The sequence below is a fragment of the Micromonospora sp. NPDC005305 genome, from assembly GCF_040607315.1.
Lineage (GTDB): Bacteria > Actinomycetota > Actinomycetes > Mycobacteriales > Micromonosporaceae > Micromonospora.
This window is the reverse complement of the sequence record NZ_JBEXGL010000009.1, coordinates 1-56988: the sequence shown is the minus strand read 5'-3', so window position 1 is coordinate 56988 and position 56988 is coordinate 1. Positions and strand designations below refer to the sequence as shown.

The following is a 56988-nucleotide window of genomic DNA, read 5'->3' as shown; positions in this document are numbered from 1 at the left end:
CGTGATCGTCGGGGCCGGGTGGATCGGCTTGGAGGTCGCCGCGGCCGCCCGGCAGCGCGGCGCCACCGTCGACGTCGTCGAAACCGCGGCGCTGCCGTTGCGCCGGGTGCTCGGCGACGAGATCGCCCGGGTGTTCGCCAACCTGCACCGGGACCACGGCGTCACCTTCCACTTCGACGCCGAGGTCCGCGAGATCCGCGGCACCGGTCGCGTCTCCTCGGTGCTGCTGGCCGACGGCACCGAACTGCCCGCCGACGCCGTGGTGGTCGCCGTGGGCGTGCGACCGAACACCGAGCTGGCGACCGCGGCCGGCCTCGCCGTCGAGAACGGCATCCACGTCGACGCGTCCCTGCGCACCGCCGACCCGGACGTCCACGCCGCCGGTGACGTCGCCAACGCCTACCACCCGGTGCTGCGCCGGCGCCTGCGCGTCGAGCACTGGGCCAACGCCCTGCACGGCGGCCCCGCGGCGGCGCGCGCCATGCTGGGACAGGCGGTCAGCTACGACGACCTGCCCTACTTCTACACCGACCAGTACGACCTGGGCATGGAGTACGCCGGGCACGCGCCGCCCGGGGCGTTCGACCGGGTCGTCGTCCGGGGCGACCTCGCCAAGCGCGAGTTCATCGCCTTCTGGACCGCCGGCGGGCGGGTGCTCGCCGGCATGAACGTCAACGTGTGGGACGTCGTCCCGTCGATCCGGCGGCTCGTCACGTCGGCCGACCCGGTCGACCTCGACCGGCTCGCCGACCCCGACGTGCCGCTCGACGACCTGTAGCCGGCAGCGGCCTGCGGCGTCCCCTCTCGCGGGGCTGGCCGGCACCACCGGTGCCGGCCAGCCCTCCGTGACCCCGTCGCCCCCCTCGGACAGCGCGAGGGTCAGTCGGCGCGGCCGGCGGTCCGCCCAGCCGTCAGTTGCCGCCCCGGTCGTGCGGGACCGTGACGGTGACGGTGCAGCCGACCGGCCGTCCGATCTCGTCGTGCCCGGCGTACGTGAGGTGGTACACCCGGTCGCCGCCGTTCCCGGCGCGTTCGGCCCGCAGCTTCCCGGTCGTGTCCGGCGTGCCGACGGCGAAGCCGATGACATCGGCGGCGTCACCCCCGGTGACGCCGGTCAGGGTGAACGCGTTCGGGCCGAGCACACCGTCGCGCAGGTCCACGCTCACGCCGACGTCGACCAGCTCGTGGTTCGGCGGCCACAGGACCGGCCGGTCCACGGCACAGTCGAGCGGCCGCACCGGCAGCGGGTTCGCCAGGGTGGCCGTGGCGTGCCCGATGGTCGCGGTAAGTCGGCCGCCGGCCTCGTAGTACATGTGCGCGGTCCGCCCGTCGAAATAGAACGTCGGCGCGGCCGAGCGGCCGAGGTCGGGCGCGGCGGTCATCGAGTCGTGCACGACGCCGAGGTGGACCTCCTGGTCGAAGTCCTGCCCGACGTCCACGGCGTGCATGTTGCCGTCGGCGGCGTGGTAGATCACCAGGTTGCGGTCGTTCCAGCGCAGGAAGAACGGTCCCGAGGCGTTCGGGCCCTCGTCGCCCTGCGGGGTCACGATCGGGTCGGGCTGCATGGTCCAGGTGCGCGCGTCGTCGGAGACGGCCCAGCGGATCCGCCGCGACACGGGCCCGGTCGGTCCGGGCAGCGCCGCGGTCGGGTTGTCCATGAACAGCATCAGGTACCGGGTGCCCAGGCGGGGCACGGCCTGCTCGAACACCCGGGCGTACGACGTCTCGCCGCCGGTCGTCTCGTTCCGGCTCACCGCGGTGCCGCCGTAGTCGAAGTGGATGCCGTCGTCGGAGGTCGCGTACCGGGTGATCGAGTTCTCGCCGTGGAAGTAGAGGAAGAGCTTGCGCTCCCCCTCGATCCACACGGCGTGCGGCGAGGAGATGTGGCTGACCGTGGCGTAGTGCGGCAGCCAGGTGTTGCTGATCAGCGGGTTGGCGGCGTACTCGGTCCACGGGCCGTCGATCGAGTCGGCGTACGCGAGGGCGATCCCGCCGGGACGCTCGTGCGGCGCGTAGTACAGGTAGTAGGCGCCGAGCGGGTTGGCGAAGTAGTCGGCGGCCCGGATGACGCTCGGGAAGATGAACTCGTTCGTCGGGTTGTAGGCGAGGGTGCTCTTGTCGAACGCGGTGCCCTGGTAGGTGAACTGCGGGAAGTCGAGGCCCGGATTCGCGGCGGCCGGTGCGGCGCCGGCCAGGGCGGCGACGAGCAGGCCGGCGCCGGCCGTGGCCAGGGCGGCGCGCCGGGAGGGCGGGACGAGTGGCTTCGTCATGCGGCTTCCTCTTCTGTCGGTGCGATCGGGTGACGGTTCGCGAGCAGCACGGATGACTCTCAGTGAGACCACAGGGGACATCGATCGGCGGACGCGCCCTGGCGTCGCCGTGCTAATACGTATTAGCGTCTATGTTTCTCGAATGTTGCTCGGTCCGCCGCGCTTCTGTCAAGAGGCCATCCGGCGCCGCGCCGATCCGTCCGGGTCACCCGGCACTCCGGCGGCGGCCCGACCGCTAATGCGCATTACTCCTGCGGTTTCATCGTGCCGAAATCTCGCGGCCACCTCTTGACACACGCCGGTCCACCGGCCAGGCTCCTTCCCAACGCCGAGCGCTAATACGCATTAGCCGCACCGGAAGGACCCGACGTGACGGCTCCCCTCAGACGTGTCACCCAGCGTGACATCGCGCGGTTGGCCGGTGTCAGTCAGGCGACCGTGTCGCTGGTGCTCAACAACCGCACGGACGCCGAGGTGCGCATCGCCCCGGAGACCCGGGACCGGGTGTTGCGGGTCATCGCCGAGACCGGCTACGCCGCCGACCCCGTGGCCCGCCGCCTCGCCTCGCGGTTCAACCGGATCATCGGCGTCTTCACGTACGAGCCCGCCTTCCCCAGCGGCAGCCGGGACTTCTTCCACCCGTTCCTGCTCGGCATCGAGGAGTACGCCGAGCGGGTCGGCTGCGACCTGCTGCTGTTCACCAGCGCTCCGGTCGTGGACGGGCGGCGGCGCATCTTCCACCAGGACAACCGGCTGCGGCTGGCCGACGGGTGCATCCTGCTCGGGCGCGAGATCGACGGCGCGGAGCTGCAGCGGCTCAACGGCGACGGATACCCGTACGTGGCCGTCGGGCGCCGCAACGACGCCGGTGGCCCGGTCCCCTACGTCGGCGCGGACTACGCCTCGGCGGTCGCCCGGCTCGTGGAGGCGGCGCTGCGGCACGGCCACCGCCGCCTCACGTACGTGGGCATGGGCATGACCGCCGAGTCCTCGCAGGACCGCCGCCAGGGTTTCGACGCCGCCGCGACCACCGCGGAGAGCGCCCGCCAGGTGTCGACGGCGCCCGGGGCGGCCGACGCGACCCTCGACGACCTGCTGGCCGACGGCAGCACGGCGGCCTTCGTGGAGGACTTCGCCACGGCGGTGGCCCTGGCGGCGGCCGCCCGGCGGCGCGGCCTGACCGTGCCCGGCGACCTGTCGATCGTGACCCTCGGCGACCCGACCGTGCCCGTCCCCACCGACATCGTGTTCACCGGGTTCCGCATCCCCCGCGAGGAGATGGGCCGGCAGTCGGTCGAGGTGCTGACCGGCGTCATCGACGGCAGCGCGGGCGGCCTCCAGCAGCGACTTCTCCCCTGCGAACTCGTCGAGGGCAGCACCCTCGGCACCCCTGATCCGGCGGTCGACCGGCGCTGACCGGTCGGCCGCGCAACTGGAAGGAAGCAAGTGGTACTCATGCGTGCGGACGTCCTCGTCGTCGGGGGCGGACTGGGCGGTGTCGCCGCGGCGCTCGCCGCGGCCCGGACCGGCCGGTCGGTCATCCTGACCGAGGAGTTCGACTGGCTCGGCGGGCAGCTCACCAGCCAGGCCGTCCCACCGGACGAACACTCCTGGATCGAGCAGTTCGGGGCCACCGCCAGCTACCGGGCGCTGCGCAACGGCATCCGCGACTTCTACCGTCGCCACTACCCGCTGACCGAACGGTCGCGGGCCTGGACCGACCTCAACCCCGGCGCGGGCTGGGTGAGCCGGCTCTGCCACGAGCCGCGGGTGGCCGTCGCCGTCATCGAGCAGATGCTCGCCCCGTACCGGGGTTCGGGCCGGCTGCGGGTGCTGCAGCCGTACCGGCCGGTCGCCGCGGAGACCGACGGTGACCGGGTGACCGGCGTGACGCTGGCGCACCGCGACCGGGACGAGCGGATCGACGTGGTCGCGCCGTACGTCCTGGACGCCACCGAGACCGGCGAGCTGCTGCCGCTGACCGGCACCGAGTACGTCACCGGGTTCGAGTCGCGGGCGGAGACCGGCGAGCCCAGCGCCCCGGCCGAGGCCCAGCCGATGAACATGCAGGCGGTGTCGGTCTGCTTCGCCATCGACCACGTCGACGGCGACCACACCATCGACCGGCCCGCGGGATACGACTTCTGGCGGGACTACAAGCCCGACTTCTGGGGTGACCGGCTGCTGTCCTGGAAGTCGCCGCACCCACGCACGCTGGAGATCGTCGAGCGCAGCTTCACCCCGAACCCGGACGACGACCCGCTGAGCGTCAACGCCGACCAGCGCGTCAACCCCGGTGACGGCAACCTGTGGACGTTCCGGCGGATCGCCGCCCGCCGCAACTTCGTCGACGGCACGTACGGCAGCGACATCACGCTGGTCAACTGGCCGATGATCGACTACTTCGAGGGCCCGGTCATCGACGTGCCGAACGCGTCGTGGCACCTGACCAAGGCCCGCGAGCTGTCGTACTCGGTGCTCTACTGGCTGCAGACCGAGGCGCCCCGGCCCGACGGCGGCACCGGCTTCCCCGGCCTGCGGCTGCGCGGCGACGTGACCGGCAGCGCCGACGGCCTGGCCCAGGCCCCGTACATCCGGGAGTCCCGCCGGATCCGGGCCGAGTACACCGTCGTCGAGCAGGACCTGTCCCTGGCGGTCCGGGGCGACCACGGCGCGGTCAGCTACCCCGACGCGGTGGGCGTCGGCATGTACCGGATCGACCTGCACCCGTCGACCGGCGGCGACAACTACATCGACGTCGGCTCCTGCCCGTTCGAGATCCCGCTCGGCGCGCTGATCCCGCGGCGGATGGAGAACCTGCTGCCGGCCGGCAAGAACATCGGCACCACCCACGTCACCAACGGCAGCTACCGGCTGCACCCGGTCGAGTGGAACATCGGCGAGGTCGCCGGCCTGCTCGCCGACTTCTGTCTGGCGCGGGGCGAGTCCCCGCGTGCGGTCCGCAACACCCCCCGTCTGCTGGCCGACTTCCAGGACCGCCTCACCGCGGCCGGCGTGGAACAGCGCTGGCCGCGGATCGCGGGCTACTGAACACACACCCCCGGTGAGGAGAAGATTGTGAGAGCAGGAAAGGCCCTGCGCGGCGTCGCCGTGGCGCTGGCCGGTGCGCTCGCCCTGACCGCCTGCGGCGGCGGTGGCGAGTCCGCCGACAGCGGCCCGGCGAAGCTGCGGATGACCGTCTGGTCGGCCAACGAGGCGCACCTGAAGCTGTTCAACGAGATCGCCGACGAGTACCGCAAGAGCCACCCGGACGTCGCGGAGATCAAGTTCGACCCGCTGCCGTTCGACAACTACACCACCACCCTGACCACCCAGATCGCCGGCGGCAACGCGCCGGATCTCGCGTGGGTGTTCGAGAACTCCGCCCCGGACTTCGTCGCCTCGGGCGCGCTGGCGCCGCTGGACGACACGCTCAAGAAGGCCGAGGGCTACCAGTACGAGGACCTCTCCCCCGCCACGCTCAAGCTCTGGCAGAACGACGGGAAGCTCTACGCGTACCCCTTCTCGACCTCGCCGTTCGGTGTCTTCGTCAACACTGACATGGTCAAGAAGGCCGGGCAGAAGACCCCGGCCGAGCTGATCGCGGCCGGGCAGTGGACCTGGGACAACGCCCTGGCCACCGCCGCGGCGGCGGGGGCGAAGTCCGGCAAGGCCGGCCTGGTCATCCGGGACTTCGACTACAAGGGATGGGACAACCTGTCCACCTTCTGGACCGGGTGGGGCGCACAGGCGTGGAGCGAGGACGGGAAGACCTGCGGCTTCAACAGCCCGGAGATGGTCGACGCCATGACCACGCTGCACAAGGCCACCTTCACCCAGAAGGCGCTGCCCGGCCCGGGCACGACGGCCGACTTCTTCGCCGGTGACTCGGCCATGACGATCACCCAGATCTCCCGCGCCTCGCTGCTGAAGGACGGTGGCTTCGGGTGGGACCTGGTGCCGCTGCCGGCCGGGCCGAAGGGGAACTACGCGGTGGTCGGCCAGGCCGGCCTCGGGGTGATGAAGAAGAGCCCGCACGCGAAGCAGGCGGCCGACTTCCTGGCCTTCTTCACCAACCCCACGAACTCGGCCAAGCTCGCCCAGTTCTTCCCGCCGCCCCGGCAGTCCCAGCTGACCGCCGAGACGCTCGCCAAGACGAACCCGAAGCTCAAGCCGGAGCAGCTGCAGAAGGTCGTCATCGACGGCATCACCAACGGCGTGGTCAAGCCCAGCCACGCGGGCCAGGCCGAGCTGAGCCAGCAGGTCCGCGCCGGGCTGGACCCGCTGTGGCAGCCGAACGCGGACGCCAAGGCCGTGCTCGACGGCGTCTGCGCCAAGATCCAGCCGCTGCTGGCGAAGTAGAGGTCAACGATCATGACCCAGACGGACACCAGGGTGGGCCCGGCGACCGCCGGGCCCGCCCCGGGCCCGGCCCGGCCGTTCTGGACCACCCGCCGCCGGGACCAACTTGCCGGTTACCTGTTCATCACCCCGCAGCTGCTCGGCAGCGCCGTCTTCGTGATCCTGCCGCTGATCCTCGTGGTCTGGTACAGCCTGCACGAGTGGAACGTGCTCGCCGGGACGTTCGACTTCGTGGGCACCGACAACTACCAGGCGCTCGCCGACGACCCGAACCTCGGCGCAGTGCTGCGCGCCACCGGGCTGTTCTCGGTCGGCCTCGTGGTGTTCAACCTCGGCCTGGCGTTGCTGCTGGCCGTCCTGCTCAACCAGAGGCTGCGCGGCACCATCCTGTTCCGCACGCTGTTCTTCTCCCCCGTCGTGGTCTCGCTGGTGGCCTGGACCATCGTGTGGGGCTTCCTGCTGCAGGACAACGGCGGGTTGAACAGCCTGCTCGACACCGTCGGGATCGACGGGCCGAACTGGCTGCGCGGCGAGGGCACCGCGATGCTGTCGGTCATCGTCGTGCAGGTGTTCAAGAACGTCGGCCTGAACATGGTGCTGTTCCTGGCCGCCCTGCAGGGCGTGCCCGCGGACCTGTACGAGGCCGCCGAGGTGGACGGGGCCAGCCGGCTGCGCCAGTTCTGGCGGATCACCGTGCCGCTCATCAGCCCGACGATCCTGCTCACCTCGATCATCACGGTGGTCGGGTCGTTGCAGGTCTTCGCGCAGATCGCGGTGCTCACCCAGGGCGGGCCGGGCACGTCGACGACGGTGCTCGTCTACTACCTGTACCAGCAGGCCTTCCAGTTCCATCACTTCGGCTACGGCGCCACGCTGTCGATCGTGCTGTTCGCCATCGTGCTCGCGCTCACCGTGCTGCAGTGGCAGATGCGCAAGAGGTGGGTCTTCCATGAGTCGTGACCTGTCGCGGCGGACCAAGCTGGTGCTCTACGGGGTGCTGCTGGTCCTGGCGATCCCGTTCGTCTTCCCGACCTGGTGGATGGTCACCTCGTCGCTGAAGCCGGTGGCGGACATCTTCGCCTTCCCGCCGGACCTGCTGCCGACCAACCCGCGGCTCGACGCGTACCGGCGGGTGTTCGAGTTGCAGCCGTTCGGGCAGCAGTACCTGAACAGCCTCTACATCGCGCTGCTCGTCACGGTCGGCACGCTGGCCGTGTCGGCGCTGGCCGGGTACGCCTTCGCGCGCATCCGGTTCCGCGGCCAGAACGTGCTGTTCCTGGTCGTCCTCGCGGGCCTGCTCATCCCCAGCGAGGTGACGATCGTTCCGCTGTTCCAGATGTTCTTCAAGCTCGGCCTGGTCAACACCCACTGGCCGCTGATCCTCGTGCCGATCTTCGGCGCGCCCAGCGTGCTGGCGACGTTCATCATGCGGCAGTTCTTCATCAGCCTCCCCGGTGAGCTGGAGGAGGCGGCCCGCGTCGACGGGCTGGGCCGGTTCGCGACGTTCTGGCGGATCGCCCTGCCGCTGTCGCGGCCCGCGCTGGGCGCGGTGGCCATCTTCACCTTCCTGCACAGCTGGAACCTCTACCTGGAACCGATCGTGTTCCTCTCCTCCCCGGAGAAGTTCACCCTGCCCCAGGCGCTCACCCAGTTCGTCGACGCCTACGGCGGCCCCATGTGGGACGTGCAGTTGGCGGCGGCGTCGATGACCGCGCTGCCCGTCCTGGTGGTCTTCGTCATCGCGCAGAAGCAGTTCGTCGAGGGGCTCGCGCACACCGGTCTCAAGGGATGACGACACCGGTCGTCGGCATCGACATCGGCGGCACGAAGACGGCGGCCGCGCTGGTCGACCCGGGCGGGCAGGTGCGGGAGCGCCGCGAGGTGCCCACCCCCGCCCGGTCCGGGCCCCAGGCCGTGCTGGACGCCGCCGCCCGGCTGGCCGCCGACCTGCTCGGCGCGACCACCGGTCCGGTGGGGGTGGGCACGGCCGGCACGGTCGATCCCACGACGGGCGGCATCCGGTACGCCACCGACAGCCTGCCCGGCTGGACCGGCACCCCGGTCGCCGACGCGCTGGCCGCCCGGCTGGGCCGACCCGTGCGGGTCACCAACGACGTGAACGCCGCGGCACTCGGCGAATGCTGGGCCGGCGCCGCACGCGACCACGCGCATGTGCTGCTGGTGGCCGTCGGCACCGGGCTGGGCGGGGCGGTGGTCCGGCACGGCCGCGTCGAGACCGGCGCCCGCGGCGCCGCCGGCGAGGTCGGGCACCTGCCGGCCCCCGGCGCCGAACGGCTGCGGTGCGGGTGCGGCCGGCACGGGCACCTGGAGGCGATCGCCTCGGGCAGCGGGCTGGCCGCCGCGTACGCCATCGAGACCGGCACCCGCGTCACCGGACGGACCGTGGCGGAGCGCGCGGCGGCCGGCGACGGGGTCGCCCGGCGGGTCGTCGACCGGGCCGGCGCCGCCCTCGGCGCGGCCCTGGCGGGACTGGTGGCCCTGCTCGACCCGGACGCCGTCCTCGTGGCGGGCGGAGCGGGCGCCGCCCTGCTGCCCGCCGCGTCGGCCGCCTACGCGGCCGAGGTGCCCGCGGGCTGGGCCGGCGTCCCGCTGCGGCCCGCCACGCTGGGCGCCGACGCCGTCGTGGTCGGGGCGGCCCGACTGGCCCTGGACAGCAACGACTCGGAAAGGACCCACGGGTGAACGTGCTCGACGACCTGGCCGGCGGGCTGGTGGTGTCCTGCCAGCCGCTGCCCGACGACCCCGGCGACCCCATGCGGGACCCGTACGTGCAGGCCCGGGTGGCCGCCGCGGTGGTGCGCGGCGGCGCGGTGGCGGTCCGGGTCAACGGACCCGACGACGTCGCCGCGGTACGCCCCGTCGTCGACGTGCCGGTGATCGGGCTCTACAAGCACGGCACCGAGGGCGTCTTCATCACCCCGACCGCGGCCCACGCCCTCGACGTGGCGCTGGCCGGCGCGGACATCATCGCGATCGACGCCACCGACCGCCCCCGACCCGACGGACGCACCTTCGCCGACACGGTCCGCCTGATCCGCGAACGGACCGACGCGCTGATCCTGGCCGACGTCTCCACCGCGACGGAAGGCGTCGCCGCCGTCGAGGCCGGCGCCGACGCGGTCGCCACCACGCTGTCCGGCCACACCCCGGCCAGCCCACCGACTGACGGGCCCGACCTCGGGCTCGTGGCGCGACTCGTCGCACAGCTGTCCGTGCCGGTGATCGCCGAAGGGCGGTACCGCACCACGGAACAGATCGGCCGGGCCTTCGAGGCGGGTGCGCACGCGGTGGTGATGGGCAACGCCGTCACCTCACCGCTGTGGATCACCCGCCGGCTCGTGCCGGCCACCCCCCGCGCGGCGAGCGCGCCCAGATAACAGGGAGTGCAGATGAGAAGACGGACCCTCCTGGCCACCGGCGTGGCCGGGCTGACCACCGTGGCCATCGGCCGGCCCGCTCTCGCCGGGCCCGCCAGGCGGCAGCTGACCGTGGCACTCGTGCCGTTGGACGACCGGCCGGTCAACACGTACGCCCCGCAGATGACCGCGGCGAGCGCCGGCGCGCAGGTGCGGCTGCCGCCGCGGGAGCTGCTGGGCCGCTTCTTCACCCCCGGCGACGGGGCCGCCATCGCCCGCTGGCTGGGCACCACCGGCGACGCCGACGGATACGTGATCTCGGTGAGCATGCTCGCCTACGGCGGCCTGATCGCCTCCCGCACCGCCGCACCGACCCTGGCCGCCGCCCTGGACAACCTGGCCGCCATCCGGAACCTGCGCGCGACCCGGCCGGACGCGGTGATCGAGGTGCACGACACCATCCAGCGCCTCGCCGTCACGAGCACCGGCACCGAGCTGGACAGGTACCGCGACGCGCTGGTCAGCTGGGCGAAGCTCTACGACCAGGTGGTCAACCTCGGGCAGGAGGAGCTGCGGGCCCAGCTCGACGCCGTCCGGGCGCAGATCCCCGACCAGGTCGTCGAGGACTACCTCGCCGCGCGGGCCCGCAACCACCAGGTCAACCGGCTCATGGTCGAGTGGGTCGCCGACGGCACGATCAGCCACCTCGTGCTCTCCGAGGACGACACCGCGCCGGTCGGCCTGGCCCGGGCCGAGCGGGTGGAACTGGAGGCGCTCGTCGCCCGCCTCGGCGTCGGCGACCGGGTGGAGATCTTCCCCGGCGCCGACGAGGTCGACGCGCTGCTGGTCGCCCGTGTGATCGCGGCCGGCACGACCCCCACCTACCGGGTGGAGTACGCCGGGGTCTCCGGCGAGAACTGGACCGCCCAACTGGAGGGCATCCCGTTCGCGGAGAACATCCGCCGGCACGTGGCCGCCGTGGGCGGCCGCGTCGTCAGCGGCGACGCGGACATCGTGCTCGCCGTGAACACCCCCTCGGCGGCGCCCGACCAGCGGGCCGCCGACCTGGACGCCTTCGTCGGGCGGATCGGTGAGCTGCTGGCCGCCGGCACCCCGGTCATCGTGGTGGACCCGCTCATCGTCAACAAGGCCGACCACGACCTGGTGGCGCGGATGGAGAGCCACCTCGACCTCGCGGCGCTGCTGTCCTACTCGGGGTGGAACACCGGCGGCAACGCGCTCGGCCTGGCGCTCGCGCACGGCACCGCCCGGTGGGCGTACCTGCGCTCCTCCGGCAGCGGGTTCGGCGTGCCCGAGCTGCGCGGGCCCGGCCAGGCACACGCCGAATACCTGCTCTACCGGTTCGTCAAGGACGACCCGTGGAAGAACATCGTGCAGGTCGAGGCGTACGCGCACGCCCGGGCGCAGGGCTGGGACCCGCTCGCGCTCACGCCCGAGCAGAAGAGCTACTTCGACGGCTGGGTGCGTGAGCGGCTCGTGCCGCTGACCGAGCGGTACTTCGCCGACCACTTCGCCGGGCACCGCGTCGTGCTGGGCCGGCGGGGCGCCAGGACGTTCACGGCGACGCTGACGCGCTTCGAGTCGGCACGGGTCGAGCTGCCGTGGGACCGGCTCTTCGAGGTCATCCTGGAACCCCGGCTGCAGCTGTCCTGACCGGACGACCGGTCGCGCCGGTGCTGATCTGCCGGCGCGACCGGTCCGGTGCTTGCTTGTGGCGTTCAGCCCGCGCGCTCGCGGTGCTGGCGCGGTCGGTGCTGCCCGTCCTCGCGGTCGATGCGCAGCTCCCGTTCGAGCTCGCCGATGACCGCGCGCAGGTCGTCCAGCCGCTGGGTGAGCGCGATCCGGTCGAGCTCGTCGGGGATACCGTCGCCGTCCTCGTCGTAGTCCGGGGACAGCCGCTCGGTCATCTCCAGCCGGCGGGCCTCCTCCATGGAGTTGACGATGACTGCGATCAGGATATTGAGCAGCAGGTTCACCGTGATCAGCACGTAGCTGACGTAGTAGACGAGGGTCCACGGCGACACCGCCATACCCTGCTGGAGCAGGTCCGGCAGCGTCTCCAGCGACAGCAGCACGAACAGGGTCAGCAGCGAGCGGCCGATGTCGCCGTACTGCTCCGGATATCGCTCCCCGAAGATCAGCCAGCCGGCCATGCCGTACACGTAGAGGGTGACCGCGGCCAGGGCGAGGAACCCCGCGACACCGGGAAGGCTGCGCCACAGCGCCGCCACGATGGTGCGCAGCCCGGGTGAGAACCGCACCAGCCGCAGCACCCGGGCGACCCGCAGGAACCGCAGCACCCCCGAGTCACCGTGCAGGCCGGGAATGAAGATGCTGGCGATGACCAGGAAGTCGAAGACGTTCCAGCCGTGCCGGAAGAAGTCCTGCGGCCGGCGACCGAAGGCCAGCACCCGGATCGCGATCTCCACGACGAAGACGAGCCGGAAGAACCACTCCAACCAGCGCAGGACGGGATGCGCCGCGCCGACGTCGCGGTAGGTCTCGAAGCCGAGCACCACCCCGTTGAGCATGATGACCACGACGATCACCACGTCGAAGGCACGCGAGTCGGCGATGAGCCGGCAGCGCTCCGCCAGGCTCGATCGTGGGGCCGGCGCTGCGTGTCGTTGCCCCGGCACGGTCGGCAGCCTCACCACCCCGACCCGCCCGCCCGCACACCTGGGTCGTCGGACTGAACAGGTGCGAGGTGCCGGGCGGACATGCCGCCCAGCCTAGAGGTGCGGCCGGTTCGGGTTCGGCACCGTCCCCCGGCACGGCCACGCCCGGGATCCGCCCGCCGGCAGCGTCAGGGCGTCGCTTCGATGATGCGCAGGTCGCGGTCGGCGCCGTCGCCGAGCGCCCGCAGCGCCTCCTGGTAGGCCGGGGTCTCGTGAGCGGCGAGGGCGGCCTCGACGCTGTCGAACTCGATCAGCGTCGTGCGCTCCAGCACGGCGGACTCGAACGCGTGCGCCGGCAGGCCGCGCGCCAGGAACGTGCCGCCGGCGGCGCGCAGCGCCGGGCCCGCCAGCTCCGCGTACGCCGCGACCTTCCTGTCGTCGCTGATGGACCGGTAGGTGGTGATCCAGTAGGCCTTCGGCACCGTCGCTGTCTCCCGCTCATGAGGCTGGGCACTCCCCCGCTGAACTGCCCTACGCAGCCTAACGGTCACCGACCCGCGCTCGGGCACGCCTCGGCACGCGTGGCGTCGACGACCCGGCGTACCTCGTCGCCGTCGGTGGCCTCGCGCCCGTCGCGCCGCACCGGCGCCCGCAGGTGCACCTCCCGCGCTCCGGTCTCCGCGAGCACCTGCCGGACGTTGTGCGACCGGATGCCGCCGCCGGCGATGACCCGCCACCGGTCGCCGGCCCGCTGCCGCAGCGCGGCGAAGCTCGGCCGGCTCGCCCGACGGGCGGTCTTCGCGATGGGCCGGGTCGGCGCGTCCTACAGCAACACCAGCGGCGACTACGCGATCGCGTTCAGCACCGCGCCACGGGACCAGCCACTCATCCCCGACGGGGAGATCAACCCGCTCTTCGCCGCCGTCATGGACGCGGTCGAGGAGGCGCTGCTCAACTCGCTCTTCACCGCCGCCACCACCACTGGCGTGGGCGGTCACACCAGCCACGCCGTTCCGCACGGGACCGTGATCCGGCGGTTGGCGGCGGCCGGCCGGTTGCCGGCGCAAGCCTGACTCCGCCGGGGTCGACGCCCAGCTCGCCGACCCCGCCCCCCAGTGCTCGGGACCTGGACAAAATGCGTGGCCTCGCCGGCCCGTCCGCCCTACCTTGTCACTGGATCTTCTTCTCCGACCCATTCACGAGAGGACTTCACCCCGCGTGACACCGCCTGCTCTGTAGACCTGACACCTTCCCGTGCATCGGTCGCCGACGTCGCCGTCGGCTCTTTCCCATGCCTTCCGTCAAGTCTTCAGAGAGATCATGTCTACGCGTCCTCACATCCTGCTGTCCTGGACCCTTCGGCGCGCGCGCCTTCCCCTGCCCACGTTCCGTTGCGTCCACTGCCACTCCGGCGTCGCCAGCCCCGGCGACGGCAACTTTCGCGTCAATGCCACCGGCAAACTCCTCGACCTCCGGGATCCCCTCCCTCCGGGGAGTTACTCCGGCAACTCCTCCCTGCATTCCGCGGATCCGCAGAACTCACAGGGACTACTGAAGCGTCCTGCCATGAGTCACCGCTATGGACCAGAGCCCAGGCGAGAGGCGAGGTGGCCTGTCCCCGGGCTGCCCCGGGCGGCGATCCGGGCGCGGTCGCTCATGACCGGGCACGAACGAAGGTCGGGGCCAGTCCGATCCGGGCGACGATGGTGAGCGCAGTCGCGGCCTGGTCGAGTTCGTCAGGGCCGGTTGTGCACGAACCACGCGTCACCGGCGGGCAGGGCTACGGCGACCTCCCACCGGCTCAGGTCGAGGTTCGGAGCGAGCGCCTTGAGCTGGCCGGCCGCCGCCCACGCCTCGTCCCCCGGTGCCGGGCGACGACCCACCTGGAACTGCAGCATGGTGCCCCACGACGCGACCAGGCGGGCGTCCCACCGGTCACGCCACTGCGCCAACACCTCGGCGAGCCTCTGCTGGTATTCCCGCGTGAGCGCACCGTAGAACTCCACCCAGTACCCCGAGCTGCGGACGTCGCCGGTGGGCAGCAGCATGAGCAGGACACTGTTCGGCGTAAACCAGTAGTCGGTCTGCGTCAGGAACCGCACGCTGCTGAGCACCCGGGCGTACAGGTCGGCGTCGGCGAGCAGCCGGTCGTACAGCGCCCGCTCCAGCGCCGGGCGCTCAGTCGGCAGCGCCACATCCGACACCAGGGCCGTCAGGTCGACGCCGGCCACGCCACGCGCGTAGTACTCGAGCTCGCCCTCGTCGACCTCGTCGTCCTCGCTGTAGTGACGGTAGGTCAGCCAGGGATCGGAAGCCTGGGCCGCCTCGGCGAACGTGCGCAGCTCCGACTCCGACGGACCCGGCCCGGGCTCGGGCCGGAACCCCAGCGTGTCGTCGAAGTCGTCGGTGACCATGACGGGCCGGCGCCCGGTTACCAGCACCAGTGCGTCGGCGGCCTGCCACGCCTCGTGCAGCCGACCGGGGTCGATGCCGGCGACGAGGACAGTGCCCGACGGGCCGTACCCGATCGGCAGGCCGGCCAGCGGCGTGCCGGCGAACGCCGCTTCGATCTGGTCGAGGTCGTTTCGCACGGTGCCAGTGTCTCCGATCATGGGCGCGGCGTGGGGGCGGCGCGGGGTCACCGAGCCGAGGGTTGTCCGGGAGTCAGCAACGGTCATCCTCAACGAGGTGCCGAGCTCGACGTCCATGGGCTGGTACGGGGGTCCTCGCTCGCCATTGCGGCTGGTACAACTTGCACCGGCTGCACAGCAGCCTGGGCCAGCGCAGTCCCGTCGAGAACGACGCCGCCCTGGCGGCCTGACCACCACACCGAAGGTGTCGGCCGAGGCGGAACAAGCTCAGACCACAGGAGTGCCGGAACGTATGGACGGAACTGCAGGCAGTCCGTGGGCGGTGACCGGCCTGGATCCACTGGCCGGGCCGGTGTTGGAGCACCTGGTGGCCGTGCCCTCGGCGGACGTCACCGAGGTGGCGGCGGCGGTCGGGGTGTCCCCTGCGGAGGCGGAACGAGCGCTGCGGCACCTTGCAGACTCCGCACTGGTGCTGCACATCGACGGCGCGGCGCCGCGATGGGCGGCCGGCCCCCCACGGTCATCGCTCACCGCCCTGCTGGCCCGGCGGCGGGCCGAACTGGCCTACGTCGAGGGCATCGTGGAGCGGCTTCACGAGGTGTACGAGGCGGTGTCCGGGCCACGCGCTGCGCACCTGGTGGAGGTGCTGGAGCGCGAGGACGAGGTGCCGGCGCGCTACGGCCAGCTGCTGAGAGGGAGTTAGGTCGAGGTACTGCATCTGGCCAAGCCGCCATATGTGACGGCCGCACGGGCGTCCGTCGGGGAGTCGGGAGTGGCGCCCGGGGTGCGGATGCGGTCGGTGTACGAGACGGAGGGCTTTACCGACGCCGTATCGCTCACGACGGCGCTGCGCGGCACGGGTCAGGGCGGGGAACTGCGGCTGGCGTCAACGCTTCCGGTGAAGTTGGTGGTGTTCGACCGGGCGGCGGCTCTGCTGCCGGTGCGGGGAGACCGCCCGGCGGCGGGTTCCCTGGTGGTGCACTCCCCCGCGCTGGTGGTGGCGCCGGTGGCGCTGTTCGTGGCGTCGACCGGGTCGGCCAGTTCGTCCACGAGCGCGGGGGGTGTCCGTAGCGGGCGCCACAGTGGCCGGGGACGGACGCCTCCGCGGCCGTCGTCGTACCCGTCGGCGTCGCGTTCGCGGCCTGGGCGGTGGTTCCGAGGAGGGCGGCAGTCGCCAGGATGGCGAGGGCTGGTGGTGCCTTGACTCTGCGCATCTGTTGCTCCTGCAAGGTGTCCAGCACCCGGCCGACTCCTTGCGGCGCGGGATTCGCTCACCCTCACCGCGGCGTCGCCACCGGCACAAGGACGACTTTGCGCAACTGCACAAGTCAGAAGCTCGCCGAGGGCGAGCCGATCCGAACGGCATACCTGGTCGCGTACCGGTCAGGGTTCGTGGTAGCCGGCCCAGGAGCCGCGAACGTGGCCGATGTGGCGTCGCATCAGCTCCGCCACCTTCGGCGCGTCGCCGGCCACCACCAGATCGACGATCTGCTCGTGCTCGGCGGCCGAGCGCCCCAGCTCGCCGCGCTCGGCGAGCCCTTGCAGGCCGTACAGGCGGCTGCGGGCCCGTAGGTTCCCCACCACGTCGATGAGATGGCGGTTGCCGGCGAGGGCGAGCAACGACAGATGGAAACGCCGGTCGACTTCGACGTAGCCGATGAGGTCGCCCGTCTCGGCGAGCCGCTCCACCTCCCTCGCCAGCGGACGCAGTTCCTCGACCGCCGCCCGGGTGGGCTCGTTGATGGCCCGGGCGATCTCGGCCACAGTGGGCACCTCGATCAGTGCGCGCAGCGACGTGATCTCGTCCAGGTCCCGGTCACTGAGCTCCTTGACCCGGAAGCCCTTGTTTCGAACAATCGTGACCAGTTCCTCGTTGGCGAGGTCGAGCATCGCTTCGCGCACCGGCGTGGCGGAGACACCGAACTGCTCCGCGAGGGTCGGCGCGGAGTACAGCACGCCGGGTCGCATCTGTCCCGTGATGACCGCGCCCCGCAGGATGTGGGCGATCTCCTGCCGAAGGTTGGGCCGGCCGCCGAACTGCGGCAGGGAGAGGGCGTCCAGGGCCAGGCGCCCGGTCGCGGTGTCGCCCCTTGTCTCCTTCATCGCAGCGCAAATCCCAGGCCGACGGGATCGTTGGCCTCAAGAACGAAATGATGCTCACCAGTTCGGTAGGCCATCCCTCGCACCTCCGAAACGTAGGCCGGGCGGCCTTCTGCTTCCAACTCGTGCACGACGCGGCCCAGGAACCGTGTTCCGACCACAGAGTCGTGCGTTAGCACCTGGTCAGGGGCGAGTTGCCCCGATGATGCTAGCAGCGCGATCCGCGCGGAGGTTCCCGACCCGCACGGCGAGCGGTCGACCTCACCGTCGGCGAAGACGGTGATGTTTCGCTGGTGTGGGCCGTCGGACCGTCGGCCGAGATCCTCGAACAGAATGGTGCCGTAGATACCGTCAAGCCGCGGTTCGCTCGGATGCCGGGCCCATTCGGTTCCGTTGAGTCTCCATTTGATTTCGCGGCCGAGCGCCAGCAGATCACCGTAATGGTCGGGGTCGATCGACAGCCCGAGGACCGAGGCGTCGACGGAGGCGTAAATGGCCCCTCCGTAGCTGATGTCCACCTGCACCGGACCCCGGCTGGTGTTCACGGCGATGCCGTGACCCAGAACGTACGCGGGCACGTTGCGGAAGCTGACGTCCCGGACCTCGCCGGCCACGCAGGAAACTGTGGCCGTGACGCGACCTGACGGTACGTCGATCACCACGTCGGTCTCCCCGTCCGGGGCGGCGTCCACGAGCCTGCTCCGGACTGCCCACGCACCCAGCGCGATGGTGCCGTGTCCGCACGCCGTCGAGTAACCGTCCTTGTGCCAGAACAGCACCCCGAAGTGTGCGCCGTCGTCGTCAGGTGGCACGACGAAGCAGCCGTACATGTCGGCGTGGCCGCGAGGTTCGTTGACCAGGAGCCGGCGCACCGCGTCGACCTGTTCATCGCGCTGGGCGTGTTCGCGCCGTTCCAGCACTGTGGTGCCGGGAATCTCCGGGACGCCTTCGGTGACGATGCGGAACGGCTCTCCCGCCGTGTGGTAGTCGGTGGCACGAATGTCCTGCATCGTCTCAGGCCCCCAGGTACGCCTCGACCACGCGGGAGTCGCGCGCGAGCTCGCGGGCCGCTCCCTGCAGGGTGATCACGCCGTTCTCCACCACGTACGCGCGGTGAGCAATCTTGAGTGCGGCACGGGCGTTCTGCTCGACGAGCAGCACCGAGGTGCCGTCGGCGTTGATCCGGCGGATCAGAGCCATGATCTGGGCCACCACGAGTGGTGCGAGCCCCATCGAGGGCTCGTCCAGCATCAGCAGTCTGGGCCCGGCGACCAGCGCACGACCGACGGCGAGCATCTGCTGCTCGCCGCCGGACAGGTTCCCGCCCTGCTGGCTGCGCCGCTCGGCGAGCCGGGGCAGCAGGGCGTAGACCTCGTCGATCCGGCGGCTGACCGCGGCCTTGTCGTTCACCAGGTAGCCGCCGAGTTGGAGGTTCTCGTGAACGGTCAGCCGGGAGAAGATGCGGCGCCCCTCCGGCACGTGCACCACTCCGGCGCCGACGATCTCCCAGGGCTTGGCCGTGGTGATGTCCGTGCCGAACGCGCGCACGGTGCCGCCGGTGGATCGCACCACGCCGGAAACCGTGGCGAGCGTACTGGTCTTGCCCGCGCCGTTGTTGCCGAGCAGAGTGACGATCTCGCCCTCGCCAACGGTCAGGGTCAGGCCCCGGAGGGCGTGGACGCAGCCATAGTGGACGTCGAGAGCGTCGATGTCGAGGGCACAGCGGCCGGCGGCGTCACTCACGGCTCATCATCTCCTCGTTCGTGGCTTCCTCTTCGTCGTCCTTGCCGAGGTACGCCTCGATCACGTCCGGGTTGCGGCGTACCTCCTCGGGAGTGCCGTCGGCGATCTCCCGCCCGAAGTTCAGCACGACGATCCGGCGCGACACCTGCATGACGAGATCCATGTCGTGCTCGATGAGGACGATGGCGGTGCCGAGCCCACTGATGCGGTGCAGCAGATCGAGCAGTTCGGTCTTCTCGCCGTAGTTGAGGCCCGCGGCGGGCTCGTCCAGCAGGAGCACCGTGGGCCGGCGGGCGAGGGCGCGGGCGATCTCGACGCGCCGCTGCTCGCCGTACGGAAGGTTCCGCGCCAGGCCACCGCGGTCACCGCGCAGGCCCACGAAGTCGAGCCAACGGTTGGCCTCGTCGGTCGCCTCCCGTTCCGAGCGCCGGAACCGCGGCGTGTGCAGGAGCGCGTCGAGGGCGTTCTGCCGCAGCCGCAGGTGCGTTCCGGCGCGGACGTTGTCGAGCACCGTCAGCTCACCGAACAGACGCAGGTTCTGGAAGGTGCGCGACGTCCCCCGGGCCGCGATCGCGGACGGTCGCAGGCCGGTGATGTCCGCGCCGTGCAGCGTGATCGAGCCGCCGGTGGGCTTGTAGAAGCCCGTGATGCAGTTGAACGCGCTGGTCTTGCCGGCACCGTTGGGTCCGACGAGCGACAGGAGGTCGCCTTGGTTGACCTGGAAGCTCAGCCCGTCAACGGCCTTCACACCGCCGAAGTCCAGGTGCAGATCCTGCACCCGCAGGAGCGGCGCGGTTCCTCCCGTGCTCACGGCACTACCTCCTTCGCCTTGCCCGCGTCATGCTTCTCGGCCTTGCGCAGGTCACGCCGGGACTGCCGTTCCACGGCGCGTGCCGGCCACAGCCCCTGCCGGCGGAAGATCATCACTACGATGAGCAGGATCCCGAATACGAAGTACCGGTAGTCCGCGGCCTCCCGGAGAAGCTCGGGCAGCACGCTGATGAAGATGGCGCCGAGCACGACGCCGGGCGTCGAGCCCATGCCACCGAGCACGACGGCCATCAGGATGAGGGCCGACCACAGGAAGGTGAAGCTCGGTGGGGAGATGGCGGACAGCTGGGCGCCGAAGAGGATGCCGGCGAGGCCACCCCAGATGGCGCCGCCGATGTAGGCGGCGAGCTTCACCCGGTACGTGTTGATGCCCATCGCCTCGGCGGCGTCCTCGTCCTCGCGGATGAACCGCCAGGCGCGTCCGAGCCGGCTGCGTCCGAGCCGCGCCGCGCCGAGGACGGCCAGGGCGACGACGACCACACAGGTGTAGTAGAGCCCGACCGGTCCGCTCAGGTCGATCCCGGGCAGCGTGATGCCGGGGATCCCGTAGATGCCGGACGGCCCACCGGTGATGGTGAGGTTGTTCGCTGTGATCCGGATGATCTCCCCGAAGCCGAGCGTCACGATCGCCAGGTAGTCGCTGCGCAGCCGCAGGGTGGGCCCACCGATCACGATGCCGGCGACCACCGCCGCGACGATGACGACGGGCACCGTGGCCAGCAGCGGCCAGCCGTACCGGGTGGCGAGGACTCCGCTGACGTAGGCGCCGATGGCGAAGAACGCGGCGTACCCGAGGTCGAGCAGGCCGCAGTAGCCGACGACGATGTTGAGGCCGACCGCGAGCATCACGAAGAGCAGCGCGGAGGTCATGACCGACAGGGCGTAGTTGGTCGCGGTGATGAACGGCGCCAAGGCCGCGACGGCCAGTCCGATCAGGCCGAGGTAGCGGTTCTGCTGGAGCCGGTCGAAGAGGGCACTGGCGCGGGTGGGTGACGTGGCGAAGTTGGTGGTCATCAGACACGCTCCGTAACGCGCTCGCCGAGGATGCCGGTCGGGCGGAGCGTGAGGAAGATGATGAGGAAGCTGAAGGCGAAGACATCACGCCACTGCCCGCCGATCCAGGCGGTGCCGATCGACTCGAGCAGGCCGAGCGCCAGGCCGCCGAGCATCGCGCCCTTGATGTTGCCGATGCCGCCGATGACGGCCGCGGTGAACGCCTTGAGCCCGATGATGAACCCCATCAGGAAGTCGATCTTCCCGTAGTAACCGCCGGCCATCACGCCGGCCGCGCCGGCGAGAGCGGAGCCGATGAAGAAGGTGCGCGCGATGACGGCGTCGACGTTGATGCCCATGTACAGCGCTGCCGTCGGGTCCTGGGAGATGGCGCGCATGGCCCGCCCGGTCCCGGTCCCCATGACGAGCCACTGGAGGCCGGCCATCAGCAGGACCGCGATCAGGATGAGGCTGGCCTGCTGGATGGTGATCCGGGCGCCGAGCAGGTTGATCGAGTCGCCCGCCAGCCGGACCGGGTAGACCTCCGGGTTGGGCCCGGCCACCAGGCGCATGCCGTACTCGATCGCGAACGAGGCGCCGACCGCGGTGATCAGTACGGAGAGCCGGGGCGCGCCGCGCAGGGGACGGTAGGCGATCCGCTCGAGCAGCAGGCCGGCCGTTCCGGTCACCAGCATCGCGATGATCAGGACGATGAGCAGCGCCACGAAGCCGAGGCCGGTCGCCAGCCCGCCGGCGACGCTCAGGACGCCGAAACCGACGAACGCACCGAGCATGTACAGGTCGCCGTGGGCGAAGTTGAGGAGCCTGATGATGCCGTACACCATGGTGTAGCCCAGGGCGACCAGGGCGTAGAACGATCCGACGAAGAGACCGTTCCAGAGGAGTTGGGTCATGGGAGCCCTCCGGGGAACGCCCCGGCGGCGCGCTCCTGGGAGGGCGCCGCCGGGAGCAGGCGGTCTACTGCAGGGTGTCCTTGAGGACGATCTTGCCCTTCTCCACCGTGAGGATCTGGAAGCCACCGCTGGAGAGCGTGTGGTCGGGCGTGAACTTCAGCGGCCCGGAGAACAGCTGGAAACCGTCGATCCCCTCGAGTGCCTTGATGACGGCGCTGCCGTCGGTCGAGCCGGCCTGCTTGACCGCCTCGGCGGCCACCCGCACGGCGTCGTAGGCCTGGGTCGAGTACGGACCGGGGGCGGCGCCGAACTTGCTCCTGTAGTCCGCGATCCACTTGTCGGCGCCCTGGATCGTCTCCGGGGTCTGCGTCATGGTGGCGAAGACGCCTTCGGCGGCCTCGGAGCCGGCGATGTCCACCAGCTTCTGGTCGACCGACCCGTCGGCGACCATCACCTTGCCGGTGTAGCCGGCCTGCCGCAGCTGACGGATGATGAGGCCACCCTCCTGGTAGTAGCCGGTCCAGTAGATGAAGTCCGGCTGTCCCTTCAGGATGGCGGTGACGTTGGCGCTGTAGTCGCTCTCACCGGCGGTGACCGACTCGCGTCCGGCGAGCGCCGGCGAGCCGGTCAGCAGCTTGGCGGTGGTGTCGGCGATGTCCTTGGAGTAGCTGGTGTTGTCGTCCATGAGGGCGACCTTGGTGGCGCCCACCTTCTTCATGAACGTGAACGCCGCATCGGACTGCTGCGCGCCGGTGCCGTTGATCAGGAAGACGTTCTTCTTGTGCTGCTTGACCAGTTCGTTGGAGTTGGCGGCCGGGATGAGCATGGGCACGTCGGCCTTCTCGAAGATCGGCAACGTCGGGAGCGTCGCACCCGAGCAGTAGCCGCCGACCGAGATCTTCACACCCGCGGTGACCAGCTTGTTGGCGCCCGCCGTGGCGCTCTTCGCGTCGCAGGCCTCGTCCTCGACCTTGAGCTCGAGTTTGCGCCCGTCGACGCCGCCCTTGCCGTTGATCTCGTCGACGGCGAGTTGCGCCCCGTTCTTCATGTACGGGCCGATGGCCGAACTGCTGCCGGACAGCGGAGTCAGCATGCCGAGGACGATCGGCCCCTTGTCCGACGACTGCTCGCCCCCTCCCGAGGCGAGCCCGTTACCACAGGCGGAGAGCATCATGGCCGCGACCGCCGCGCCGCCCACGAGGGCGACTCGCGACAGCCGGCGGGTCAGGTATGCCGTCATTGCCAAACCCACTTCCCTCAAGGGCCGCCATGCGGACGGCCCAGGTAGCCACTGGTAGCACTGCTGTGTGACGTAGCACTGAACTATGGCACAGGACACATCGTTGCTCTAGAGGTGCTCGTCGGGGTGTTATCGACGCGTGACTTGAGCCCGGCGGACGGTTGTGTAATATTTTACTGACCGTCACGAAAGGGGCTTTCCGAGATGACTGCTTCCCCCGCTGCCCGTACCCGCCCCTGGCGCGGCGTGCTCGTCGCGACCGCCCTGCCCTACCGCGACGACCTGTCGGTGGACTTCGACGCCTACGCCGACCACGTGCGGTGGCTGGCCGAGAACGGCGCCCACGGCGTGACCCCGAACGGGTCCCTGGGCGAGTACCAGGTGCTGACCGGTGAGGAGCGCGCGAAGGTCGTCGAGGTGGCGGTCCAGGCCGCACCCGAGGGCTTCGTCGTCATGCCAGGCGTGGGCGCCTACGGCGCGCTGGAGTCGCGGCGCTGGGCCGAGCAGGCGGCCGAGGCCGGCGCGCAGGCCGTCATGGCGCTCCCCCCGAACGCGTACCGCACGGACGAGCGGGCCGTCCTGGAGCACTACCGCGAGATCGCCAAGGCCGGCCTGCCGGTGACCGCGTACAACAACCCGATCGACACCAAGACCGACCTGACGCCTCGGATCCTCGCCACGCTGTACAACGAGGGCCTCATCGTCGGCGTCAAGGAGTTCAGCGGGGACGTGCGCCGGGCCTACGAGATCTCGGAACTCGCGCCCGGACTGGACCTGATGATCGGCACCGACGACGTCGTGCTCGAGGTCGGCATCGCGGGCGCCAAGGGATGGGTCGCCGGATACACGAACGCCTTTCCCCGCTCGACCGTGGCGCTGTACGAGGCCTCGGTGGCAGGGGACCTGGAGACCGCGCTGCCGCTGTACCGGCTGCTGCACCCCCTGCTGCGCTGGGACTCGAAGACCGAGTTCGTACAGGCGATCAAGCTCTCCATGGACATCGTCGGCCGTCAAGGCGGCGCCTGCCGGCCGCCGCGGCAGCCGCTGACCGCCGAGCAGGAGCAGTCGGTCCGCGCCGCGACCGAGGCAGCCCTCGAAGCCGGACTGGCCTGAGCCATGCGGGCCCGCCGACTACTGCACGCCGTCGACTCGCACACCGAGGGCATGCCGACCAGGGTCATCACGGGCGGCGTGGCACCGCTGCCCGGCGCCACCATGATGGAGCGCCGGCGCTGGTTCCTCGCCAACAGCGACGACCTGCGCACCTTGCTCATGTACGAGCCACGCGGGCACTCCGCCATGTCCGGAGCGATCCTGCAGCCGCCGACGCGGCCCGACGCCGACTGGGGCGTGCTCTACATCGAGGTGTCCGGCTGCCTGCCGATGTGCGGACACGGCACCATCGGGGTCGCCACCGTGCTGGTGGAGACCGGCATGGTGGAGGTGACCGAGCCGGTCACGACGATCCGCCTGGACACGCCCGCCGGCCTCGTGGTCGCGGAGGTCGCCGTCTCCGACGGCGCGGCCAGGGCGGTCACGATCCGCAACGTGCCGTCCTACTCGCAGCAGTTGGACGCGACGGTCGAGGTGCCCGGTTTCGGGACGGTCCGCTACGACCTCGCCTACGGCGGCAACTTCTACGCCATCGTCCACCTCGACGACCTCGGCCTGCCGTTCGACCGGGGACACAAGCAGGCACTGCTGGACGCCGGGCTGGCGATCATGGAGGCGATCAACGAACAGGACCGCCCGGTCCACGTCGACGACCCCGACATCAGCGGATGTCACCACGTACAGCTCATCGCTCCCGGCTCGGACGCCCGGCATTCGCGCCACGCGATGGCCATCCACCCGGGTTGGTTCGACCGGAGCCCGTGCGGTACCGGCACGAGCGCCCGCATGGCGCAGCTGCACGCGCGTGGCGAGCTGGCGTTGGACGTCGACTTCGTCAACGAGTCCTTCATCGGGACGCGCTTCGTCGGCCGGCTCGTCGAGGAGACCCGGCTCGCCGGCGGCGCCACCGCAGTCGTGCCGACCATCACCGGGCGCGCCTGGCTGACCGGCACGGCGCAGTACTTCCTCGATCCGGACGACCCCTTCCCGGCGGGTTTCCTGCTGTGACGTGACCTCGTCCCACCCGGCCCACGTACCGACGCTGAGGGAGCCTTCGTGATCAAGAGCTACTCACCGCACGCACCCGAGGACCTCGTTGCCGAGGCGCCCGTGACCACCGCCGACGAGGTGGCGAAGGCGTTCGCCCGCGCTCGCACGGCCCAGGCCCAGTGGGGGCGCGGCCCCGCGGCCGCCCGGGCGCAGGCCCTGTCCGACGCTGCCGACGCGGTGGCGGCAGCATCCGACGAACTGACCCGACTGGCGGTTCGCGAGGTCGGCAAGCCCCTCGGCGAAGCGCGCGGTGAGGTGGCTCGGGCGGTGGCCATCCTTCGCTACTACGCCCAGCAGGTGTACGACCCGGTGGGCGCGATGCACGAGCCGTCGGCCCTCGGCCTGCTCTTCACCCGGCGCCGACCGCTCGGCGTCGCCGGGCTCGTCACCCCGTGGAACTTCCCCATCGCCATCCCGCTGTGGAAGGCCGCACCGGCACTGGCGTTCGGCAACGCCGTGGCGCTCAAGCCGTCGCCGGACGCCACGGCGACAGCGCTGCGGCTGGCCGCCCTGCTCGACGAGGTGCTGCCCGAGGGACTGTTCACGGTCCTTCCCGGTGACGGCGACACCGGCCGGGCGATCGTGGCCGAGGCCGACGTGGTGTCGTTCACCGGATCCACGGCGGTCGGTGGCGACGTGGTGCGCTCGGCTGCGGCCCGCGGGGTGCGGGTACAGGCGGAAATGGGCGGCCAGAACCCGGCGATCGTCCTGCCCGACGCCGACGTGGAGTCCACCGCCAGGCAGCTCGCCGCGGCCGCGATGGGGTTCGCGGGCCAGAAGTGCACGGCGACCAAGCGGGTGATCGTCGTCGGGGACGTCGCGCCGATGCGTGACGCCCTCGTCGCGGCGATCGAGGCGCTGGGGTTCGGCGACCCGGCGCAGGCGACGACCGCGGTGGGGCCGGTCATCAACGAAGCCGCCCGGGACAGGGTGCTGGCCGCCGCCGGCAGCGCGACCGCGGCCGGGGCCCGTCTCCTGACCGGCGGCGTGGCGACCGACGACCCCGGCTGGTACGTCCGTCCGGCCCTGCTCGAGGACGTCCCCGCCGACCACCCGCTTTCCTGCGACGAGGTGTTCGGGCCGATCGCCACGCTGCACGCGGTGCCTACGCTCCAGGAGGCGGTGGCGGTGGCCAACAACGTTCCGCACGGACTGGCCGCCGGCGTGTACACGCGCGACCTCACCGCCGCGCTCGCGACGGCGGACGCGTTGGCAGCCGGCCTGGTGAAGGTCAACGCACCGACCACCGGGGTCGACTTCTACCTGCCCTTCGGCGGCGAGAAGGCATCCAGTGTCGGCGGCCGCGAGCAGGGCAAGGCCGCGCAGGACTTCTTCACCTCGCTCCACACCGTGACGCTGGCCCCGGGCGAAGGAGCCTGATGCCCGGCGACGACGGCCTGGTCCTCACGGCCGAAGAACAGTCGATGCTGGCCGGCGAGCAGGGCCCGGCCACCGCGATGTGCATGCGTCTGATCGTCGGGGTCGCGCGCGCGAACGGGGCCGAACGACTGGTGCCGATCGAGTCGGCGCACGCCGATGGCTGCCTCTACCACGGCGTGGCGGGGCTGGAATTCACCGAGCGGCTGGTCTCCCTCGGCGCCCGGGTGCGGGTGCGCACGACGCTCAACGTCGGCTCGCTCGACCTGCTGCATCCCGGACTGGTACGCGCCGACCCGGAGGTGGCCGAGAACGGCCGGCGCCTCATGGACGCGCACGTGGCGCTCGGCTGCGAGCCGATCTGGTCGTGCGCGCCGTACCAGTCCGGCCACCGCCCGACAGCGGGCAGCCACGTGGCGTGGGCGGAGTCGAACGCCATCGCCTTCGTCAACTCGGTGCTCGGGGCGCGCACGGACCGGTACGGCGACTTCATCGACATCGCCGCCGGCGTTGCCGGCCGGGTCCCCTACTCCGGCCTGCACCTGACGCGAAACCGCGCCGCCGCGCTGGTGCTCGACTTCTCAGCGGTCCCCGCCGCGCTGCTCGACGACGACGTCGCCTGGCCCGCGATCGGGGCGCTGCTCGGCGAACTCGCCGAAACCCGGGTCGCGGCGCTCACCGGCCTGCCGGGCGACCTGAACGACGGCGGGGTCACCGAGGACCGGGTCAAGGCACTCGGCGCGACGGCCGCGTCCGCCGGCGGCGTCGCGCTGTTCCACGTCGTGGGAATGACCCCGGAGGCACCGACGCTGGACGCGGTGCTCCGGCCCGGGGCCACCACCGTGCCGGTGACGGCAGACGACCTCAGGCGAGCGCGCGAGCGGCTGAGCACGGCCGCCACGACGTCACTCGACGCCGTCAGCCTCGGCACCCCGCACTTCTCGCTGTCCGAGTTCGCGGCGCTGGCGCGCGAGTTGCGGGCCGGCCCGTCGTTCAGCGCGTCGGTGGACGTGTTCGTGTCGACCAGCCGGGCCGTGCTGGCCCAGGCGGAGGCACGCGGGTACGCCGACACCGTGCGCGACGCGGGAGGCCGCATTCTCACCGACACGTGCACGTACGTCACGCCTGTGCTGAACGACGGGATCCGCACCGTGATGACGAACTCGGGCAAGTGGGCCTGGTACGCGCCGGCGAACCTCGGAATCGACACCGTATTGGGAAGCCTGGCCGAGTGTGTCGCCTCGGCGAGAGCCGGGACGGTGGTGCGCGATGAGCGGCTGTGGGGATGACGCGGTGACGCTGTCCGGCCGCTCCCTCCACCCGGGACAGGCGAACGGCGTCGTACTCGCGCTCGACGAACCGCTCTCGTTCTGGGGCGGGGTCGACCCGCGCGGAGTGATCGTCGACGCCCACCATCCGCAACGCGGCTCCACGGTCGCCGGGCAGGTCCTCGCGATGCGGGCCGGGCGCGGCTCCAGTTCCTCGACGGCCGTGCTCGCGGAGCTGATCCGGTCGGGGCATGCGCCGGCGGCCCTTCTCCTGGCCGAGTGCGACGCGATCCTGGTGATCGGGGCTCTCGTCGCCGCCGAGATCTACGGCACCACGCTGCCCGTCGTGCAGCTCGCCCACGACGATCTGGCACGACTGCACACCGGCACCCGAGCCGCCGTCCTTGCCCACACCGCACCCCTCGCGGCGAGCGTGATTGCGGAAAGCCGATGACCGCGGCACTGCCGTACCTCGACGAGGCTGACATCTTCGGCCTGGTGCCGTTCGCCGATGCCGTCGCCGCACTGGCGAAGGCCCTGTCCGGCGGGCTCGACCCGCAGGCGTCCCTGCAGCGCTCCATCCACGACGTGGAGCACGGACAGCTGCTCCTGATGCCCGCCGAGACCGCGGCCGTCGTGGGAGTGAAGCTGAGCACGGTGGCTCCGGGCAACGCTGCCCGTGGGCTCCCACGCGTCCAGGCGCTGTACGTGCTCTACGACCGGGTCACGCTGACGCCGGTGGCGCTGCTGGACGGCACCGCCCTGACAACGTTGCGAACCCCCGCCGTCTCCGCGGTCGCGATGGACCACCTCGCCGCGCGCGAGGCGCGACACCTGGTCGTGTTCGGCTCCGGCCCACAGGCGTGGGGGCATGTGGAGGCGCTGCGAGCCATTCGCCCCCTCGACAGGGTCACCGTGGTCGGCCGGGACCCGGACCGCGCGGCGGCCCTGGTGGCCAGGGTCCGGGACAGCGGTCTGGACACGCGCGTGGGCAGCCACGACGACGTCGCGGACGCGGACGTGGTGGTGTGCGCCACCACAGCCCGCCAGCCGCTCTTCGACGGCCGCCGGTTGCGCCCGGGGACGTGTGTGGTCGCGGTGGGCTCCCACGAGCCGGACGCCCGTGAACTCGACGACGCGACGATCAGCTCTGCCGAACGGGTGGTGGTCGAGTCCCAGGGCGTCGCCCTGCGCGAAGCTGGTGACATCATCCAGGCCGTACGCGCCGACGTCGTCCGCGAGGACAGCCTCATCGAGCTTCGCGACGCGGTACACCTGACACCCACCACCGGTTCGTCGGTCTTCAAGAGCGTCGGCATGGGCTGGCAGGACCTCGTGGTGGCCGATCTGGCCTACCAGCGCTGGACGGAGAGACGGCATGCCTGACGTGGTCATCGTCGGCGCGGGCATCGTGGGGGCCGCCTGCGCCTACTACGCCGCGCGCGAGGGGCTGTCGGTGACCGTCCTCGAACGGGGAAACCTGGCCGGCGGCACCACCAGCCGCGGTGAGGGCAACATCCTCGTCTCGGACAAGGAGCCCGGCCCCGAACTGAACCTGGCTCTGGCATCCCGTACGCGCTGGCGGGAACTGGCCGCCGAGTTCGGCCCCGACCCGTTCGAACTCGAAGAGAAGGGTGGCCTGGTCGTGGCCACCTCGGATCCGGGTGCCGCAGCACTGACCCGGTTCGCCGAGGGGCAACGGGCCACCGGCGTGGAGACGGTCGCGGTGAGCGCGGACCAGCTCCACGACCACGAGCCGAACCTCGCCCCGGACCTGCCCGCAGGAGTCCTCTACCCCCAGGACATGCAGGTACAGCCGGTACGTGCGGCGGTGTCACTCCTCGCGGCGGCCCGGTCCCTCGGCGCCACGGTGGCCTGCGGCGAGGAGGTCGTGGCGGCCGAACGGGCTCCGGACGGGCGCGTCACGGCGGTCCGGACGCGCACCGGCAGCTATCCCACCGACGCGGTCGTCAACGCCGCCGGAACCTGGGGTGGTCAGGTCGGCGAGCGGCTCGGCGCGCCGATCCCGATCCTCCCCCGCCGCGGGTTCATCCTGGTGACCGAGCCGCTGCCCCGGGTGGTCCGGCACAAGGTGTACTCCGCCGACTACGTCGAGAACGTCGCGTCCGACGTCGCCGGACTGGAGACGTCCACCGTCGTCGAAGGCACCCAGGGCGGGACGGTGCTCATCGGCGCGAGCCGGGAGCGGGTGGGGTTCGACGACACCATGTCCGTGGAGGCGCTGCGGCGGCTGGCCGCGCTGGCGGTACGCCTCTTCCCCTTCCTCGCCGACGTGAGGCTGATGCGCACCTACCACGGGTTCCGCCCGTACTGCCCGGACCACCTGCCGGTCATCGGTGCGGACCCCCGGGTCCGCGGGGTGTTCCACGCCTGCGGGCACGAGGGCGCCGGCATCGGTCTCGCCCCGGCGACCGGCAGGCTGATCAGCCAGATGCTGACCGACGGTCAGCCGGACATCGACCCCTCGGCGTTCGCGCCATCAAGGTTCGCGCAGGTGACCACAGGATGAGCCAGCCACACTTCTCCTTCGACGGCAGCCAGCTCCCCTTCCGGCCCGGGCAGAGCGTGGGCGCCGCGTTGACCGCGGCCGGGGTGCGGTCGTGGCGCAGCACCCGAGGCGCCGGCCGGCCCAGGGGGCTGTTCTGCGGTATCGGCGTGTGCTTCGACTGCCTCATCGTCGTCGACGGGCGCCCGAACGAACGCGCCTGCCTCCGGCTCGCCGAGCCGGGCATGGAGGTCAGCACGCAGGAAGGAACCGGTCACGGTGACCTCGAAGTCTGAGCGGAGCTTCGACGTGCTCGTGGTCGGCGCCGGGCCGGCCGGGCTGGCCGCCGCGACCAGCGCCACCCGCGCCGGGGCGCGCACGGCCATCGTGGACGCCGGTGTGGCGCCCGGTGGCCAGTACTGGCGCCACCCGGCACCCCGCGAGCACGGGGTTCCCGCCGCCGAGGTGGCCCACCTACATCACGACCTGGCGACCTACCACCGTCTCGTGGCCGGACTCCCGGCCATTGCCCAGTTCTTCCAGCACCACGTGTGGACCGTCACCCGCGACCGGCGCGGCTTCGTCGTGCACGTGATCGACCGGACCGGTGGCGGCGAACAGGCCGTCGAGCTGCACAGCCGACGGCTCATCCTGGCCCCGGGGGCGTACGACCGTCAGATCCCGTTCCCCGGTTGGGATCTTCCGGGCGTGATGACGGCGGGGGGTGTGCAGGCTCTGCTCAAGGGTCACGGCGTCGTTGCCGGACAGCGGGTGCTGGTGGCCGGAACCGGCCCCTTCCTGCTTCCGGTCGCGGCCGGCCTGGCCGAGTCGGGTGCGCGCGTCGTGGGCGTTCACGAGGCCGCCTCCCCGTCGGCGTGGCTGCGCGAGCTCGGCGCCGTGATCCGTAACGTGGGCAAGCTCGGTGAGGGCGCCGGCTACGCCCGGGTGCTGGCGCGGCACCGCATTCCGGTCCGCACCCGGTCCGTCGTGGTCTCCGCCCAGGGCACGGACGCCGTGGAACGGATCACCACCATGCGGTTGGACCACCAGGGACGGGTGGTACCCGGAACTGAGCGCACCGTCGCCGTCGACGTGCTGGCCGTGGGGTGGGGTTTCACCCCCCAACTGGAGCTGCCACTGGCGCTCGGCTGCGCGACGCGCGTGGATGTCGACGGGTCGCTGGTGTGCGAGGTCGACGACGAGCAGCGCTCATCGGTCGAGGGCGTCTTCGTCGCCGGCGAAGCCTGCGGCGTGGGCGGTGCCGCGCTGGCGACGGTGGAAGGCCAGATCGCCGGTACCGTCGCGGCGGGCGCCTCGTCGGTCGCACCACGGCTGCGCCGCTCGCGGGCGGCGCTCCGCCGCTTCGCGCAGGCGATGCACCGGTCCCACCCGGTGCCCCCTGGCTGGGTGGACCGGTTGTCCGACGACACGACCGTCTGCCGCTGCGAGGAGGTTCCGTTCGGGGCACTGCGGTCCATGCAGCAGGACCTCGTCGGGCACGACGGCCGGTCGGCGAAGATGCTCACCCGGGCCGGCATGGGTTACTGCCAGGCACGCACCTGCGGCTACGCCGTCAGTTGCATCCTCGGTCAAGAGCCCTCCGGCACCTCCGGCTTCGCCGAACGCCCCGTCTCTTCTCCCCTCACCCTCGGCGCGCTGGCGACGTCCTTCCCGACGGAGAGCGATCCACCGCCGGCTGAGTGAGGAGGATGGGAGGCACCACACCGATGGCCTGCCGAAAGTGACGACGGCAGGTGTGCTCCCGGCTGGTGTCGGAGCGGCGCCGGCCTGGGCGCACCTCGGCATCAACGGTGCCTGCCGCGCTTGTCCGGCGCATGGCAGCGGATCGGGAGGCGGAGCTTCAGCCGATGCGGTACTGGTCGCCGTAGACGGCGAAGGCCAGCGGCGTTTTCAGGTCGAAGTTGCCGTTGTTGAGGAAGACCCGCTGGGCGGTGTCGACGCGGGAGGTGTCCGAGTGGGCCTCCTCCTTCCTCATCTCGACGACGCGCTCGTCGAGGAAGGCGTGCAGCCAGGTCCGCTCGTCGCCGCCCTGCGCCGGCGGCTTCGCCCGGGTGAGGGCGCGGCTGCGGATCGCCCGCATGCCTTCGTAGCCGTGCATCACGGCCGCGTCGTAGTAGGCGAACTGGCCGAGCGCCCGTACGCCGTCGGTCTTGCCGTCCCGCACCGAGGGGTTGAAGTAGACGCGGTCCCGCTCGGCTTCCTGCGCGGCCCGGAACACCGGGTCGGCGGCGGCGGTCCGCCAGTCGCGGGGGAAGTTCGGGTCGAGGCCGGCGTGGGAGTCACTGCCGTTGACGGCTCGCAGGGCCGGCAGGTACCCGGCCAGCACGTTGCCCGGCTTGGTTCTGGTGTAGGCCTGCACCAGTTCCAGCATGTCGCCGGTGCCGGAGCAGAAGCCGATGATGCCGGCGGTGTAGCCCCGCCCGTCGCCGATGTCCTCGATGTAGGAGAACTGCGCGCGCCAGTCGAGCGAGGAGTTCTCCGCCGCCGAGACGATCTGCATGGCGACGTCCTTCTTCGCCGGGTCGTCCAGCGAGGCGCCGGCCGGAACGGACGGGCTCGGCGTGGTGCCGCCGCCGGGCAGGACCCAGCGCTGGTTGGCGTTGCCGACGCAGCCCCAGATCTGCAGGCGGGTGCCGTTGGCGGTGCTCCCGCCCGTGACGTCGAGGCACTTGCCGGAGCCGGTGTTGACCAGCGCGCCGTTGCTGGCGGCCCACTTCTGCGCGCCGGTGCCGTTGCAGTCGTAGAGCTGCACCCTCGCGCCGTCGGCGGTCGACGCGGCCGTGACGTCCAGGCACTTGCCGAGGGCGCGGATGGAGCCGTCGGCGTTGCCGACCGTCCAGGCCTGGGCCGGCGTGCCGTTGCAGTCCCAGAGCTGGACCGGCGTGCCGTTGGCCGGGGCGGCGCCGGCCACGTCGACGCACTTCCCGCCCAGGCCGGTGATCGGCCCGGCCGTCGCGGCGCTGGCGGACGACAGCCCGTAGCCCAGCGCCGCGGCGGACATCAGCAGAGCCGCCGAGAGGTGGGCGACTGTCCGCTTGGGAAGCATCGGCTCTCCTGGGATTGCGAGGGGCAGGGGAACGTCCCCGGTCGGTGGCCGGCGCATCGGACCGCCTCCGGCTACCGCCACGGACATCAGAAAACCTTATTAACAAATAACAGTACGTCTATGTGCTGTCAAACCCACCGGCTCGGTCCACTGTGCCAGCCGAGCCCGCACACGCTGCGCCGGCGGCAGCCCGCGCGAACCGCGAGTTCGGCTCGGCGGTCACGACAATAGGTTCGTGTCGTCCACCCGCGGCAACTAGGATCGGGCCATGGGTCGGACCTTCGGCATCATCGCCCCGCCGCGCTCCTGAGCGGGGCGACTGTGCTCATCGCGCCCAGCCTGTGTCGGCTGGGCGCGCGGTCCATGCAGCGCTGAGTCCGATACGCCCCGCTTCCGCGACCCCGATTCCTCTCGTCGCAGGAGCGTTTCTTCATGCTTGTCTCCGAACACCCGGTGGCCGCCGCCCGGCGCCCCGCCACCGGCCTGTGGTCACTTGTCCTCGCAGGCGTGTTGTGGGGCACCGGTGGCCCCACCGGCAGCCTCCTCGCCCACGAAACGGGGCTGTCACCCCTGGCGGTGGCCGCCTACCGGCTCGCCGCCGGCGGCGCGCTCGTCATGGCCTCGCTCTGTCTGACCCGGCAGCCGCTGCCACGCGGCCGCCACGCCTGGGCCCGGATGGTCGTCAACGGGCTGCTCGCCGCTGTTTTCCAGGCCTGCTTCTTCGCCGCGGTGTCACGTACCACCGTCAGCCTCGCCACCCTCCTCACGATCGGCGCCTCACCTGCCTTGGTCCTGTCCGCCGAATGGATCACCGGACGGCGGCGGGTCAGCGCGGGGATACTCGCCACGGTGGCGCTGGCGGTCAGCGGTCTCGCCCTGCTGGTCGGCACGCCGTCCGGGGGCCTTGCCGCCACGAGCCTGCTCGCCGGAGCCGGATTCGCGCTGCTGTCGGCAGCCGGCTTCGCCACGATGACCTTCATAGGAACCCGGCCCGTCGCCGGTCTCCACGACCTCACCGGCACCGGCGTGAGCTTCGCGATCGGTGCGGTCGTGCTCGCCCCGGCGGCCACGGTGACATCCGGTGTGGATTTCGTCCCGACCCGGGCATCCGTGGGTTTGCTGCTCCTGCTGGGCACCGCACCCACCGCGGTGGCGTACGCCCTGTATTTCCGGGGCCTGCGCACCACCCCGGCCAGTACGGCAGCGCTGATCGCACTACTGGAACCGCTCGTCGCCACGCTCCTGGCAACGCTGTTCCTCGGCGATCACCTCGGCCCGACCGGGCTCATCGGTGCCGCGCTGATCACCACCGCCATCGTGCTGAACACCCGCAGAACGCACCACTGACGACCGGGGCCCGGCCAGGAGCGACAGACCTGGCCGGGCCCCGGTCTCGCGACGTCGGCGTCTGGTCAGGGAAGGTGGCACGCCGGCGCTGCAGGTGAGGAACCGCCTTGCGGCGGTGCCGCGTCGTGGGCCATAGTCGTTCCATGATCTCGTACCGGAAGGGCGGCGACGCCCTGGCGCGGTGAGCGCCCCCGCGCGGCGCAACGACGCCGCGAAACCTCCACAGGCCGTTCGCAGCGGCCACCCTCACGACCTGTGGCAGCAGGCCATCCGGATCCGCCGGGAATGGCTCGACCATGCCCTGTCCACACAGCCGGCTGACAAGTCGACCGCCGAGCGCTGCCTGACCGCCATCTACGCCAGGGCAGCACGGCCGCGACCCCGGTTCGAATGGGTCGACTCGCCGGACAAGGCGCGCCCCCTGATCACCGGCTGGCCTACCCTCGATCAGCTCTACGAGCGCATCCGGGACCCTCGGCCGCGCGGGACACCACCGCTGGCAAGCGATCTCGCCATGATCACCTCCCAGCTACGCGGGGCGCTGAGCGCGGGCGTGACGCACACCGATCCCGAGCTGTCACCCGTGCGTACGAGCAAGACCAAGGAACCATGGCCCGAACTGGCGCCGCTGCAGGCGCTCGACAGCGGCGTTCCGCTCGCTGTCGTGCTGCACCAAGGCGTACGCACGGCACTGCACCGGAGCCTCGCGCACGGGTGCTACCTACCCGTGCGTGCGGCGCTCGCGGGCGACGGCCCGGTACCCGTGTGCTGGTACGGGCAGCAGGACGCGTCATGGATCGCCTACTACGACGTGCTGCATCGACTCGGCCTTGCCCGGTACGGGCCGGACGAGGCCGAAAACCTCAACGCCTGGGCCGGCCTGGCCCGCTCCTGCGGCTGGTGGTGGCCAGGCGAGGACGTCTGCGTCGTGGTGGACCGGCCCCAGACGATACGAACCGAGCCGGTCTCCGGAACAGTGCACGACCAGATCCGACTGCAACCTCGCGGCCTGCGCTACCGCGACGGCTGGCAACCACTCCTGAGCAGGTGAGCTGAGTCGATTGCCGGCCGGGACGGGCACCCGCCAGTCCCGGCCGGCCCGCTCCCCATCCTGCAAACCTCAGAACGACGTTCAACAGGACGGCCGAACCCCGGCAGAGAGCCGGTTGCGGTACGGTCCGCGTCACGAAAGCTGAGGAGCGCGGGACAGACACCGCCGATGGGAAGAGGACCGCTGCGTTGGGCATGGTGTTGATCGGACGCCGGTTGTCGGCCGAGGAACTGGCGATGGTGCGCGCCGACCCGACAGCGGTCGACGCGCTGCTCTACGGCGACCTCGACGACGACGAGGCCGAGATGCCCGAGCCAGAGCTGGACCTGGACAAGTCATGGCACGGCATCCACTACCTCCTCACCGGCACTGACTGGACGATCGGTGAGGGCGCCGGCGCAGCGATCCTCGGCGGCGCCGAGATCGGCCAGGATGGCGGATACGGTCCCCCTCGGCTGCTCACCCAGGACACGGTCCGCGCTGTGGCGACCGCGCTCGACGCACTGGACGTGGAGGTGCTGCGCGCCCGCTTCGACCCAGAGGCCATGACCGCGGCCGAGATCTACCCGGACATCTGGACCAACAGCACCGACGAGCTCGACTACCTCATGTCGCACTACACCGAGCTGCGCCGCTTCTACCACGCCGCAGCCGCGAACGGCCAAGCCGTCCTGCTGGCCATCACCTGACGTCGTACGCCGTCGACCAACGCGACGGCCTCCGCCTGCGACATCGAGCCCCAGTGGACCGGCCGGCGGTGCTGTGACCCATCGCTGATCACCCGGTCGGCGCCGCCTCTGACCAACCGTGCAGCACAGCGGACAGCTGGGCCAGGACGACGTGGGCGGCGTCGAACAGGGCCAGCTTCCGAGGGAAGTTGTGGATGAGGCCCTGGTACCGGGCCGCGGTGACGGGAACGCCCGCCGCCAGCAGCGCGGCGGCGTACCGTTCCCCCTCGGCAGACAACAGGTCGAGCTCGGCGGTGACGACCACGGCGGGCGGCAGGCCGCCGAGGTCGGCCCGCAGCAGGTCCAGATCCGGCTGCGTACGGTCCACGCCGGGTGGGGCGAACGCGTCCCAGAAGAACCGCATCTCCTCCCGGTCCAGGCCGTACTCGTCCAGCGCCGGATAGTCGGCAGCGGGTTCGATGACCGGGCAGACGAGGATCTGTCCCGCAAGCCGGATCCCGGCGTCCCGGGCACGCCGGGCGGTCACCGCCGCCAGGTGCCCTCCCGAGGAGTCCCCGGCCACCGCTGTCCGGTGCGAATCGAGGCCGTGCCGAGGCGCCTCGGGCCCGCGCAGCCAGGCGAGCGCGCGCACCATGTCGTCCACTGGAGCCGGGTACGGATGCTCGGGGGCGAGCCGGTAGTCCACGGAGAGAACGGCCCAGCCGGACGTGGCCGCCAGGTGCCGGCACAGCCCGTCGTGGGTGTCCACGCTGCCCATCACCCAGCCTCCGCCGTGCGCGTAGAGGACCACCGGCTTCGCGTCGCCATCTCCGTCGCGGTAGAGGCGGGCGGGCACGCCGCCGGCGTCGACGGTCACCACGGACCGGATCGGCGGGCCGCTGCCCACCTCGACGGGAGTCGCCTGGACCATGCTGAGCCGTGCCGCCGGCAGGTTGGCCCGGGTGAGCGGGACACGCTGCTGGACTCGCATCGCCGCCCGCGCCTGCGGGTGGAGCCGACTGGGGTCCACGCGGTCAGTATCGCCGGCCCGGCGGATGTCAGTGTTGCCGACACGGCGGTGCCGGACGGACGACGAGGCGGCTACGGTCTGGAGCGTGGACGAGCTTCTGCCGGCACTGCCGGAGGACTGGGACCGCTGTCTCGCGGTGGCCGCACACCCCGACGACCTCGAGTACGGTGCGGCGTCGGCGATCGCCCGCTGGACCGCTCAGGGCAAGCAGGTCACCTACCTGTTGGCCACCCGGGGCGAGGCGGGGATCGACGCGATACACCCGGCCCAGGCCGGGCCGTTGCGCGAGGAGGAGGAGCGCGCCGGGGCCCGCGAGGTCGGCGTACACGTCGTGGAGTTCCTAGACCACCGCGACGGTGTCGTCGAGTACGGTCCGGACCTGCGCCGTGACATCGTGCGGGCGATCCGCCGCCACCGGCCGGACGTGATCGTCTCGGGCGCATTCACCGTACGCATGGTGGGCGGAATGACCAACCAGGCCGACCACCGGGCAGTGGGACTGGCGACGCTGGACGCGGCCCGCGACGCGGGCAACCGGTGGATCTTCCCGGAACTGGTGGACGAGGGGCTGCCGCCCTGGGGCGGTGTGCGCTACGTCTGCTTCGGCGGCGCCGAACGCCCCACACACGGCGTGGATGTCACCGGTGAACCGTTGCGGCGCGGCATCGCCTCGCTGGCCGCGCACGCGAAATACACCCAGGGCCTGGGTGTGGCCGGACCTGAACCCGGGCCGTTCCTGACCTGGGCGGCCCGTCAGGGCGGGCCGGCGCTGGGCGTGGAGGCGGCGGTCCTGTTCGACGTTCACACCCTCACCTTCGAGGGCCCACCACCCTGGCTCTGAGCCCTGCCGGATCCCCGGCGAGCGTGTCGCGCGCTCGTGAGCACATCCAGTTCGGTCTCGCACGGCTGGCACCCGGGTGCACGGTCCGCGGGCCGCCACGTCTCTGACGTCGCCGGTTCCCACTGAGCCGGCGGGGCCCGCGACCTGGTCAGCAGGCGATGCGGCAGCGCGGTGCCGGGCCCAACGCGGCCCGACCGGCGCTCAAGGTGACGGATCACCACCGCCGTCATCGAGGTCACCGACGAGCGAGTCTGGGGCACGCATGCGCCACGCGTCGATGACGAGCTCCTTCAGCCGATCGACGCTCACCTGCGTCAGGCGCAGCATGACCAGGGGCAGGCCGTCATACGCTGGCGTGGTGAAGAAGACCTTGGGCTCGCCGAGGAGTAACGCCTGCTTCTCCGCTTCGTCGCCCACGTACAGCACCGCGATATCGGTCCGGATGCGGCGTGCCGTACCGGGTCTGCGCTCCGGGTAGGACCAGACGAACCCTTTGTCGGCGACCCGGAAGTCGAAGCCGTCACTGTCGATCTCGACCACGTGAGGCAGCGCCAGCGCGAGGTGACGGACATCGTCCGCGTCAGCCATCGAGGTCGCTCCAGGACACCGCCTCCTGCATCCGCACAGCCTATCCGCCGCGCTGCCGTCGGCCCCAGAGGACTTTGACAGCGAGGCGAGCCGCCGAGATCGACAGCGCCACCTGCGGACGAGGCAGGATCAAGAGTTTCCTGCCGCTGATCGCGCGGCTCGACGCCGGTTCGGCACGGCGGATCCCGACCCTGCCGTTCTGGCTGGTCGGGGGCCTTCTCCTGCTCTGCGCGCCGAAGGGACTCGGAGCCCTTAACCTTCTGATCCTCTGCCTCGGCGAGGCTGTCGAAAACGGTCCGTCACCGGCGTCCGTGGCTGGCCACGCACCGGTGGGTGTCTCCGTCCGTACTGCGTGGTCCGAGGTTGTTGCTGTCGTCGGTTGCTGTCGGTCATTGCGCCCGCTCCCGGCACCCGCAGCGGTTCATGACACCGCGGTAGGCGTCCACTCGCCCACCCAGCCGCTCCACCAAGAGGTGGTCGTCTTCACGCCAGATCGTCTCACCGGGATGCACGAGGACCGGTTGGTCCAGTACGAAATGGCGCCAACGATCAATCAGCGTGAGGCGGTCGGCCTGCTCGCGGAACGATGGACTCTTCCTCCTGGCAGTGCTCATGCTCGACAGCATCGGCCAGGCGGCAGAAGTGGGCCTCTAGCAGCGGAAATGTCTCTCGACACCTCTCACCGCTCCCCCACCATCCGCCGACCTCTTGCGGACTAGATGCGGACTGGTCGAGCGTTCGTGATCGAATACGCGGCTATGGGGTTGGACGAGTGCCTAACGGAGTTGCTGGTCCAGCTCGGGGATCGCGGCCTAGTCGCCATCGTCAAGATGGACGGCGAACGCCAACGGGGCCGCTGGACGGTGCTGGTGTCGGGCGAGCCTCTCGGCGGGGAACTCGTGCGGTGGGACGGCGACGACTTGGACGCTGGCCTGTCGCGGGTGGTGGCCGAGCTTCGGGAGCGGGTTCCGGGACTGCTCGACTGAGCGACGGCCTGGGGCTTAGAAGAAGATCGGAGCGAGCTGGTCGGGGAGACGTTCTCCTGTATAGCCCGTCCGTAGTTGTCTGGCAGGGTCGGAGTTGGTGGGTCGACTTGGCTGTACGGATGGCTGTACGACTACGGCGGAACGACCCTGACTTGCGGCCATCGTCGGCTGGGGTCATGGCGCGAGAGACGCGCTCGTGAAAGCTCGACCGAAATCCTTCGTGGATTGCGCCGCCATACCCCACCGAGCAGGTCGTCTAGCCCATGCGGGGCACAGACGTGCAGTGTCTCCGCAGAGTCGAGACACACGGCGACACAGGTAGCGGTTTCGGGCCAGGTGGCCACGGCATCGGCTACGGAACGGAGTGCATCGACTGGTCCCGTACCGAACACTCTCTCGTACCAGGTGTGCACCGCGGCTTGGTTGGTCGCCTCCCACGGGACCGCCGGATCATGGCGTCGTAGAAGCTCGGTTGCCTCGACGTCGTTGCCCGGGGCGAGGTCGTTCGCGTCGAAGAATGCAACGTCGACGTCCCGAACGTCCTGGGGGTTGAAGCCGGCTCCGTACCGTTGGCCCCAGACGAGATCCCGCAGAACACCGGCCCCTACCCACGCGTCCGGTAGACCAGCTTCCCGCACGGTCGTCAGCACGTTGAGTAGCCACGGACACGACACGATCAGCTCGGCCAATTCGGTCGTCTGCGGACCGCGCGGCTCAGCTGCTAGCGGCAATGGTTCCCCCAGCTACGTGCGCGCGCCCCGATATGGCCTGCGAAGTCATCAGCGCGGCGAGTGGTCGATCGGCCGGCGCCAGATCGCTTCCCACTGGATCCACTGCCCGGGGGCGGGTGGTGTGCGCTCGGTGCTGTCAGCTTTGAGCGGTAGCAGCGCAGGCCATCCCTCGAGCAGTTGGTGCAACTCGCCGTCACTGAAGAAGTGGATGCTCAGGCCGTTCTTCGGTCCGGCGGTGTACTGCACGGTGAATCCTCCGTCCGGGTGCTGCTCCGTGACTTCGTGTGCCGGCCACACGTCCGTGCCGGTGGCGTTGACTCGCACGCACAACAGGCCCCCAGGTTCGACTCGCTGCTGTGCGGCCCGCACGTGCCGGTGCGCCCGCTCGCGGTTGCCGTGCTGGAACACCTGAATGCCGATGACGAGTGCGCAGGTGTCGCCGGCGGGTAGGGAGTCCAAGTCGCCATGCCAGAGACGATCCGCCCGGTCGGGACGGCGTTGCGCGGGCTGGTGGACCGCCTCGTCGGAGACGTCCAGGCCGAGAACGTCAATGCCGCCATCGACCAGCGGCAGGAGATTCCGGCCGTTGCCGCAGCCGACATACAGGCCAGCGGTGATGCCCTCCGTAGAGGCAGTCAGAAGGATGTCGTCGACGAACGGGACGGGGGGCTCGTCAACGTACCGGCCCCGTCGGTACTCGTCGTTCCACGCATCAGAAGCGGACCTCGCCGCACTCATCGCGCCACCCTGACAGATAACCGTGATCTATGCGGCCCGCCGTAGAGGCTGTGTTGACCTTCGGTGCCAAGTGCGAAGGGCGGATCTCCTCGTCATAGCCATCCCCGTGACCGAGCGCCGCCTGCCATCTGTGCCGTGCGGCTCCGGGCTTTGGTGCTCAGCTGTTCTGTGGGAAGCCGAGGTTCACTCCACCGTGGGAGGGGTCGAGCCACCGGCTGGTGACCACCTTGGATCTAACGAAGAAGCTCACTCCTTCCGGCCCGTACGCGTGCGCGTCACCGAACAGGGAGTCCTTCCACCCGCCGAAGGAGTAGTACGAAACCGGGACCGGGATCGGGACATTCACTCCGACCATGCCGATCTCGACCTCGTTCTGGTAGCGCCGGGCCGCGCCGCCGTCGTTGGTGAAGATGGCGGTGCCGTTGCCGTAGCGGTTGGTGTTGACCACCTCGACGGCGTCGTCGTAGCTGGGCACGCGCAGCACCGAGAGCACTGGTCCGAAGATTTCGTCGGTGTAGATGGACATGTCGGTGTCGACGTGATCGAAGAGGGTCGGCCCGAGCCAGAAGCCGGCTCGGTCACCGTCGATCCGGTGGTCTCGCCCGTCGACCACCAGCTCTGCCCCCGCGGCCCGTCCAGCGTCCAGGTACGACACCACGCGGTCGCGGTGGGCGCCGGTGACCAGCGGCCCCATCTCGCAGCCCGGCCGCCGGCCGTCGCCGACCTGGAGCGCGGCGATCCGCTCGCTGATCTTGCTGACCAGCGCGTCGCCGACCGGGTCGACGGCCACGACGACGGAGATGGCCATGCAGCGTTCGCCGGCCGAGCCGAAGCCGGCCGAGACGGCGGCGTCGGCGGCGAGGTCGAGGTCGGCGTCGGGCAGGACGACCATGTGGTTCTTCGCGCCGCCGAGCGCCTGCACACGCTTGCCGTTGCGGGTGCCGGTCTCATAGACGTAGCGGGCGATCGGGGTGGAGCCGACGAAGGAGATCGCCTTCACCGCCGGGTGTTCGAGGATACGGTCGACTGCCTCCTTGTCGCCGTGCACGACGTTGAACACTCCGTCCGGTAGCCCGGCCTCGGCGAACAGTTCGGCCAGGAAGTTCGCCGCGGAGGGGTCCTTCTCGCTCGGCTTGAGGACCACGCTGTTGCCGCACGCGATCGCATTCGGCGCGAACCACAGCGGCACCATGGCGGGGAAGTTGAACGGGGTGATCACGCCGACCACGCCGAGCGGCTGCCGGAGGGAGTACACGTCGACCTGGGTGGAGGCGTTTTCGCTGAATCCGCCCTTGAGCATCTGCGGGATGCCGCAGGCGAACTCCACGTTCTCCAGCCCGCGTTGGATCTCCCCCGCGGCGTCGGACAGCACCTTGCCGTGCTCGGCAGTGATGATCTTGGCCAGGTCGGGCCGGCGGGCGTTCAGCAGTTCCCGGAAGGCGAACATCACGTTTGACCGCTGGGTGAGGGAAGCCGTACGCCAGCGGGTGAAGGCCTCGCCGGCGGCGGCGACGGCCTGGTCGACGACCGCGGCGGTTGCGAAGTCGACGTGCCCTGCGATCTGTCCGGTGGCGGGGTCGTAGATGTCGCCGGCGCGTTCGGCGACGCCGTTCCACGGCTTGCCGCCGATCCAGTGGGTGGTTCTCATCGCTGCTGCACCTCCTTGGCCACGGCCTCGATCGACTGGGTGAGGATCTCCAGCGCCTCGTCCGCCTCGGCCCGGGTCAGCGTCATCGGTGGTGCCAGGCGGATGACGTTGCCGTACAGGCCGCCCTTGCCGATGAGCAGTCCACGTTCCCGGGATTCCTCCAGCAGTGCGGCGGCGGCCGCCGGGTGGGGGGCGCCGTCGGGTCCGACGAGTTCCAGCGCGATCATCAGGCCCTTGCCGCGGACGTCGCCGACCACGGGATGCGCCTGCGCGACCGCACGGAGGCCGTCGAGCAGCCGGGCACCCAGGTCTGCGGCGTTGGCCTGGAGGTCGTGTTCCAGGAGATAGTTGAGCGAGGCCAGAGCGCCGGTCGTGGCGAGCGGGTTCCCGCCGAAGGTGGAGATCGAGTTGGCGCCGAGGCAGTCCATGAGGTCCGCCCGGGCGATGACTCCGCCGATCGCCAGGCCGTTGCCCAGGCCTTTGGCGAAGGTGATCGCGTCGGGTACGACGCCGTGCGCCTGGATGCCCCAGAAGTGCTCGCCGGTGCGGCCCCAGCCGGTCTGCACCTCGTCGGAGACGAGGAGGATCCCGTACTCGTCGAGCACCTTCTTGAACTCGCCGAACAGCCCGTCCGGTGGGGTGGCGAAGCCGCCGACGCCCTGGATCGGTTCGACGATCATGCACGCGACGTCACCCGCGGTCGTCGTCTCGATGATCTCGCGCAGGTCGGCGACGCAGGCGCGGACGTAGTCCGCGTCGGACAGGTCCCGGAAGGGGCTGCGGTAGCGGTAGCCGCCGTGCACCCAGCTCACCTTGACGGGGCTGAGCGCGCTGGCCGACCAGCCGCGGATGCCGGTGATGCCGACGGTGGCGAAGGCGCGGCCGTGGTAGGAGTTGCGCAGGGCGAGCACCTGCTCGCTGCGCCGGTGCTGGGTGGCGAGCATCAGCGCGGTCTCGTTCGCCTCGGTGCCCGAGTTGGTGAAGAACACCTTGGCGTCCGGGATCCCGGACAGCTCCGCGATCTTCTCCGCGAGTTCGACCTGCGACTGGATCAGGTAGAGGGTGGAGGAGTGCAGCACGCCGGTGTCGATCTGCGACCGGACGGCGTCGCTGATCTCGGCCACGTCGTAGCCGATCGCGTTGGTGAGGATGCCGGCGAAGAAGTCGAGGTAGGTGCGCCCCTCCCGGTCGGTCACCCGGCGACCGGAGGCGCTGGCGAACTCGATCGGCTGTTCGTAGTACAGCGCCAGCCACTTCGGCATCACGGACCGGTGTCTGGTCAGCAGCTCGCGGTGCGCCATCGCGTCCTCCGTATTTCCGCCGGTAGGCCGAGTGTGGCGGCATTCGTTGTCCAACCGCTATGTGCAACCTGTACCGCTCTGCGGCCGCTGCCATTACGTTGTGTGCAATCCCGGTAGTAGGGAGGGTCGCGATGTATCCGTCCGTCGCAGATGCCGTCGCGCTGCCGGTGATCCGGCGGGCGAGGCCGCAGGTGGTGGCCGGGTCGGCGGGGATGCAGGGGCGGGTCCGCTGGGTCCACGTGGCGGAGGTCGCCGACATCGCGCACCTGCTCCGCGGTGGGGAGCTGGTCCTGACCACCGGCATCGCGCTGCCGGAGGAGCCGGCGGCGCTCACGGGCTACGTGGACGACCTGGCCGCGGTCCACGCGGCGGGACTGGTCATCGAGTTGGTCCGCCGGTGGAACGATCACGTACCGGAGGCGCTCGTGACAGCGGCCGACCGGCACCGACTCCCCCTGATCACGCTCGCGGAGGAGACGCGGTTCGTGTCCGTCACCGAGGCGGTGGTGGCGCTGATCGTCGACGCCCAGCTCGCCGAGCTGCGGGCCGCCGAGCAGGTGCACGAGACGTTCACCTCGCTCACGGTGGCCGGGGCTGAGCCGGCCGAGGTGCTGCGCGAGGTGGCCAGGATGTCCGGGCTGCCCGTCGTGCTGGAGACGCTGGGGCATGAGGTGCTCGCGTACGACGCGGCTGGGCAGGATCCCACCGAGCTGCTCGCGGACTGGAGTCAGCGGTCCCGGTCCGTGGCCGTGCCCGAGCGAACGGCCTACGACGAGGAGGCCGGCTGGCTGGTCACGGTGGTCGGCGCGCAGGGCGCCGACTGGGGACGCCTGGTGCTGCTCTCGCCGGACCCTCCGCCGCACCGGCACATGGTGGTCGCGGAGCGGGCCGCGTCGGCGCTGGCGGTGCATCGGCTCGTGGCACGTGATCGGGAGAGTCTGGAACGGCAGACGCATCGGATGTTGCTCGCGCAACTGCTCGGCCAGGCGGTACCGCCGGCGGATCTGGCCGCCCGGGCGGCCGCGCTGGGCGTCGGCCTCGAACGGCGGCAGCTGGTGGGGGTGGCGATCCGGCCAGGGCACATGACGCCACGCGCGCCGGCGCTGGCCACTCAGGAGGTGCTGCGCGACCTCGCCGAGGTGACCGCGTCGGCCGCACGGCGGGTGTCTGTGCCCGCCTTGGTGGGCGTCGTCGACGACACGAGCGTACGGGCTCTGTTGTCGCTGCCCGCCCACGCCAGGGTCGAGGCGGTTCTGCGCCGGCTGGCCGAGGAGGTACACCGCTCGACAGCCGGCCCGGTGCTGGTGGCGGTCGGCACCACCGTGTCACACGCCGCCGAGGTGCGCCGCAGCCTCGGCGAGGCCGCCCACGTCGCGGGGGCGGCCCTCCGCACCCCCGGTGCGCAGCTCTACCACAAGCTGGACAACGTGCGCCTGCGCGGCCTGTTGCACCTGTTGCGGGAGGACGAGCGGGTCCAGGCGTTCGCAGACCGGGAGTTGGGCCCGCTGCTGGCGCGGGACGCCCACCAGCGCAGCCGGCTGGTGGAGCTGCTGCGCTGCTACTGCGAGCAGGGCGGGAACAAGTCGGCGGCGGCCGCTGCGGCGCACCTGTCGCGTACGGCCTACTACCAGCAGCTGTCGCGGATCGCGCAGGTGCTCGGGGTGTCGCTGGAGGACCCGGAGTCGGTGCTGTCGCTGTACGTCGCGCTCCTGGTGCACGAACTCGACGCGTAGAAACCCCTCGCAGCGCTAATCCACCCACCGTGCTGATTGACAGGTCGGCGCGGGCATGCCGTGGACAGAGTGTGCCCCGATCACGGCAAGCGTGGACACTTTGCCGCTGCCCGTGGCGGGCTCGCGACACCCACCATTCCCCCATAAAGATCGCGCTGAACCGCCCACCAGGAGCGCGTGAGCCGGGTTGGTCGGCCAGTGTTGCGGCACCGTAACAGGAGGTGACCGATGACCGTCGAACCCCTGCCCCCGGCCGAAACCACCGCGGTCGAACCCGGCACGCAGATCACCCATCCGGACGGCCGAGTCGAGTTGCGCGACTTCTCCACGATCGCCGACAGCCGCTTCTTCAACAAGGAGCTCGCCCCGGTACCGATCGAGAAGCGCACCTGGACGACGTACAACTTCGCGGCGCTGTGGATCGGCATGGCGCACAACATCCCCACCTACCTGCTCGCCGCCGGGCTCATCCAGCTCGGAATGAACTGGGTGCAGGCGTTCCTCACGATCACCCTGGGCAACCTGCTCGTCCTGATCCCGATGCTGTTGAACAGCCACGCGGGCACCAAGTACGGGATTCCCTTCCCGGTGTTCGCCCGCGCGTTCTACGGAGTCCGCGGCGCGAACTTCCCGGCCCTGCTCCGCGCGTTCATCGCGTGTGGCTGGTTCGGCATCCAGACCTGGATCGGCGGCGAGGCGATCTACGCGATCGCCGGCAAGCTGCTCGGCTCCTGGTGGGTCGACGCAGCGACAGTCATGGACTACCCGTGGACGCTGTGGGCCTCCTTCTTCCTGTTCTGGGCGATCGAGATGGCGATCATCTGGCGGGGCATGGACACCCTGCGACGCTTCGAGAACTGGGCCGCACCGTTCGTCATCGTGGTCGCCGTCGCCCTGCTGATCTGGGTCATGGTCGAGGCGGGCGGGCTCGGCCCGATCCTGTCCGAGCCGTCGAAGCTGGGCTGGGGCGCCGACTTCTGGAAGCTGTTCGCACCATCCCTGATGGGGATGATCGCCTTCTGGGCGACCCTCTCGCTGAACATCCCCGACTTCACCCGGTTCGGCGGCAGCCAGCGGCAGCAGGCGTATGGCCAGGTCCTCGGCCTGCCCACCACGATGTCGTTCTTCGCCATCCTGTCGATCATGATCACCTCGGGCACGGCGGTGATCTACGGCGAGGCGATCTGGGATCCCATCCAGCTCGCCGCCAAGTTCGAGAACCCGCTGGTCGTCGCGCTGGGCCTGTTCACGGTCGTGGTCGCGACGCTGTCGGTGAACGTCGCGGCAAACACGGTCAGCCCGGCGTACGACTTCTCCAACGCCGCACCCAGACTGGTCAACTTCCGAACCGGGGGCCTGATCACCGGCGTGCTCGGCATCCTGATCCAGCCGTGGCGGCTGGTGCAGGACCCCAACATCTACATCTTCGTGTGGCTCGGGTTCTACGGCGGCCTGCTCGGCGCCGTCGCCGGGGTGCTCATCGCGGGATACTGGGTCCGCAGCCGCACGCGCCTCCAGTTGCCCGCCCTCTACCGTCCCGAGGGCCGCTACTGGTTCTCCGGCGGCTGGAACTGGGCGGCCGTCGTCGCCACCGTCGTCGGCGCGGTCCTCGCGGTGGGTGGCGCCTACTCCGCACCAGGCAAGGGGCCGTTCCCCGAGGACGGGCTCGTCCCGTTCCTCAAGCCGCTCTACGACTACAGCTGGGTGGTCGGTCTGATCGCCGGGTTCCTCGTCTACCTGGCGTTGTCGATGCCGCGCACCGCCCACGTCAAGGAGGAGAACCGATGAGCACCATCATCCGAGCCGGGCTGGTGCAGCAGAAGTGGACCGGCGACAAGGAGTCGATGATCGCGAACGCGGTGGAGGCGATCCGCAGGGCCGCGTCGCAGGGCGCACAGGTCGTCTGCCTGCAGGAGTTGTTCTACGGTCCGTACTTCTGCCAGGTGCAGGACGCCGACTACTACTCGTACACCGAGGCGATCCCCGACGGGCCGACGACCGCGCTGATGCGTGAGATCGCCGAGCAGCACGGTGTGGTGCTGATCGTGCCGATGTACGAGCAGGAGCAACCAGGCGTCTACTACAACACGGCGGCGGTGATCGACGCCGACGGCACCTACCTCGGCAAGCACCGCAAGAACCACATCCCGCAGGTGAAGGGGTTCTGGGAGAAGTTCTACTTCCGGCCGGGAAACCTCGGCTATCCGGTGTTCGACACCGCGGTGGGCCGCATCGGCGTCTACATCTGCTACGAACGGCACTTCCCCGAAGGCTGGCGGGCGCTGGGGCTGGCCGGTGCGAAGATCGTCTTCAACCCCTCCGCCACGAGCCGGGGCCTGTCGGAGTACCTCTGGCGCCTCGAGCAGCCGGCCGCCGCGGTCGCCAACGAGTACTACGTCGGCACGATCAACCGGGTCGGCGTGGAACCGTTGGGCGACAACGACTTCTACGGCCAGTCCTACTTCGTGGACCCGCGGGGGCAACTGGTCGGCGACGCCGCGTCGGACACCGAGGAAGAGGTCGTCATCCGCGATCTCGACATGGACCGGCTGGCCGAGGTGCGCGACCTGTGGGCGTTCTACCGCGACCGCCGGCCGGACACCTACGAATCGCTGGTGACGCCGTGAGCATCGTCATCCGCAACGGAACAGTCGTCAACGCCACCGGGGAGTACCCGGCGGACGTGCTGGTGGAGGGCGAGCGGATCGCCGCGCTCGCCGCGCCGGACTCGGGTCTGGCCCAGCAGTGGGCGTCCGGCGCCGAGCGAGTGATCGACGCCGCCGGGAAGTATGTGGTGCCAGGCGGAATCGACGGCCACACCCACATGGAGATGCCGTTCGGGGGCACCTTCTCGGCCGACACCTTCGAGAGCGGGACGATCGCGGCGGCCTGGGGCGGCACGACCACGATCATCGACTTCGCCGTGCAGGGCAAGGGAACGTCGCTGCTGTCCGCGCTGGACAAATGGCACGGCAAGGCCGACGGCAACTGCGCAATCGACTACGGGTTCCACATGATCGTCTCGGACGTCAACGACACGTCGCTCAAAGAGATGGAGGCCTGTATCGACGCGGGCGTGAACACCTTCAAGATGTTCATGGCCTACCCGGGTGTCTTCTACGCCACGGACGGGGAGATCCTGCGGGCGATGCAGAAGGCCCGGGACACCGGCTCGATGGTCATGATGCATGCCGAGAACGGCATCGCCATCGACCAGCTCGTCGCGCAGGCAGTGGCGAGTGGGCGGACCGACCCGGTACAGCACGGGCTGACCCGGCCGCCCGAGCTGGAAGGCGAGGCAACCTCCCGGGCGATCACCCTGGCGAAGGTCACCGGCGCACCGCTGTACATCGTGCACCTGTCCGCCGCGCACGCCCTCGACGCGGTCACCCAGGCCCGCGACACCGGGCAGAACGTGTTCGCCGAGACCTGCCCGCAGTACCTGTTCCTGTCGCTGGACGACCTGGCCAGGCCCGACTTCGAGGGCGCGAAGTACGTCGCCTCTCCCCCGCTACGGCCCAAGGAGCACCAGGCGGAACTGTGGCGGGGCCTGCGCACCAACGACCTGTCGCTGGTGTCCACCGACCACTGCCCCTTCTGCTTCAAGGACCAGAAGGAGCTGGGCCGGGGTGACTTCTCGAAGATCCCCAACGGGATGCCGGGCGTCGAGCACCGGATGGACCTGCTCTACCAGGGCGTCGTGAAAGGCGAGATCACCCTGCCGCGCTGGGTCGAGATCAGCTCGACCACGCCCGCCCGGATGTTCGGTCTCTACCCACGCAAGGGCGTCATCGCCCCGGGCGCGGACGCGGACATCACGGTGTACGACCCGACGGCCGAGCAGACCATCTCCGCCGGCAGCCACCACATGAACGTGGACTATTCCGCGTACGAGGGCATGCGGCTGACCGGGAAGGTCTCCACCGTGTTGTCCCGCGGCCGGATCGTCGTCGACGACAACGCCTTCCACGGCGCCGCCGGGCACGGCACGTTCCTGAAGCGCGACCTCAGCCAGTACCTGGTGTGACGAGGAGGTGACCGTGGACTTCGGTGTCGTACTGCAGACCGACCCGCCGGCTCGCGATGTCGTGGCGGGTCTCGCCGCCGCCGAGGACAACGGATTCCGCTACGGGTGGACGTTCGACTCCTGCGTGCTGTGGCAGGAGCCGTTCGTCATCTACTCGCAGGTCCTCGCCGCGACCAAGCACCTGATCGTCGGACCGATGGTGACGAACCCGAGCACCCGCGACTGGTCGGTCACCGCGTCACTCTTCGCCACCCTCAATGACATGTTCGGCAACCGAACCGTCTGCGGGATCGGCCGCGGCGACTCGGCCCGCCGAGTCATCGGCCAACCGCCGGCCAGCCTGGCCACCCTCAGAAGCGCCATGCGCGTGATCAAGGAACTGGCCGAGGGACGCGACGTCGAACACCACGGCACGCCGGTGCGCATCCCGTGGGTGCGGAACGGCAAGCTGGAGATCTGGATGGCCGCCTACGGCCCGAAGGCGCTTCGGCTGGTCGGCGAGCAGGCCGACGGCTTCATCCTGCAGACCGCCGACCCGGACATCGCCCGTTGGACGATCGGCGCGGTACGGGACGCGGCCACCGCCGCCGGCCGGGATCCGGACGCGATCACGATGTGCGTGGCCGCCCCCGCCTACGTGGGTACGAACCTCGTACACCAGAGGGATCAGCTGCGCTGGTTCGGCGGCATGGTCGGCAACCACGTGGCCGACCTGGTCGCCCGCTACGGCGACTCCGGCGTGGTGCCGAAGGCGCTGACCGACTACATCACGGGCCGCGAGGGCTACGACTACGCACACCACGGCCGCGCCGACAATCCGTCCACCGACTTCGTCCCCGAGGCCATCGTCGACCGATTCTGCCTGCTCGGCCCCGAGTCGGCCCATGTCGACCGGCTACAGGAGCTCAGGGAGATCGGGGTCCACAACTTCGCCCTCTACCTCATGCATGACGACAAGGAGAAGACCCTCACCGCGTACGGCAAGAATGTGATCACGCACGTCTAGTGCGTCGCGCACGGCGATGAGCCCTGCGGCCGCGGGAGCGGCGCGGCCCTGACCGCCGGGAGTGAGCTTCGCCCCGATACTGTGCCTGCCATGACCAGCTTGTATGCGGGCCTTGACGACGCCGGGGTCGCGATGGCCGCGGCCCGTGCCGGCGCTGACGTGGTACGCGACATGTACGGCCAACGGATCGGCCGTATCGACAAGGGCGCCGGGGACTTCGCCACCACCGCCGATCTGGAGGCCGAGCAGACGATCCTCGACGTCATCCGTGCCGCTCGGCCCGATGATGCGGTGCTCGGCGAGGAAGGCGGGCAGCGGGGCGCGGCCGACGCTGCGCGCCAGTGGCTGGTGGATCCCCTGTGCGGCACGCTGAACTACGCCGTCGGCAACATGCTGGTGGCCGTCAACGTGGCGCTGCGCAACGGGGCAGCGGCGGTGGCCGACCCGTTCAGCGGCGAGGTCTACTTCACCGACGGTGAGACCGCGTGGGTGCGGCACGACGGTGCCGACGCGCGGTTGACGCCCACTTCCGCCAGCCATCTGGTGGACGTCAACCTGGACCCGCCGTTTCCGAGCGCGCCCGGATTCCGGGCCGTCGACCTGCTGGCGCACCCCGGGTTCGTCGAGCGGTTCCGGCCGCGGGTCGTGTCCACGACGCTGGCATTGGCCTGGGTCGCGACCGGCAAGCGCGCCGCGTACGTCACCGACGGCGGTGACCTGTCCGCGAGTGTGCACTTCGCCGCCGGCATCGCTGTGTGCCGGGCCGCCGGCTGCGTGGTCACCGGGATCGACGGCGCCCCGATCGGGCCGGCAGGTCGCGGTCTTGTGGCGGCCGGCGACGCCGAGACCCACGGGCTGCTGATGTCGATGATCCGCGACCGAGGCTAGTGCGGTGTCCACTAACGTTCACCGGGTGTGCGGTGGGTGTTGTGGATCCTCGCCTTTGGGGCGAGCGACTCCCCACCTGAAGGTGGTGGGGCGGGCCTCCGCGGGCCAACTGATCCTCGCGCCGCCCTGCTTGGGCGGCGGGGGTCACGCCGGGACCGACCGGCACCGGGGAGGTGTCGGCCGGCTCGACGGTGCGTGACCACCCCGGGCACCACGACCTGTCGTGTGGGGGTGGTGGTTCCGCCGCCCGGGGTGCGGGTGGCGATGGTGGCAGCGGCGACGAGGTCGCGGTGCCCGGAAAACGTGCAGTGTGGGCAGGACAGGGTCCGGCCGCGGGGTTTCGGTACCCGCCGCCGGCAGGCCGGGCAGGTCGAGGAGCTGCCACGCTCGTCGACGAGGTGGACGGTGATGCCGGCCAGGACAGCTTTGTCGGTGAGGACCTGCAGGAGCCGGCCGATCTGCCACTGCCGCAGCCGCAGGTTGTGCCGCCGCCCGGCCGGTAGGTCGAGCACGCCGCGCGGGTCACCCACGTGCAGCACACCCACCCGGTGGCGTACCGCCCAGGACACGACCTGGCGGGCGGCCTCGTGTTGGGCCTGACGCACCCGACGCCGGTGCCGGCCCTCGATTAGCCGCGTCCGACGCCGGTACTGACGCCACCGCCGTGACCCCTTCTGCCCCGGTTTCGGCGCCCGCCGCGCCACGGCACGGCGCCGAGCTTTGGTGTCCGCGAGGTGCATGCGGTGTTCGGCGCGGATCGCCCGCCCCGACACCAACAACCCCGCACCGTCCGGACCCGCCACCGCGTACGGGTGGATGATCCCCAGGTCCACCCCGGCCACCCTGGCCGGGTCCGGTCCCTCACCGGCCCGATACGTCGCCACCGGCACTTCAGCAGTGATATCGAGGAACAGCCGGCCGCCCTCACACAACAGCGTGACCGACCGGACCTGCTCGACCGGATAGGGAAGAGTGCGCGCCAGCCGCACCCACAACGGCGCGGTGCCTCTCGCCGTCGGGATCCGCACCCGAGCACCGTCGAGGGTGAACGTGCCGTGATACCAGCGCACCGGCACCAACCCCCGCCGCCGGCGCGGGAACCCCACCGACACGTCACCCGCCTTGCGGCGTTTCGCCGCCGCGAACCACGCGTCAGAGAACCGGCGCAACACCGACCGGGCACCCGTCGAATCCAACTCCCCGAACGTGCCCGGCCCCGACACCGACAACTCCCGACACAACTCCCGATAACCCACCAGCGGCGCGTCACGGCGGCGACGCCGCCACCCGTTAACCTCCAACACACACGCCCACACGTCACCAGCCGAACGCAACAGGCCGAAACACCGCCGCCGCTGCCCCGACGTCACCCGCAACCCCACACGCGCGGTGCGATGCACCACCCGAGGCGCGGCAGAATCCCGACGACGAGGCACAACCACACCCAACACCACCAGTACGACAAAACTCTCCAGCCACCGACCCGGCGAACGTTTGTCGTCACGGCACTAGCGGGTGACCGCACAGGTCTCGCCGGGCCGGATCAGGCTGCGCCACGAGCGGATCGTTCCGACGGGTGCAGCTGCTGGTGGATCGGGACCACACGGCCGGTAAGTGGACGGCCCTAGCCTCCCTAGGCATGGGCGATGATCTCGGTGGCGATCGCCACGGCCGTCTCCTCCGGCGTCCGCTCACGCCCACATGTCAGCGTGACCCAGCCGCACCGGAAGGACCAGCAGGCCCGGCAGATCGGCGGATACAGCGGCGAGCGGTACGACGCACCTTCTCGACAGAAGCGGATGCGTTACGCCATCGACGCCGCGTCACTGGTGATGGCGCCTTCAAGACCGCCGACGGTTTGGCCCGGTACTTGCCTCCACTCATCGCGTCGTCGGCGGGAGGCTTTGCGCGTTGAACTCTGGGCGGAGCACGTACGCCACGATCCACACGATAGAGCAACCCGTTTAGTGGGTGCCTCCCGACACAACACCCCAGGTCACAGCTCCTCAGACACCCAAATCAGCAGACCGTGAGCGAGGTCTGGAAATCGGGGAGGTTCACCATTGTGGAGACGTGCCGTCCGAGTCGCTCGCGTTCGGCTACCGCTCGCAGGATCCGCTGTCGAGGTGGAAGTACCTCGTGTTGGCCCAGCGGCAGAGCCGGATGCCGACGACTATGCCGGCGATCGTGACCAGAGCGGGGAGGTACCCGCTGGCGACTTGGACGATGGGGATCGCCGGGCAGCCACCCGAGATCGCCCAGCCCGCGCCGAACAAGATTGCGCCGGGGATCACGCCGGCGTGGATTCGACCTGGGGTGCGGCGGACGCGCAATACGGCGAATACCACGACGATGATCGCTACGCCGCCGGCGAAGGCCAGGAACATGCGCAGATCCTGGAAGGTGAACATGCGGTTCAGTTCGGCGTAGTCACCGAACCCGATGTTCGCGACGGTAAAGCCGAGAGCGAGCCCAGCGATGATGTTGGCGACGACCATCCCGCCCCGGGTACGCATCAGATCACCTTCCACAGCAGGAACGACACGAGGACGCCGGTGCCGAAGAAGACGGCAGTCGCGACGATGCTGACCGGCTGTAGCCGGCCACAGCCATTGAGCCCGTGACCGCTGCTGCACCCTCCGGCGAGACGGGTACCGAAGCCGACGAGTACACCGCCGACGAACAACGCGCCAATCATTTCGATCGGTTTGTCGGTCACGATCTGGCCGAAGGCGTCGCCCATGTCGAGGCGGAGCTGGAACCGGCCGGCGGTAACCGCCGCTATCCACCCACCGACGAAGATTGACAGGAGCAGGGCGACCTGGCTGACCATGGGTGCCGGGAGCCGGCTCGCCAGTGAGGAGATCGGCGAGTCAGGTGGTCGTCCGTCCTGTCGCGGTGCCCGCGCGTCGCCGTGCGGGACGGGATGCGCAGCAGGTGCCGCCGAACCGGCTCCGAACTGGTCGGCGGCGGCCGCGGCGAGAGCCTCGACGAGGACACGTTCGTCAGCGAACTGCTCGTTCACCCGTTCGACCCGGCGTTCGGCGCGCCAGTGCAGCACGCGGTCCCACGCACCGGACACCCCGAAGGATCGATCGGTCGTGACGGCGTAGTTGATGGTGATGAGAGCGAGCCCGGCAGCCCCCGCCCACCAGGGCCAGTATTCAGTCATGCGGGACCTGCAATCCAATGTACGAGTCGGGTCCACCACGGGACCCGCCGAGGCGCCGGTGGAGCGGATGGGGTTCTGGAGGGGTGCGGACCCGGTGCGGACGAGCCGGGGTTGAACCCTTGAGCGGGTGCCGGTATCGGGTTGAGCTCCCCGGCGGGCACGGGCTCGAACCGCTGCGAGGACCCCGGATCGAGCCGTGACGGGGGTGTCGGGCGTGCCGTGTCCGACCCCACACCGGCGGGGACGCGCCCCAGATATATCGCGTCGGCTCCATTCGGCAGGAGCGTGATGGGTACGGGCTGGCCTGTGCGGGACAGCTGATACCGAGCGCACGTCCGCCAGCCCTGGGCGCTGTCGCAGTAGTGGTTACGCCAGGCGCTCAAGCTTGCGTTGAGCAGGGGGAAGAGGGGGCAGGCCTGAGCGTGTGAGCAGCCCATGTCGCTCCGATCTGGCCAGCATCACCCGGCGAATGGGTGGGATGGCATGAGTTGGAGGGGCAGGTCTCGGTCAGCAAGCATACATATCGTATGGACGACTGGCGATGAGGAGCAATCATGTCGAACGCCGCTTTCATCAACGGCCTGGTCACGCCCTACTACGGCTTGGTCGCGGTCGGACGGCCGTTGCCCGTGGCGTGGCCGCGTTCGGCCGTATCGTTCGGCGACTGGCGCAGGGCCAGCGACGCGCCCCGGTCGGCGCGTCCGGCACGGGTGCACCCAGACTCCTGATCTACAACGAACGTCACGCCCGCGTCGTGCTCGACGGATACGCCGCCCACTTCAACGGAGCATCGTCCACGCCAGGGCCTCGCCCAGCACTCACCGAAGCACGACCCGGCCGCCGTCATCCCGATCAACGCACCGATACGACGCCGCCGCCTCGGCCTGTCACTCGAGCAGTGGCACCCATGCGGCGGCGACGGTTCCGTCGCGTCGCGCCTCGGTGAGCCGTTGGGCCGGAAGCGGCTCCGGGTGCATTGCCTGCTGCAGGGGACCAACTCCGTAGACGGCGGCGACGGCGCCCCGCGCCCTTGCGGCGGCCGTCCAAGTGGACGGTATCTCGGCGACGCCGTAGGCGAATACATGACCGGTCGGGTCACGCAACGCGAGACCGGTAGCGCCCAGACCCACACCCCAGGTGGTCACCCTCTCCGGATGCGCCGCCGATGCCCAGCGCGGCAGGCCCAACAAGATCGCCGCCTCCATCTGCGCCTCGCACCGCGAGCCGGTGAGGGTTTCCGTCCACGCGGCGCTGACTGGCTCGAACCACGCGACGGCGACCCCCACCGGTCCGTCGGCGTGAGGAGGCTCCCCTGGCAGCGGGTTGGGAGAAGGAGCAGCCCACGGCTCCTCCTGGCTCGTCACCCACAGGTGCAGCCGTTCACCGCCGCGGCGTTTCGCGTCATCGGCGACGGCAAGCACCCATGCGTCGCTGACCTCGTCTCGCGCGCCTGAGCGATCCGGGTGGCTTACCGGTGGACTCGGCTCCGTAGCACCTGCGCTGTCCGCAGCCGGTAATCCATCCGATCCCTCTCGTGATGTTGCTGACGTCCGCGGGCGGCGTGCGTTCGCCGGTTGAGTGGACCTGGGTACTGCCGCAGGTACGGGCTTGAACGCGTCGACTCCATTCGGCAGAAGCGTGATTGGCACAAGCTGGCCTGTCCGGTACAGCTGGTACCGAGCACATGTCCGCCAACCCCCTGGGTGTCAGGGTTGGGTGAGACCAGTGGTTCAGAGCAAGTAGCCCTCCCGGGGCGAGGATGGATCTTCCTTCGATGACGATTTCCAGCGCG

General features: G+C 70.6%; 55 protein-coding genes and 1 pseudogene (1 of these 56 only partly in view). 31 read left to right on the top strand and 25 right to left on the bottom strand.

Translation table 11 applies throughout. The annotated features are described in order from the left end of the window. Window positions 1–778: the 3' portion of an FAD-dependent oxidoreductase gene (locus tag ABZS80_RS17150; RefSeq protein WP_355056824.1), read on the top strand. The gene continues 446 nt to the left of window position 1, outside the view; only the last 778 of its 1224 coding nucleotides appear in the window; the start codon falls outside the window, past its left edge; it ends in the stop codon at window positions 776–778. A 133-nt stretch (window positions 779–911) separates the two neighbouring features. On the opposite strand, the gene ABZS80_RS17145 is transcribed toward ABZS80_RS17150, so the two are convergent. Next, window positions 912–2270: a hypothetical protein gene (locus ABZS80_RS17145; RefSeq protein ID WP_355056822.1), complete on the bottom strand. Its 1359-nt coding sequence runs from the start codon at window positions 2268–2270 to the stop codon at window positions 912–914. A gap of 369 nt (window positions 2271–2639) precedes the next feature. Between ABZS80_RS17145 and ABZS80_RS17140 the strand changes: the two genes are divergently transcribed. From ABZS80_RS17140 to ABZS80_RS17105, 8 genes are read left to right on the top strand one after another with little or no spacing between them, the layout of a single operon-like run. After that, window positions 2640–3686 carry a LacI family DNA-binding transcriptional regulator gene (locus tag ABZS80_RS17140; protein WP_355056820.1) on the top strand — a complete coding sequence of 349 codons (1047 nt, stop codon included), beginning with the start codon at window positions 2640–2642 and terminating at the stop codon, window positions 3684–3686. 39 nt (window positions 3687–3725) lie between these two features. Beyond that, window positions 3726–5321, top strand: a complete 1596-nt coding sequence (locus tag ABZS80_RS17135) for an FAD-dependent oxidoreductase (RefSeq protein WP_355056818.1) — start codon at window positions 3726–3728, stop codon at window positions 5319–5321. A 27-nt stretch (window positions 5322–5348) separates the two neighbouring features. Further along, window positions 5349–6632, top strand: a complete 1284-nt coding sequence (locus ABZS80_RS17130; protein ID WP_355056817.1) for a sugar ABC transporter substrate-binding protein — start codon at window positions 5349–5351, stop codon at window positions 6630–6632. A gap of 12 nt (window positions 6633–6644) precedes the next feature. Then, on the top strand, window positions 6645–7592 hold the full coding sequence (locus ABZS80_RS17125; protein ID WP_355056815.1) for a sugar ABC transporter permease: 948 nt from the start codon (window positions 6645–6647) through the stop codon (window positions 7590–7592). Continuing rightward, window positions 7582–8424, top strand: a complete 843-nt coding sequence (locus tag ABZS80_RS17120) for a carbohydrate ABC transporter permease (RefSeq protein WP_151462263.1) — start codon at window positions 7582–7584, stop codon at window positions 8422–8424. Before ABZS80_RS17125 ends, ABZS80_RS17120 begins: the two co-directional genes overlap by 11 nt. After that, the gene (locus tag ABZS80_RS17115) at window positions 8421–9335 is read left to right on the top strand and encodes an ROK family protein (protein ID WP_355056813.1); all 915 of its coding nucleotides are present in this window, start codon (window positions 8421–8423) and stop codon (window positions 9333–9335) included. Before ABZS80_RS17120 ends, ABZS80_RS17115 begins: the two co-directional genes overlap by 4 nt. Next, window positions 9332–10030, top strand: coding sequence for a putative N-acetylmannosamine-6-phosphate 2-epimerase (locus ABZS80_RS17110; RefSeq protein WP_355056811.1), 699 nt, complete (start codon window positions 9332–9334; stop codon window positions 10028–10030). The genes ABZS80_RS17115 and ABZS80_RS17110 overlap by 4 nt, the downstream gene beginning before the upstream one ends. 12 nt (window positions 10031–10042) lie before the next feature. Then, a complete protein-coding gene (locus ABZS80_RS17105) occupies window positions 10043–11683 on the top strand; it encodes a DUF4127 family protein (RefSeq protein ID WP_355056809.1) in 1641 nt (546 codons plus the stop codon). Window positions 11684–11748: 65 nt separating this feature from the next. On the opposite strand, the gene ABZS80_RS17100 is transcribed toward ABZS80_RS17105, so the two are convergent. From ABZS80_RS17100 to ABZS80_RS17090, 3 genes and pseudogenes are all read right to left on the bottom strand, one after another. Then, entirely contained in the window at window positions 11749–12669 is a 921-nt protein-coding gene (locus tag ABZS80_RS17100; RefSeq protein ID WP_355056807.1) for an ion transporter, read from the bottom strand. A gap of 167 nt (window positions 12670–12836) precedes the next feature. Continuing rightward, a complete protein-coding gene (locus ABZS80_RS17095) occupies window positions 12837–13130 on the bottom strand; it encodes a DUF1330 domain-containing protein (protein WP_355056805.1) in 294 nt (97 codons plus the stop codon). Between the two features lie 65 nt (window positions 13131–13195). Next, window positions 13196–13408 (bottom strand): annotated as a pseudogene (locus ABZS80_RS17090) (copper homeostasis protein CutC); the annotation flags it as partial. Between ABZS80_RS17090 and ABZS80_RS17085 the strand changes: the two are divergent. Beyond that, complete coding sequence (locus ABZS80_RS17085) at window positions 13359–13721, top strand: P1 family peptidase (RefSeq protein WP_355056803.1); 363 nt, start codon at window positions 13359–13361, stop codon at window positions 13719–13721. The pseudogene ABZS80_RS17090 and the gene ABZS80_RS17085 overlap by 50 nt on opposite strands. Before the next feature lie 663 nt (window positions 13722–14384). On the opposite strand, the gene ABZS80_RS17080 is transcribed toward ABZS80_RS17085, so the two are convergent. Then, window positions 14385–15239 (bottom strand): DUF4253 domain-containing protein, encoded by an 855-nt coding sequence (locus ABZS80_RS17080; protein WP_355056801.1) that lies wholly within the window; start codon window positions 15237–15239, stop codon window positions 14385–14387. 292 nt (window positions 15240–15531) lie between these two features. Here ABZS80_RS17080 and ABZS80_RS17075 point away from each other — a divergent pair, with 292 nt between their 5' ends. Beyond that, a complete protein-coding gene (locus ABZS80_RS17075; protein ID WP_355056799.1) occupies window positions 15532–15942 on the top strand; it encodes a hypothetical protein in 411 nt (136 codons plus the stop codon). A 158-nt stretch (window positions 15943–16100) separates the two neighbouring features. Here ABZS80_RS17075 and ABZS80_RS17070 read toward each other — a convergent pair whose 3' ends face one another. The 8 genes from ABZS80_RS17070 to ABZS80_RS17035 all read right to left on the bottom strand — a co-directional run bounded on the left by ABZS80_RS17070 (window position 16101) and on the right by ABZS80_RS17035 (window position 23060). Next, window positions 16101–16289 (bottom strand): hypothetical protein, encoded by a 189-nt coding sequence (locus tag ABZS80_RS17070; protein ID WP_355056797.1) that lies wholly within the window; start codon window positions 16287–16289, stop codon window positions 16101–16103. 333 nt (window positions 16290–16622) lie between these two features. Beyond that, the gene (locus ABZS80_RS17065) at window positions 16623–17342 is read right to left on the bottom strand and encodes a GntR family transcriptional regulator (protein WP_355056795.1); all 720 of its coding nucleotides are present in this window, start codon (window positions 17340–17342) and stop codon (window positions 16623–16625) included. Further along, on the bottom strand, window positions 17339–18349 hold the full coding sequence (locus ABZS80_RS17060) for a proline racemase family protein (protein ID WP_355056793.1): 1011 nt from the start codon (window positions 18347–18349) through the stop codon (window positions 17339–17341). The genes ABZS80_RS17065 and ABZS80_RS17060 overlap by 4 nt, the downstream gene beginning before the upstream one ends. Window positions 18350–18353: 4 nt before the next feature. Then, complete coding sequence (locus ABZS80_RS17055; protein ID WP_355056791.1) at window positions 18354–19082, bottom strand: ABC transporter ATP-binding protein; 729 nt, start codon at window positions 19080–19082, stop codon at window positions 18354–18356. Beyond that, a complete protein-coding gene (locus ABZS80_RS17050; RefSeq protein WP_355056789.1) occupies window positions 19075–19893 on the bottom strand; it encodes an ABC transporter ATP-binding protein in 819 nt (272 codons plus the stop codon). Before ABZS80_RS17050 ends, ABZS80_RS17055 begins: the two co-directional genes overlap by 8 nt. After that, the gene (locus ABZS80_RS17045) at window positions 19890–20927 is read right to left on the bottom strand and encodes a branched-chain amino acid ABC transporter permease (RefSeq protein ID WP_355056787.1); all 1038 of its coding nucleotides are present in this window, start codon (window positions 20925–20927) and stop codon (window positions 19890–19892) included. Before ABZS80_RS17045 ends, ABZS80_RS17050 begins: the two co-directional genes overlap by 4 nt. Further along, window positions 20927–21820 (bottom strand): branched-chain amino acid ABC transporter permease, encoded by an 894-nt coding sequence (locus ABZS80_RS17040; protein WP_355056785.1) that lies wholly within the window; start codon window positions 21818–21820, stop codon window positions 20927–20929. The genes ABZS80_RS17045 and ABZS80_RS17040 overlap by 1 nt, the downstream gene beginning before the upstream one ends. A 64-nt stretch (window positions 21821–21884) precedes the next feature. Then, window positions 21885–23060, bottom strand: coding sequence for a branched-chain amino acid ABC transporter substrate-binding protein (locus tag ABZS80_RS17035; RefSeq protein WP_355056783.1), 1176 nt, complete (start codon window positions 23058–23060; stop codon window positions 21885–21887). Window positions 23061–23264: 204 nt separating this feature from the next. On the opposite strand from ABZS80_RS17035, the gene ABZS80_RS17030 reads away from it, so the two are divergent. From ABZS80_RS17030 to ABZS80_RS16990, 9 genes are read left to right on the top strand one after another with little or no spacing between them, the layout of a single operon-like run. After that, window positions 23265–24173, top strand: a complete 909-nt coding sequence (locus tag ABZS80_RS17030) for a dihydrodipicolinate synthase family protein (protein ID WP_355056781.1) — start codon at window positions 23265–23267, stop codon at window positions 24171–24173. A gap of 3 nt (window positions 24174–24176) precedes the next feature. Next, window positions 24177–25181, top strand: coding sequence for a proline racemase family protein (locus tag ABZS80_RS17025; RefSeq protein ID WP_355056779.1), 1005 nt, complete (start codon window positions 24177–24179; stop codon window positions 25179–25181). A 48-nt stretch (window positions 25182–25229) separates the two neighbouring features. Then, window positions 25230–26603, top strand: coding sequence for an aldehyde dehydrogenase family protein (locus ABZS80_RS17020; protein WP_355056777.1), 1374 nt, complete (start codon window positions 25230–25232; stop codon window positions 26601–26603). Then, complete coding sequence (locus tag ABZS80_RS17015; RefSeq protein WP_355056775.1) at window positions 26603–27889, top strand: aconitase X catalytic domain-containing protein; 1287 nt, start codon at window positions 26603–26605, stop codon at window positions 27887–27889. The genes ABZS80_RS17020 and ABZS80_RS17015 overlap by 1 nt, the downstream gene beginning before the upstream one ends. A 4-nt stretch (window positions 27890–27893) precedes the next feature. Then, window positions 27894–28322 carry a DUF126 domain-containing protein gene (locus ABZS80_RS17010; RefSeq protein WP_355056773.1) on the top strand — a complete coding sequence of 143 codons (429 nt, stop codon included), beginning with the start codon at window positions 27894–27896 and terminating at the stop codon, window positions 28320–28322. Continuing rightward, entirely contained in the window at window positions 28319–29254 is a 936-nt protein-coding gene (locus tag ABZS80_RS17005; protein ID WP_355056771.1) for an ornithine cyclodeaminase family protein, read from the top strand. The genes ABZS80_RS17010 and ABZS80_RS17005 overlap by 4 nt, the downstream gene beginning before the upstream one ends. Beyond that, window positions 29247–30398, top strand: coding sequence for an FAD-dependent oxidoreductase (locus ABZS80_RS17000; protein WP_355056769.1), 1152 nt, complete (start codon window positions 29247–29249; stop codon window positions 30396–30398). The genes ABZS80_RS17005 and ABZS80_RS17000 overlap by 8 nt, the downstream gene beginning before the upstream one ends. Further along, complete coding sequence (locus tag ABZS80_RS16995; RefSeq protein ID WP_355056768.1) at window positions 30395–30670, top strand: (2Fe-2S)-binding protein; 276 nt, start codon at window positions 30395–30397, stop codon at window positions 30668–30670. The genes ABZS80_RS17000 and ABZS80_RS16995 overlap by 4 nt, the downstream gene beginning before the upstream one ends. Then, window positions 30654–32078: an FAD-dependent oxidoreductase gene (locus ABZS80_RS16990; protein ID WP_355056766.1), complete on the top strand. Its 1425-nt coding sequence runs from the start codon at window positions 30654–30656 to the stop codon at window positions 32076–32078. Before ABZS80_RS16995 ends, ABZS80_RS16990 begins: the two co-directional genes overlap by 17 nt. Window positions 32079–32235: 157 nt before the next feature. Here ABZS80_RS16990 and ABZS80_RS16985 read toward each other — a convergent pair whose 3' ends face one another. Further along, complete coding sequence (locus ABZS80_RS16985) at window positions 32236–33441, bottom strand: lectin (RefSeq protein WP_355056764.1); 1206 nt, start codon at window positions 33439–33441, stop codon at window positions 32236–32238. A gap of 453 nt (window positions 33442–33894) precedes the next feature. On the opposite strand from ABZS80_RS16985, the gene ABZS80_RS16980 reads away from it, so the two are divergent. From ABZS80_RS16980 to ABZS80_RS16970, 3 genes are all read left to right on the top strand, one after another. Beyond that, window positions 33895–34788: an EamA family transporter gene (locus tag ABZS80_RS16980; protein ID WP_355056762.1), complete on the top strand. Its 894-nt coding sequence runs from the start codon at window positions 33895–33897 to the stop codon at window positions 34786–34788. Between the two features lie 181 nt (window positions 34789–34969). Further along, the gene (locus tag ABZS80_RS16975) at window positions 34970–35839 is read left to right on the top strand and encodes a DUF6745 domain-containing protein (protein ID WP_355056761.1); all 870 of its coding nucleotides are present in this window, start codon (window positions 34970–34972) and stop codon (window positions 35837–35839) included. Window positions 35840–36033: 194 nt separating this feature from the next. Next, window positions 36034–36528 (top strand): YfbM family protein, encoded by a 495-nt coding sequence (locus tag ABZS80_RS16970; protein ID WP_355056759.1) that lies wholly within the window; start codon window positions 36034–36036, stop codon window positions 36526–36528. Window positions 36529–36616: 88 nt separating this feature from the next. Here ABZS80_RS16970 and ABZS80_RS16965 read toward each other — a convergent pair whose 3' ends face one another. Further along, a complete protein-coding gene (locus tag ABZS80_RS16965) occupies window positions 36617–37537 on the bottom strand; it encodes an alpha/beta hydrolase (protein ID WP_355056757.1) in 921 nt (306 codons plus the stop codon). Between the two features lie 85 nt (window positions 37538–37622). Here ABZS80_RS16965 and ABZS80_RS16960 point away from each other — a divergent pair, with 85 nt between their 5' ends. Continuing rightward, on the top strand, window positions 37623–38378 hold the full coding sequence (locus ABZS80_RS16960) for a PIG-L deacetylase family protein (RefSeq protein ID WP_355056755.1): 756 nt from the start codon (window positions 37623–37625) through the stop codon (window positions 38376–38378). Window positions 38379–38579: 201 nt separating this feature from the next. Here the strand turns inward: ABZS80_RS16960 and ABZS80_RS16955 are convergent, their stop codons facing one another. Both ABZS80_RS16955 and ABZS80_RS16950 read right to left on the bottom strand, forming a co-directional pair. Further along, a complete protein-coding gene (locus ABZS80_RS16955) occupies window positions 38580–38966 on the bottom strand; it encodes a hypothetical protein (RefSeq protein ID WP_355056753.1) in 387 nt (128 codons plus the stop codon). Window positions 38967–39355: 389 nt separating this feature from the next. Then, the gene (locus ABZS80_RS16950) at window positions 39356–39580 is read right to left on the bottom strand and encodes a hypothetical protein (RefSeq protein WP_355056751.1); all 225 of its coding nucleotides are present in this window, start codon (window positions 39578–39580) and stop codon (window positions 39356–39358) included. Between the two features lie 126 nt (window positions 39581–39706). Here ABZS80_RS16950 and ABZS80_RS16945 point away from each other — a divergent pair, with 126 nt between their 5' ends. Beyond that, window positions 39707–39952: a hypothetical protein gene (locus ABZS80_RS16945; protein ID WP_355056749.1), complete on the top strand. Its 246-nt coding sequence runs from the start codon at window positions 39707–39709 to the stop codon at window positions 39950–39952. Window positions 39953–40083: 131 nt separating this feature from the next. On the opposite strand, the gene ABZS80_RS16940 is transcribed toward ABZS80_RS16945, so the two are convergent. The 4 genes from ABZS80_RS16940 to ABZS80_RS16925 form a co-directional block, all read right to left on the bottom strand. Then, a complete protein-coding gene (locus ABZS80_RS16940) occupies window positions 40084–40590 on the bottom strand; it encodes a nucleotidyltransferase family protein (protein WP_355057179.1) in 507 nt (168 codons plus the stop codon). 141 nt (window positions 40591–40731) lie between these two features. After that, a complete protein-coding gene (locus ABZS80_RS16935) occupies window positions 40732–41421 on the bottom strand; it encodes a class I SAM-dependent methyltransferase (protein ID WP_355056747.1) in 690 nt (229 codons plus the stop codon). A gap of 157 nt (window positions 41422–41578) precedes the next feature. Then, complete coding sequence (locus ABZS80_RS16930; RefSeq protein ID WP_355056745.1) at window positions 41579–43069, bottom strand: CoA-acylating methylmalonate-semialdehyde dehydrogenase; 1491 nt, start codon at window positions 43067–43069, stop codon at window positions 41579–41581. Continuing rightward, window positions 43066–44370 carry an aspartate aminotransferase family protein gene (locus ABZS80_RS16925; protein WP_355056743.1) on the bottom strand — a complete coding sequence of 435 codons (1305 nt, stop codon included), beginning with the start codon at window positions 44368–44370 and terminating at the stop codon, window positions 43066–43068. Before ABZS80_RS16925 ends, ABZS80_RS16930 begins: the two co-directional genes overlap by 4 nt. A 131-nt stretch (window positions 44371–44501) precedes the next feature. Between ABZS80_RS16925 and ABZS80_RS16920 the strand changes: the two genes are divergently transcribed. The 6 genes from ABZS80_RS16920 to ABZS80_RS16895 all read left to right on the top strand — a co-directional run bounded on the left by ABZS80_RS16920 (window position 44502) and on the right by ABZS80_RS16895 (window position 52024). Further along, a complete protein-coding gene (locus ABZS80_RS16920) occupies window positions 44502–46103 on the top strand; it encodes a PucR family transcriptional regulator ligand-binding domain-containing protein (RefSeq protein ID WP_355056741.1) in 1602 nt (533 codons plus the stop codon). Window positions 46104–46331: 228 nt separating this feature from the next. Next, window positions 46332–47891, top strand: coding sequence for an NCS1 family nucleobase:cation symporter-1 (locus ABZS80_RS16915; RefSeq protein WP_355056739.1), 1560 nt, complete (start codon window positions 46332–46334; stop codon window positions 47889–47891). Continuing rightward, window positions 47888–48730 carry a nitrilase-related carbon-nitrogen hydrolase gene (locus ABZS80_RS16910; RefSeq protein ID WP_355056737.1) on the top strand — a complete coding sequence of 281 codons (843 nt, stop codon included), beginning with the start codon at window positions 47888–47890 and terminating at the stop codon, window positions 48728–48730. Before ABZS80_RS16915 ends, ABZS80_RS16910 begins: the two co-directional genes overlap by 4 nt. Next, entirely contained in the window at window positions 48727–50130 is a 1404-nt protein-coding gene (hydA, locus tag ABZS80_RS16905; protein ID WP_355056735.1) for a dihydropyrimidinase, read from the top strand. The genes ABZS80_RS16910 and hydA overlap by 4 nt, the downstream gene beginning before the upstream one ends. 13 nt (window positions 50131–50143) lie before the next feature. Then, window positions 50144–51136, top strand: coding sequence for a TIGR03842 family LLM class F420-dependent oxidoreductase (locus ABZS80_RS16900; protein ID WP_355056734.1), 993 nt, complete (start codon window positions 50144–50146; stop codon window positions 51134–51136). Window positions 51137–51226: 90 nt separating this feature from the next. After that, window positions 51227–52024 (top strand): inositol monophosphatase family protein, encoded by a 798-nt coding sequence (locus tag ABZS80_RS16895; protein WP_355056732.1) that lies wholly within the window; start codon window positions 51227–51229, stop codon window positions 52022–52024. 11 nt (window positions 52025–52035) lie between these two features. On the opposite strand, the gene ABZS80_RS16890 is transcribed toward ABZS80_RS16895, so the two are convergent. The 4 genes from ABZS80_RS16890 to ABZS80_RS16875 form a co-directional block, all read right to left on the bottom strand. Then, complete coding sequence (locus tag ABZS80_RS16890; protein ID WP_355056730.1) at window positions 52036–53427, bottom strand: transposase; 1392 nt, start codon at window positions 53425–53427, stop codon at window positions 52036–52038. Between the two features lie 696 nt (window positions 53428–54123). Beyond that, complete coding sequence (locus ABZS80_RS16885) at window positions 54124–54540, bottom strand: YeeE/YedE thiosulfate transporter family protein (RefSeq protein WP_355056728.1); 417 nt, start codon at window positions 54538–54540, stop codon at window positions 54124–54126. Continuing rightward, window positions 54540–55196 (bottom strand): YeeE/YedE thiosulfate transporter family protein, encoded by a 657-nt coding sequence (locus ABZS80_RS16880; protein ID WP_355056726.1) that lies wholly within the window; start codon window positions 55194–55196, stop codon window positions 54540–54542. Before ABZS80_RS16880 ends, ABZS80_RS16885 begins: the two co-directional genes overlap by 1 nt. Before the next feature lie 887 nt (window positions 55197–56083). After that, window positions 56084–56617, bottom strand: coding sequence for a hypothetical protein (locus ABZS80_RS16875; RefSeq protein WP_355056724.1), 534 nt, complete (start codon window positions 56615–56617; stop codon window positions 56084–56086). Window positions 56618–56988 lie beyond the last annotated feature (371 nt).

Coding starts and splice junctions, on each gene's coding strand:
- ABZS80_RS16995 (WP_355056768.1), top strand. CDS start 30,395: ATGAGCCAGCCACACTTCTCCTTCGACGGCAGCCAGCTCCCCTTCCGG.
- ABZS80_RS17115 (WP_355056813.1), top strand. CDS start 8,421: ATGACGACACCGGTCGTCGGCATCGACATCGGCGGCACGAAGACGGCG.
- ABZS80_RS17145 (WP_355056822.1), bottom strand. CDS start 2,270: ATGACGAAGCCACTCGTCCCGCCCTCCCGGCGCGCCGCCCTGGCCACG.
- ABZS80_RS17000 (WP_355056769.1), top strand. CDS start 29,247: ATGCCTGACGTGGTCATCGTCGGCGCGGGCATCGTGGGGGCCGCCTGC.
- ABZS80_RS16955 (WP_355056753.1), bottom strand. CDS start 38,966: ATGGCTGACGCGGACGATGTCCGTCACCTCGCGCTGGCGCTGCCTCAC.
- ABZS80_RS16925 (WP_355056743.1), bottom strand. CDS start 44,370: ATGGCGCACCGCGAGCTGCTGACCAGACACCGGTCCGTGATGCCGAAG.
- ABZS80_RS17035 (WP_355056783.1), bottom strand. CDS start 23,060: ATGACGGCATACCTGACCCGCCGGCTGTCGCGAGTCGCCCTCGTGGGC.
- ABZS80_RS17120 (WP_151462263.1), top strand. CDS start 7,582: ATGAGTCGTGACCTGTCGCGGCGGACCAAGCTGGTGCTCTACGGGGTG.
- ABZS80_RS17065 (WP_355056795.1), bottom strand. CDS start 17,342: ATGAAGGAGACAAGGGGCGACACCGCGACCGGGCGCCTGGCCCTGGAC.
- ABZS80_RS17135 (WP_355056818.1), top strand. CDS start 3,726: ATGCGTGCGGACGTCCTCGTCGTCGGGGGCGGACTGGGCGGTGTCGCC.
- ABZS80_RS16915 (WP_355056739.1), top strand. CDS start 46,332: ATGACCGTCGAACCCCTGCCCCCGGCCGAAACCACCGCGGTCGAACCC.
- ABZS80_RS16920 (WP_355056741.1), top strand. CDS start 44,502: ATGTATCCGTCCGTCGCAGATGCCGTCGCGCTGCCGGTGATCCGGCGG.
- ABZS80_RS17075 (WP_355056799.1), top strand. CDS start 15,532: ATGGACGGAACTGCAGGCAGTCCGTGGGCGGTGACCGGCCTGGATCCA.
- ABZS80_RS16950 (WP_355056751.1), bottom strand. CDS start 39,580: ATGAGCACTGCCAGGAGGAAGAGTCCATCGTTCCGCGAGCAGGCCGAC.
- ABZS80_RS17040 (WP_355056785.1), bottom strand. CDS start 21,820: ATGACCCAACTCCTCTGGAACGGTCTCTTCGTCGGATCGTTCTACGCC.
- ABZS80_RS16910 (WP_355056737.1), top strand. CDS start 47,888: ATGAGCACCATCATCCGAGCCGGGCTGGTGCAGCAGAAGTGGACCGGC.
- ABZS80_RS17125 (WP_355056815.1), top strand. CDS start 6,645: ATGACCCAGACGGACACCAGGGTGGGCCCGGCGACCGCCGGGCCCGCC.
- ABZS80_RS16985 (WP_355056764.1), bottom strand. CDS start 33,441: ATGCTTCCCAAGCGGACAGTCGCCCACCTCTCGGCGGCTCTGCTGATG.
- ABZS80_RS17045 (WP_355056787.1), bottom strand. CDS start 20,927: ATGACCACCAACTTCGCCACGTCACCCACCCGCGCCAGTGCCCTCTTC.
- ABZS80_RS16935 (WP_355056747.1), bottom strand. CDS start 41,421: ATGAGTGCGGCGAGGTCCGCTTCTGATGCGTGGAACGACGAGTACCGA.
- ABZS80_RS17030 (WP_355056781.1), top strand. CDS start 23,265: ATGACTGCTTCCCCCGCTGCCCGTACCCGCCCCTGGCGCGGCGTGCTC.
- ABZS80_RS16880 (WP_355056726.1), bottom strand. CDS start 55,196: ATGACTGAATACTGGCCCTGGTGGGCGGGGGCTGCCGGGCTCGCTCTC.
- ABZS80_RS17085 (WP_355056803.1), top strand. CDS start 13,359: ATGCCGCCGCCGGCGATGACCCGCCACCGGTCGCCGGCCCGCTGCCGC.
- ABZS80_RS16970 (WP_355056759.1), top strand. CDS start 36,034: ATGGTGTTGATCGGACGCCGGTTGTCGGCCGAGGAACTGGCGATGGTG.
- ABZS80_RS16930 (WP_355056745.1), bottom strand. CDS start 43,069: ATGAGAACCACCCACTGGATCGGCGGCAAGCCGTGGAACGGCGTCGCC.
- ABZS80_RS16895 (WP_355056732.1), top strand. CDS start 51,227: ATGACCAGCTTGTATGCGGGCCTTGACGACGCCGGGGTCGCGATGGCC.
- ABZS80_RS17015 (WP_355056775.1), top strand. CDS start 26,603: ATGCCCGGCGACGACGGCCTGGTCCTCACGGCCGAAGAACAGTCGATG.
- ABZS80_RS17060 (WP_355056793.1), bottom strand. CDS start 18,349: ATGCAGGACATTCGTGCCACCGACTACCACACGGCGGGAGAGCCGTTC.
- ABZS80_RS17105 (WP_355056809.1), top strand. CDS start 10,043: ATGAGAAGACGGACCCTCCTGGCCACCGGCGTGGCCGGGCTGACCACC.
- ABZS80_RS17025 (WP_355056779.1), top strand. CDS start 24,177: ATGCGGGCCCGCCGACTACTGCACGCCGTCGACTCGCACACCGAGGGC.
- ABZS80_RS17005 (WP_355056771.1), top strand. CDS start 28,319: ATGACCGCGGCACTGCCGTACCTCGACGAGGCTGACATCTTCGGCCTG.
- ABZS80_RS16885 (WP_355056728.1), bottom strand. CDS start 54,540: ATGCGTACCCGGGGCGGGATGGTCGTCGCCAACATCATCGCTGGGCTC.